At 66.9% G+C, this 57,671-nt stretch carries 40 protein-coding genes and 1 pseudogene (2 of these 41 running past the window's edge); 27 read left to right on the forward strand and 14 right to left on the reverse strand.

The window, feature by feature from the left end; all coding sequences use genetic code 11:
* Positions 1 to 136 carry the 5' end (the start) of an acylphosphatase gene (locus tag DV707_RS07885; RefSeq protein ID WP_103992028.1) on the reverse strand. 146 nt of this gene lie to the left of the window's left edge, so only the first 136 of its 282 coding nucleotides appear in the window; it begins with the start codon at positions 134 to 136; the stop codon falls past the left edge of the window.
* Positions 137 to 401: 265 nt separating this feature from the next.
* Between DV707_RS07885 and DV707_RS07890 the strand changes: the two genes are divergently transcribed.
* The 12 genes and pseudogenes from DV707_RS07890 (at position 402) to DV707_RS07945 (ending at position 28,641) form a co-directional block, all read left to right on the forward strand.
* Entirely contained in the window at positions 402 to 800 is a 399-nt protein-coding gene (locus tag DV707_RS07890) for a DUF7344 domain-containing protein (RefSeq protein WP_136361823.1), read from the forward strand.
* Between the two features lie 582 nt (positions 801 to 1,382).
* Positions 1,383 to 11,918: a malectin domain-containing carbohydrate-binding protein gene (locus tag DV707_RS18955; RefSeq protein WP_275046272.1), complete on the forward strand. Its 10,536-nt coding sequence runs from the start codon at positions 1,383 to 1,385 to the stop codon at positions 11,916 to 11,918.
* Positions 11,919 to 11,922: 4 nt separating this feature from the next.
* Positions 11,923 to 14,409: an NPCBM/NEW2 domain-containing protein gene (locus DV707_RS07900; RefSeq protein WP_103992031.1), complete on the forward strand. Its 2,487-nt coding sequence runs from the start codon at positions 11,923 to 11,925 to the stop codon at positions 14,407 to 14,409.
* A gap of 333 nt (positions 14,410 to 14,742) precedes the next feature.
* On the forward strand, positions 14,743 to 17,070 hold the full coding sequence (locus DV707_RS19170; protein ID WP_160113933.1) for a PKD domain-containing protein: 2,328 nt from the start codon (positions 14,743 to 14,745) through the stop codon (positions 17,068 to 17,070).
* A 119-nt stretch (positions 17,071 to 17,189) separates the two neighbouring features.
* Positions 17,190 to 19,124 (forward strand): PKD domain-containing protein, encoded by a 1,935-nt coding sequence (locus DV707_RS07910; protein WP_160113934.1) that lies wholly within the window; start codon positions 17,190 to 17,192, stop codon positions 19,122 to 19,124.
* A gap of 6 nt (positions 19,125 to 19,130) precedes the next feature.
* On the forward strand, positions 19,131 to 20,072 hold the full coding sequence (locus tag DV707_RS18445) for an ICP22 family protein (protein ID WP_136361824.1): 942 nt from the start codon (positions 19,131 to 19,133) through the stop codon (positions 20,070 to 20,072).
* A 249-nt stretch (positions 20,073 to 20,321) separates the two neighbouring features.
* Positions 20,322 to 21,728: a phosphopentomutase/phosphoglucosamine mutase gene (locus tag DV707_RS07920; protein WP_103992035.1), complete on the forward strand. Its 1,407-nt coding sequence runs from the start codon at positions 20,322 to 20,324 to the stop codon at positions 21,726 to 21,728.
* A gap of 183 nt (positions 21,729 to 21,911) precedes the next feature.
* Positions 21,912 to 23,057 (forward strand): BMP family lipoprotein, encoded by a 1,146-nt coding sequence (locus tag DV707_RS07925; protein ID WP_103992036.1) that lies wholly within the window; start codon positions 21,912 to 21,914, stop codon positions 23,055 to 23,057.
* Between the two features lie 204 nt (positions 23,058 to 23,261).
* Positions 23,262 to 24,854 (forward strand): ABC transporter ATP-binding protein, encoded by a 1,593-nt coding sequence (locus DV707_RS07930; RefSeq protein ID WP_103992037.1) that lies wholly within the window; start codon positions 23,262 to 23,264, stop codon positions 24,852 to 24,854.
* Complete coding sequence (locus DV707_RS07935) at positions 24,851 to 26,083, forward strand: ABC transporter permease (protein WP_103992038.1); 1,233 nt, start codon at positions 24,851 to 24,853, stop codon at positions 26,081 to 26,083. Before DV707_RS07930 ends, DV707_RS07935 begins: the two co-directional genes overlap by 4 nt.
* Positions 26,076 to 27,175 (forward strand): annotated as a pseudogene (locus tag DV707_RS07940) (ABC transporter permease). Before DV707_RS07935 ends, DV707_RS07940 begins: the two are co-directional and overlap by 8 nt.
* Before the next feature lie 92 nt (positions 27,176 to 27,267).
* On the forward strand, positions 27,268 to 28,641 hold the full coding sequence (locus DV707_RS07945; RefSeq protein ID WP_103992039.1) for a geranylgeranyl reductase family protein: 1,374 nt from the start codon (positions 27,268 to 27,270) through the stop codon (positions 28,639 to 28,641).
* Positions 28,642 to 28,752: 111 nt separating this feature from the next.
* On the opposite strand, the gene DV707_RS07950 is transcribed toward DV707_RS07945, so the two are convergent.
* Positions 28,753 to 29,166 carry a hypothetical protein gene (locus DV707_RS07950; protein WP_136361825.1) on the reverse strand — a complete coding sequence of 138 codons (414 nt, stop codon included), beginning with the start codon at positions 29,164 to 29,166 and terminating at the stop codon, positions 28,753 to 28,755.
* Between the two features lie 127 nt (positions 29,167 to 29,293).
* On the opposite strand from DV707_RS07950, the gene DV707_RS07955 reads away from it, so the two are divergent.
* Complete coding sequence (locus tag DV707_RS07955; RefSeq protein WP_103992041.1) at positions 29,294 to 30,268, forward strand: endonuclease/exonuclease/phosphatase family protein; 975 nt, start codon at positions 29,294 to 29,296, stop codon at positions 30,266 to 30,268.
* A gap of 32 nt (positions 30,269 to 30,300) precedes the next feature.
* On the opposite strand, the gene DV707_RS07960 is transcribed toward DV707_RS07955, so the two are convergent.
* The 4 genes from DV707_RS07960 to DV707_RS07975 all read right to left on the reverse strand — a co-directional run bounded on the left by DV707_RS07960 (position 30,301) and on the right by DV707_RS07975 (position 33,954).
* A complete protein-coding gene (locus DV707_RS07960; protein WP_103992042.1) occupies positions 30,301 to 32,010 on the reverse strand; it encodes a GMC oxidoreductase in 1,710 nt (569 codons plus the stop codon).
* A gap of 73 nt (positions 32,011 to 32,083) precedes the next feature.
* The gene (locus tag DV707_RS07965) at positions 32,084 to 32,917 is read right to left on the reverse strand and encodes a hypothetical protein (protein ID WP_136361826.1); all 834 of its coding nucleotides are present in this window, start codon (positions 32,915 to 32,917) and stop codon (positions 32,084 to 32,086) included.
* A gap of 84 nt (positions 32,918 to 33,001) precedes the next feature.
* Positions 33,002 to 33,265 carry a hypothetical protein gene (locus DV707_RS07970; RefSeq protein ID WP_103992044.1) on the reverse strand — a complete coding sequence of 88 codons (264 nt, stop codon included), beginning with the start codon at positions 33,263 to 33,265 and terminating at the stop codon, positions 33,002 to 33,004.
* A 23-nt stretch (positions 33,266 to 33,288) separates the two neighbouring features.
* A complete protein-coding gene (locus DV707_RS07975) occupies positions 33,289 to 33,954 on the reverse strand; it encodes a hypothetical protein (protein WP_103992045.1) in 666 nt (221 codons plus the stop codon).
* Positions 33,955 to 34,356: 402 nt separating this feature from the next.
* On the opposite strand from DV707_RS07975, the gene DV707_RS07980 reads away from it, so the two are divergent.
* Both DV707_RS07980 and DV707_RS07985 read left to right on the forward strand, forming a co-directional pair.
* The gene (locus DV707_RS07980; protein ID WP_103992047.1) at positions 34,357 to 35,523 is read left to right on the forward strand and encodes a hypothetical protein; all 1,167 of its coding nucleotides are present in this window, start codon (positions 34,357 to 34,359) and stop codon (positions 35,521 to 35,523) included.
* 3 nt (positions 35,524 to 35,526) lie between these two features.
* Complete coding sequence (locus DV707_RS07985) at positions 35,527 to 35,898, forward strand: hypothetical protein (protein ID WP_103992048.1); 372 nt, start codon at positions 35,527 to 35,529, stop codon at positions 35,896 to 35,898.
* Positions 35,899 to 35,995: 97 nt separating this feature from the next.
* Here the strand turns inward: DV707_RS07985 and DV707_RS07990 are convergent, their stop codons facing one another.
* From DV707_RS07990 to DV707_RS08000, 3 genes are all read right to left on the reverse strand, one after another.
* Positions 35,996 to 36,946, reverse strand: coding sequence for a DUF5995 family protein (locus tag DV707_RS07990; RefSeq protein WP_103992049.1), 951 nt, complete (start codon positions 36,944 to 36,946; stop codon positions 35,996 to 35,998).
* Between the two features lie 121 nt (positions 36,947 to 37,067).
* Positions 37,068 to 37,685, reverse strand: a complete 618-nt coding sequence (locus DV707_RS07995; protein ID WP_103992050.1) for a hypothetical protein — start codon at positions 37,683 to 37,685, stop codon at positions 37,068 to 37,070.
* 57 nt (positions 37,686 to 37,742) lie between these two features.
* Positions 37,743 to 38,690: an HhH-GPD family protein gene (locus DV707_RS08000; RefSeq protein ID WP_103992292.1), complete on the reverse strand. Its 948-nt coding sequence runs from the start codon at positions 38,688 to 38,690 to the stop codon at positions 37,743 to 37,745.
* Between the two features lie 144 nt (positions 38,691 to 38,834).
* On the opposite strand from DV707_RS08000, the gene DV707_RS08005 reads away from it, so the two are divergent.
* Both DV707_RS08005 and DV707_RS08010 read left to right on the forward strand, forming a co-directional pair.
* The gene (locus DV707_RS08005; protein WP_103992051.1) at positions 38,835 to 39,158 is read left to right on the forward strand and encodes a hypothetical protein; all 324 of its coding nucleotides are present in this window, start codon (positions 38,835 to 38,837) and stop codon (positions 39,156 to 39,158) included.
* A gap of 297 nt (positions 39,159 to 39,455) precedes the next feature.
* Positions 39,456 to 39,716, forward strand: coding sequence for a BolA family protein (locus DV707_RS08010; RefSeq protein ID WP_103992052.1), 261 nt, complete (start codon positions 39,456 to 39,458; stop codon positions 39,714 to 39,716).
* Positions 39,717 to 39,749: 33 nt separating this feature from the next.
* On the opposite strand, the gene DV707_RS08015 is transcribed toward DV707_RS08010, so the two are convergent.
* Entirely contained in the window at positions 39,750 to 41,384 is a 1,635-nt protein-coding gene (locus DV707_RS08015) for a potassium channel family protein (protein ID WP_103992053.1), read from the reverse strand.
* 128 nt (positions 41,385 to 41,512) lie between these two features.
* Between DV707_RS08015 and DV707_RS08020 the strand changes: the two genes are divergently transcribed.
* From DV707_RS08020 to DV707_RS08040, 6 genes are all read left to right on the forward strand, one after another.
* Positions 41,513 to 42,922, forward strand: a complete 1,410-nt coding sequence (locus DV707_RS08020) for a class II fumarate hydratase (protein WP_103992054.1) — start codon at positions 41,513 to 41,515, stop codon at positions 42,920 to 42,922.
* 190 nt (positions 42,923 to 43,112) lie between these two features.
* A complete protein-coding gene (locus DV707_RS08025; protein ID WP_103992055.1) occupies positions 43,113 to 43,880 on the forward strand; it encodes a hypothetical protein in 768 nt (255 codons plus the stop codon).
* Positions 43,877 to 44,575, forward strand: coding sequence for a class I SAM-dependent methyltransferase (locus tag DV707_RS08030; RefSeq protein ID WP_103992056.1), 699 nt, complete (start codon positions 43,877 to 43,879; stop codon positions 44,573 to 44,575). Before DV707_RS08025 ends, DV707_RS08030 begins: the two co-directional genes overlap by 4 nt.
* Positions 44,576 to 44,790: 215 nt before the next feature.
* Positions 44,791 to 44,955: an HVO_2901 family zinc finger protein gene (locus DV707_RS18595; RefSeq protein WP_170216820.1), complete on the forward strand. Its 165-nt coding sequence runs from the start codon at positions 44,791 to 44,793 to the stop codon at positions 44,953 to 44,955.
* A 72-nt stretch (positions 44,956 to 45,027) separates the two neighbouring features.
* Positions 45,028 to 46,896, forward strand: a complete 1,869-nt coding sequence (gene gatE, locus DV707_RS08035; protein ID WP_103992057.1) for a Glu-tRNA(Gln) amidotransferase subunit GatE — start codon at positions 45,028 to 45,030, stop codon at positions 46,894 to 46,896.
* Between the two features lie 154 nt (positions 46,897 to 47,050).
* Positions 47,051 to 48,961: a methyl-accepting chemotaxis protein gene (locus tag DV707_RS08040; RefSeq protein WP_103992058.1), complete on the forward strand. Its 1,911-nt coding sequence runs from the start codon at positions 47,051 to 47,053 to the stop codon at positions 48,959 to 48,961.
* A gap of 4 nt (positions 48,962 to 48,965) precedes the next feature.
* On the opposite strand, the gene DV707_RS08045 is transcribed toward DV707_RS08040, so the two are convergent.
* Genes DV707_RS08045 through DV707_RS08055 form a run of 3 tightly spaced genes read right to left on the reverse strand, consistent with a single transcriptional unit; the run spans position 48,966 to position 51,425 of the window.
* Positions 48,966 to 49,967, reverse strand: a complete 1,002-nt coding sequence (locus DV707_RS08045) for a M48 family metallopeptidase (RefSeq protein ID WP_103992059.1) — start codon at positions 49,965 to 49,967, stop codon at positions 48,966 to 48,968.
* A gap of 54 nt (positions 49,968 to 50,021) precedes the next feature.
* Positions 50,022 to 50,843, reverse strand: coding sequence for an RNA methyltransferase (locus DV707_RS08050; protein ID WP_103992060.1), 822 nt, complete (start codon positions 50,841 to 50,843; stop codon positions 50,022 to 50,024).
* Positions 50,844 to 51,425, reverse strand: a complete 582-nt coding sequence (locus DV707_RS08055) for a hypothetical protein (RefSeq protein WP_103992061.1) — start codon at positions 51,423 to 51,425, stop codon at positions 50,844 to 50,846.
* A 130-nt stretch (positions 51,426 to 51,555) separates the two neighbouring features.
* Here DV707_RS08055 and rqcH point away from each other — a divergent pair, with 130 nt between their 5' ends.
* The 4 genes from rqcH (at position 51,556) to DV707_RS08075 (ending at position 56,796) form a co-directional block, all read left to right on the forward strand.
* Positions 51,556 to 53,685, forward strand: coding sequence for a ribosome rescue protein RqcH (gene rqcH, locus DV707_RS08060; RefSeq protein ID WP_103992062.1), 2,130 nt, complete (start codon positions 51,556 to 51,558; stop codon positions 53,683 to 53,685).
* 235 nt (positions 53,686 to 53,920) lie between these two features.
* The gene (locus tag DV707_RS08065; protein WP_103992293.1) at positions 53,921 to 54,640 is read left to right on the forward strand and encodes a DUF4013 domain-containing protein; all 720 of its coding nucleotides are present in this window, start codon (positions 53,921 to 53,923) and stop codon (positions 54,638 to 54,640) included.
* 168 nt (positions 54,641 to 54,808) lie between these two features.
* Positions 54,809 to 55,504: a DUF4013 domain-containing protein gene (locus DV707_RS08070; protein WP_103992063.1), complete on the forward strand. Its 696-nt coding sequence runs from the start codon at positions 54,809 to 54,811 to the stop codon at positions 55,502 to 55,504.
* Between the two features lie 224 nt (positions 55,505 to 55,728).
* Entirely contained in the window at positions 55,729 to 56,796 is a 1,068-nt protein-coding gene (locus DV707_RS08075; protein WP_103992064.1) for an mRNA surveillance protein pelota, read from the forward strand.
* A gap of 55 nt (positions 56,797 to 56,851) precedes the next feature.
* Here the strand turns inward: DV707_RS08075 and DV707_RS08080 are convergent, their stop codons facing one another.
* Positions 56,852 to 57,671, reverse strand: partial view of a glycoside hydrolase family 13 protein gene (locus DV707_RS08080; RefSeq protein WP_103992065.1) — the final stretch only. Its footprint extends 902 nt past the window's final position; the window shows 820 of its 1,722 coding nt (coding positions 903-1,722); its start codon lies beyond the right edge, outside the window; the stop codon is at positions 56,852 to 56,854.

Below are 57,671 nucleotides of genomic sequence, written 5' to 3' on the forward strand. Positions count from 1 at the left end.
CGCGACCGTCGTCGAGGTTTCGGACCCAGCCGTCGACGTCGCGGTCGCGGGCCGCGTCCCGCGTCGACGCCCGGTAGTAGACGCCCTGGACGGTTCCGCTGACGAAGACGTGCGCTCTGATGCGGTCGTCGCTCATCCCGGGACGACGTACGCGAGTCGACCGAAAGAGCGTGTCGGCTCGGCGGGTCCGGTCTGTGGATTTCTGTTGGAAAATATAACCTATTAGTCTCCTCTTTTTTCATATAGACTGACAATTACAATACCCCGAACCGCTGTCTTATGCTCCCAGAATGGCCACCCGCGACATCGGCGCTACGCTCCGAGAGAGAAGTGAACGCTCCACCCAGGCAGACGTCGTATTCTCGGCCCTGAGCAACCGCCGTCGACGACTGGCCGTTTCCGTGCTGCAGGAGGCAGACGCCCCCCTGGACATCGGCACGCTCTCGACGCGGATCGCCGCCCGGGAAAACGACGTTGATCCCGCCGCCGTCACTCACCGGCAGCGAAAGAGCGTCTACACCTCCCTCCACCAGAACCACCTCCCGAAGCTCGCCGACACCGGCTTCGTCGCCGCGGAACGCGAGTGGGTGGACATCCGCCTCACGGACCGGGCCGATGTCCTCGAATCGCACCTCCGACCGACCGATCAGTCGCCGCGTTCCTACTGGCCGGTGGCGCTCGCGACTGGCATCTGCACGACCGCGGCCGTCGCCCTCTTTCCCGGGTCCACGCTTCCGGGCGTCGCGGGTGCGGTCCTCGCGACGCTGTCGGTGACCCTCGTCTGTCTGGTCGCCTTCTGACCGTTCTTGGAGAATCGGGGCGCAGGCTCGCGTCGAACGTGTAACGGAGACCTGTCAGTCAGTTATAGAGACGCTATCGGGGTTAATGCGAGGCTTTCTCACGCGGTATCCCGCCAATACTCACGGTACATATCGGTCTATCTGCAGTCAGCCCCGGTCGACCGTACCTGTCCCCGGGGAGACACGTATGTACGACTCAGATAGACGCCCCTCCGACAGCGTATCGATATGACAGACAAGACACGAATACGGCTGTTAGCGGTGCTTGCGGCGATGTTTATGATCACGTCACCGATGGCCGGCGTCGCCGGCGCGTCTGCCGTCAGTGACGCTGGGATGTCGCACGCGGTTGGATCGGACCAGGTGAAGCAGCCACAGCTCGATCCGCCAATACCGGATGACAGCGCAGACGCCGCATCCCAGACAGAGACACAACAACGGGCCATCCAACCGGTAGAGGAACAGGCCGCTATACAGACCAGTGGAGAATTGGCCGAGATACAACCGTCAGGGTTCGATAAAGAGACGGTACTCTCCGGGTTGAACCAGCCCACAGCAACCACGTTCCTGCCGGACGGCCGAATGCTCCTCTTACAGAAGGGCGGCGAGGTGCTGATCGTCAACCCGGACACTGGGGCGACCTCTCCGTATATGTCGATCACAGACCTCGACACCGCCGGTGAGGAGGGGCTGATCGACATCACGCTCGATCCGAACTTCCAGCAGAACAACTACATCTACATCTATTACACGCCCGAATCCAGTGGTAAGAACCGAATCGCTCGGTTCACTCACCAGGAGAACGGCGGTGGCCTCCAGAGCACCGCGGATCCGTCGAGCGAGTTCGTGGTCTGGGAGGACAACAGCGAACGAAAGAGTAACTATCACCACGGTGGTGGCCTCGACTTCGGCCCCGACGGGAAACTCTACCTGACCATCGGGGAGGAGGTCGATGGAAACCAAGCACAGGACCTGACCGAGGCCGGCGGCTCCGTAATCCGCGTCAATAAGGACGGAACGATCCCGCAGGACAACCCGTTCGTCGACGGTCCCGGTGGAAACGTCGACGCGATCTGGGCGTACGGCCTGCGCAACCCCTTCCGTGCGGAGTGGGACCTCCAAGCAGAGAATCCGCGCTACTACATCGCCGAGGTCGGTGGGAACGATCAGGCCACCGCTCAGGAGGACCTCCACATCGGCGAGAAGGGCGCCAACTACGGCTGGCCCGATTGCGAAGGTGCGTGTGATAACCCCGATTACACCGACGCGCTGTACACCTACTCACACGAGGGATCCGGCGCCTCGATCACCGGAGGCGTCGTCTACCACGGTGACCAATTCCCCAGCCAGTACGAGGGGACCTACTTCTTCGCCGACTACGTCCGCGGCTGGATGAAGTACCTCACCTTCGACAGCTCCGGAGAGGTCCAGAGCGTCAACACGTTCGACGACAACGCCGGGGCGGTCGTCGAGATCGACCAGGGACCGGACGGGTCGCTGTACTACCTCGACATCGCCTCCGGAACGCTCCAGAAGGTCTCCTACGACGCGACGACCGACGCTGAACCGACGCTCGACTCCATCGGAACTACGTTCGTCGACGAAGGCCAGACGAAACAGGTCACGGTCAGCGCGTCCGACGCGGACGGCGACCCGCTGACGCTGTCCGCCGAGAACCTCCCGGGATTCGCCTCGTTCACCGACAACGGCGACGGCACGGGCACGCTCACGCTCGCCCCGCAGTCGGGTGAGGCCGGCCAGTACCAGGCGACTGTCTCCGTCAGCGACGGCGACGACACTGACAGCGAGACGTTCACGATCTCCGTCCTCGAACCGGGTATGGATCAGGTCGCCTACCGGGTCCACGCGGGGGCTGGAACGATCGCGGCGGTTGATAACGGACCCGACTGGGAGTCGGACACGACGTATATGCAGACCCTCGGTGACACGTCTGACTGGTCGGGCACGACCTACACCGTCGACGACTCGGTCCCGGCGAGCACGCCCGACGCCGTCTTCGAGACGGAACGCTGGCCCTCGTCCGGGTCGACTATCGAGTACGATTTCCCCGTCACGCAGGGTGAGACCTACGAGGTCCGCCTGTACTTCATCGAGCAGTACAGCGAGGCCCAGGACGTCGGCGATCGGGTTATGGACGTCTCACTGGAGGGTCAGACGGTCCTGAACGACTACGACATCGTCGCCGACGCCGGCTACAAGACGGGCACGATGCAGAACTTCACCGTCACAGCCAGCGACGGGACGCTCGACCTCTCGTTCGACCAGGACGGCGGGACCCACAACCCGCTGATGTACGGCGTCGAGATCGTCAAGCAGAGTCCCGACAACGACCAGCCGACGGCGTCGTTCACCTACTCGCCGTCCGATCCCACGACGGGCGAGTCGGTGAGCTTCGACGCCGCGGGATCGAGCGACTCCGACGGCTCGATCCAGAGCTACGACTGGGATTTCGACGGTGACGGGACGACCGACGCGACGGGCGAGAGCGTGTCGCACACGTTCGCTTCGAGCGGTGATCAGACGGTCGAACTCACGGTGACCGACGACGGCGGCGCGACCGCGACGGCGACCCAGACGGTGAGCGTCTCCTCGACTCAGCAGGGACAGCAGGTGCTCTACCGCGTGAGCGCCGGTGGGCCGGAGATCGCGGTCCAGAACGGCCCCGACTGGGAGAGCGACAACGGAACCGCGCCAAGCCAATACCGGGTCGGCGGCGGTGACGGTGCCACGGACTGGAACTCGTTCACGCCCGATCCCCCGCTGCAGTACGACGTCGGCTCCGCGGTCCCGGCGAGCACGCCGGACGCCGTCTTCGAGTACGAACGATACGGCAACGACGGATCCGTCGATTGGGAGTTCCCGGTCACGCAGGGTGAGACCTACGAGGTCCGCCTGTACTTCATCGAGCAGTACAGCGAAGCCAACGGCACCGGCGAACGCGTGATGGACGTCTCGATGGAGGGCCAGACGGTCCTGAACGACTACGACGTCGTCGCCGAAGTCGGCTACAAGAACGCGACGATGAAGTCCTTCGAGGTGACCGCCGACGACGGAAACCTCGATATCTCCGTCGCCCAGGACGGCGGGGACCACAACCCCAACGTCTTCGGCGTCGAAGTGATCCAACCGGGTACCGACGGCGCGAACCAACCGCCCGAGGCGACCATCGACGCGCCCGCCGACGGGTCGTTATTCCAGGCTGGCGACACCATTAACTTCTCCGGGTCGGCGACCGATCCGGAGGACGGCACGCTCTCGGGAACGGACCTCGAGTGGACCGTTCGGTTCCTCCACAACGAGCACTGGCACCCGTACCTGGACTCGGTGTCCGGTTCCAGCGGGAGTTTCACCGTTCCGACGAGTGGCCACGACTTCCACGACGATACGGCGTACCAGATCAACCTTACGGCAACTGACTCCCAGGGCGCCACCGACACCGAGACGGTAGTCGTCGAACCGGACAAGGTCGATCTCACCTTCGACACCCAGCCGAGCGGGTTAGAGATCGATATCGACAGCATACCGCACACCACCCCCCAGGTCCACGACTCGCTCATCGGCTTCGAGCACACCGTCTCCGCGCCGCAGACGCAGTGTATGGACGGGACGGAGTACCAGTTCGAGGGCTGGTCCGATGGGGGCGCGGCCCAGCACACGATCACGGTCCCGAACTCGGACACGACGTACACGGCGAATTACACCGCTGTCGGTCCGTGTGACGGTGGAGACAGTACGATCGCTCAGGCCGTGGCGAGCCAGAACGCGCCGGCCGACCAGATCGATCTCCAGGAGATCCAACTCGCGATCAACTGGTGGTCGACCAGCGCGGAAGTGCCGAACACCGGCGGGGAGACCATCTCCCTCCAAGAGATTCAACAGCTCATCAACGCATGGTCGACCAGCGCGACCGTCGGTGACGGCGGTGACGGGAACCAGGCCCCGGATGCCGCGTTCACCGTATCGCCGTCCGATCCCGCGACGGACGAGCAGGTGAGCTTCGACGCCTCGGGGTCGAGCGACTCCGACGGCGCGATCGCGAGCTACGAGTGGGACTTCGGCGACGGGACCACCGCCACCGGCGCGTCTCCCTCGCACGCCTACGACAGCGCGGGCACGTACACGGTGACGCTCACCGTGACCGACGACGACGGCGCGATCGATACGACGACCCAGCAGGTGACGGTCTCCGCGCCGCATACCCAGTATGTGGTCTACCGGCTGAACGCCGGTAACTCCTCGGTTCCTGCCGTCGACGACGGGCCGGACTGGGAGAACGACACCGAGTATCTCCAGGCGGCGGGTCAGCAATCGACGCCCGATACGTGGGGCGCGAACTACTCGGTTGGGAACGCCGTTCCCGATTCCACACCCGACGCCATCTTCGAGAGCGAGCGGTGGACGGACGCTGGACCGATCGACTACGACATCCCGGTGACTGCCGGCGAGACCTACGAGGTCCGCCTGTACTTTATCGAACAGTGGAGCCAGGCGCAGAACTCCGGTGATCGGGTGATGGACGTCTCAATGGAGGGCCAGACGGTGCTGAACGACTACGACACCGTCGCCGAGGTCGGCTACAAGAACGCCACGATGGAGACTATCGAGGTGACTCCCCAGGACGGGGCCCTCGACCTCACGCTCACGCAGGACGGTGGCTCCGCGAAACCGTTCGTTTACGGTATCGAGATCCTGACCGAGGGCGGCGAGCAGGTGAACCAGCCGCCGACAGCCGGCTTCCACGTCCACGATCCGGTGGCCGGCCAGTCGGCCACGTACCACTCCGAGTCGACCGACTCGGACGGCTCGATCCAGAGTTACGAGTGGGACTTCGACGGTGACGGAACCTTCGAGGAGTCGACGACGAACGCCCAGATCCAGCACACGTTCGATTCGGGCGGCGACTACGACGTGACGCTGAAAGTCACCGACGACGACGGCGCGACCGACACGGCAACCCAGACCGTGACCGTCGCCAGTCAGTCGTCTGAGCAGATCATCTACCGGGTCAATACCGGCGGTCCGGAACTGCAGGCGACCGACGGCGGTCCGAACTGGGCGGTCGACAACGCGACCGACGGAAGCCAGAGCCCGTACCTGGTCGGCGACGGTGACGTGACGGTCCACGATACGCAGTTCAACGTCACAGACAGCGTGCCGCAGTCGACCCCCGACCAGATTTTCGTCACCGAGCGCTACGTCGACCAGCAGATGTCGTGGGACTTCCCGGCGACCGCCGGCGAGACCTACGAGGTCCGGCTGTACTACATCGAACAGTGGGACCCCAACGCGCAAGAAGGCGCCCGCATCTTCGACGTGGCCGCCGAGGGCCAGACGGTCCAGAACGACTACGACGTGATGGCCGACGTCGGCTTCGACAACGCGACGATGAAGAGCTTCACCGTCACGGCCGACGATGGAACCCTCGACATCGACTTCTCGCAGGACGGCGGGGGCGCGTACCCGCTGATCTACGGCATCGAGATCATCCAGCAGGGTGACGGCGGGAACGTCCCGCCGACGGCCTCGTTCTCCGCGTCGACCACGTCGGCTTCTTCCGGCCAGTCGATATCGTTCGACGCGAGCGGATCGAACGACCCTGACGGGGCGATCCAGAGCTACGCGTGGGACTTCGACGGCGACGGCACCACCGACACCACCGGTCCCACGGCCTCGCACGCCTTCTCGAACGTCGGCACCTACACGGTCGAACTAACGGTCACGGACGACGGTGGTGCGACCGCGATGGCCACCGAGCAGATATCCGTCACGGAGCCGTCGGACGGAACGTTCCAGACCGAGCAGATGACCAGCGGCCTCGACCAGCCCGTCGCGATGGAGGTCCTGCCGGACGATCGGATGCTCATCCTTGAGCGCGGCGGCGACGTCCTCATCGCCGAGGAGCAGGGGAGCTCCCTCTCGACCTCGGAGTACCTGTCGTTGTCGAGCGTCAGTACGAACGGCGAGCAGGGCCTTCTGGGCGTGACCATCGACCCCGACTTCCAATCGAACGGGTACGTCTACCTCTACTACACGAACGAGAACACGGACACGAACCAGATCTCGCGGGTCGTCCACCAAGAGAACGGCGGCGGCCTGCAGAGCACGGCCGATCCCACGACCGAGACGAAAATCTGGAACAGTTCGATCCAAGGCGATGCCACGTACCACCACGGAGGCGGGCTCGACTTCGGACCCGACGGGAAACTGTACCTTTCCACCGGGGAGCAGTTTACGGCCTCCCGAGCACAGGACCTGAGTTCGACCGGAGGCAAGATCATTCGGATCAACAAGGACGGCTCGATCCCGTCCGATAACCCGTACGTCGACGACGGCGATCCGAATACCCGCGGTGACATCTGGGCTTCCGGGCTGCGCAACCCCTTCCGTGCGGAGTGGGACCACCAGACCGACCGGTTTTTCGTCGCCGAAGTCGGTCTGGACACCGCCGAGGACATCCACCTCGGGAAGAAGGGGGCCAACTACGGCTGGCCCGACTGTGAAGGCGAGTGCAGCGATCCGGCCTACGACGATCCGATCTACACGTACGGCCACGACGTCGGTGGATCAATCACCGGCGGTGACTTCTATCGCGGATCTCAGTTCCCCAGCGAGTACGAGGGTGCGTACTTCTACGGTGACTACGTCGCCGGCTGGATCAAGTACCTGACTTTCGACTCGGACGGAAACGTCACCGGAAGCTACGACTTCAAGAGCGACGCGAACAACGTCGTCGAGATCGACCAGGGCCCCGACGGGTCGCTCTACTACATCGATATCACCGGTTCGATCCACCGCGTCTCCTTCCAGCCCGCCGAGGAGGGAAGTGCCAGCCTTTCGCTCAACGAGGGCAACAGCAACATCGACACGAGCACCTGGAAGAGCGGCGCAGTCGAGATCGAAAACACCGGCGACAAGCAGATCGAGTCGGTGACGTTCGACCTCTCGACCGCCGCTATGCCCGATATCGTCTTCGGGCCACTGACCGACAGTGGGACACCCGGCAACGCGGTCAAGGACGCCTCGGGCGCGGGTGGATTCCAGACGTCGTACAGCGAGCCGCACGACGGCAACCCCGACGACGGCTACGATCAGCTGACGTTCACCTACGATGACTTCCAGCCTGGCGAAACGTTCACCGTCTCGCTGGACACCGACGCCCTGAGCGTCAAGGGCGCGACGCCGATCCAGCAGGGACTCGAGATTTCCGGTCTCGAAACGACGGGGACCACCGTCACTATCGAGTACGCCGATGGAACGACGCAGACGACGACGCCGTTCAGCGACGGTAGCGCGGCTGGCGCTGTCGCAACTGCGAAATCGGACGTGCCGGCGGCACCGAGTCTCGGTGTCGAGGAAGTGACGCTGGACGGGGGGGCGCTCGACGCTCGACACAGCGCGGCGACCGTCGCCTCGGCCCAGCAGACCGTCGAGGTCAGTGGGGAGCCCAACTCGACCGTTCGAGTGCTTCGCTTCGAAGGTGAACTCAACCTCGAAGACGTGAGCGGCTACGACCTCGAATCCTACGAGGCGAATCGGATCCTGAACTTCGACGAACAGACGGTCACCCTCGACGAGAACGGTGAGGCGACCGTCGACGTGACGCTCTCGAACAGCAGCGCGGCCGGCGGCCTCAACTACATCGTCGCGGTGGGCGAGGACGCGCAGGGCGACACCGGACTCACGTCGGACCCGATCGTCCTTGATTACGACCCCGACGCCGCTCAGCCGTCGGGCGGCGAGGCGACAGTCGCCATCACGACGACCGAGGCGGCCTTCCCGGAGGGGATGGTCACGCTGCAGGACGCGACCACCTATTTCGAGGACTCGGTCCAGATCACCAACACCGGCGACCAGCAGATCGAGTCGCTCACCATCGACAAGAGCACGTCGCTGATCGAGAATATGGTCTACGATCCGACCGGGTGTGCCGGTGACGGCGGGTGCAACCCCGGCGCTACCGACATCCGGATCGTGAATGAGAACGGCGCTGTTCTGACCAGCCACGAGTTCCAGAAGCCGGTCAACGGCGTCGACGGAACCGACGGGTACAAGGCGTTGCATATGAAGTTCGACGACTTCGACCCCGGTGAGACGGTCACCTACGCGTCCGACGGCGACCCGAACACCATCAAGGGCGGCGGCGGCCAGCAGTCTGTTCTCGCCGGCCCCGAGTCCGGCATCGATCTCACGGGCACGACCGTCACCGCGTCGTTCGCCGACGGCACGACTGCGTCCTCGGGCACCTTCAACGAGGGCAGTCTCGCCGGCTCGACCGGCGTCGCGCGAGCGAACGCCCCTGACGCACCCAGCATCGACGCGCAGAACCTGACCCTCCAGGCGACGACCCTCTCGGACAGACACACCGCCGCGACCGTCGCCGACGCCGACCAGACCATCGAGATCAGCGGCCCGCCCGGCGAGACGGTGCGGCTGATGCACGCGGAGGCGACGCTCCTGCTGGAGGACGTTCCGACCTACGACGGCACGCCGGGCTACGACATCGAACCCTACGAGGCGAACAATGTCGAGAACTACACGATCACGGACGTCCAAATCGACCAGAACGGTGAGGCCACCGTCGACGCAACGCTCACCAACCTGACTGGTGAGCTGACCTCGCCCGCGGACAAGAGCGGGTTCAACTACTTCGTCGCCACCGTTCAGGGCGACGACGGCCACGCGGGGACGGCCTCGAACGTGGTCATCCTGAAGCTAGAGGAAGGCTCGCAAACGCCCAGCATCCAGCCGGTCGACGACCAGTTCCTCACCGAGGGCGACTCGACGACCGTAACGGTCGAGGCGACCGATCCCAACGGTGACGCGCTGACGCTGTCGGCGTCGAACCTCCCGGACTTCGCGAGCTTCACCGACAACGGCGACGGCACGGGAACGCTGACGTTATCGCCGCAGACCGATGACGCGGGGAACTACGACCTCACGCTGTCGGCCTCCGACGGCGAGCACACGACGACCCAGCAGGTGACCGTCGGCGTGAGCGAACCCGGTGCCGACCAGGTCGTCCACCGCCTGCACGCAGGGAGCGGCACGATCAGTGCGATCGACGGCGGCCCTGACTGGGGATCGGATTCCCAGTATATGACGACGGCGGGAGATACGTCAGACTGGACGGGTACGACCTACACGGTCGGACCCTCGGTCCCGGCGAGTACTCCCGACGCCGTGTTCGAGACGGAGCGCTACCCCACCGGCGGGAGCACGATTGACTACGACTTGCCGGTTACCCAAGGTGAGACCTACGAGGTCCGTCTGTACTTCATCGAACAGTACAGCGATACGCAGAACCCCGGTGATCGGGTGTTCGACGTCACGATCGACGGCCAGACGGTGCTGAACGACTACGACGTCGTCGCCGACGTCGGCTACAAGAACGCGACGATGGAGTCCTTCGAGGTGACCGCCGACGACGGGACTTTGGATCTCTCGTTCTCGCAGGCGAGTGGCGCCTCTCCGTTTATGTACGGAGTCGAAGTCGTGAAATCGGGGGCCAGTAACCAGGCCCCGAACGCCTCGTTAACTGCCTCGTCCACGTCCGTTGAGACCAGCCAAACCGTCGACTTCGACGCGGCCGGATCGAGCGACCCCGACGGGTCGATCGCGAGCTACGAGTGGGACTTCGACGACGGGACCACGGCCACGGGTCCGACCCCCTCGCACAGCTACGACAGCGCGGGTACCTACACCGTCGAAGTGACCGTCACCGACGACGGCGGTGCGACCGACACCGCCACCACGACGGTCACGGTCACCGAGTCGACGACGTCGTCGATCCTCTACCGTCTGAACGCCGGCGGTCCGGAGATCGCGGCGATCGACGGCGGCCCCGACTGGGAGAGCGACAACACCACCCAGCCGAGCCAGCACATCATCGACGACGGCAGTGTGGGCACGACAAACTGGCTGACGTTCGAGAACGGGCCGCTGAACTACGATGTCGGGGCGGCAGTTCCCGCGAGCACGCCGGACGCCGTCTTCGAGTACGAACGGTACGCCACCGACGACGAACTGGCGTACTCGTTCCCGGTCACGCAGGGCGAGACCTACGAGGTCCGCCTGTACTACATCGAACAGTACGAATCGGCGAACGGATCGTCTGACCGCGTGATAGACGTGACGGTGGAGGGGCAGACGGTACTCAACGACTACGACACCTCCAACGAGGTCGGATTCAAGAACGGGACGATGGAGAGCGCAGAGGTCACTGCCGACGACGGCACGCTTGACCTCACGATCGCCGACGTCAGCGACGAAAACAGCGCGAATCTCTTCGCTATTGAAGTGCTGGAAGCGACCGGTGGGGCGGCGAATCAGGCACCGAACGCGTCGGTCACCGCGTCGGCGACGGATGTCGAGACCGGCGAATCGATCGACTTCGACGCGTCGGCATCGAGCGATCCCGACGGCTCGATCGCGAGCTACGAGTGGGACTTTGACGGCGACGGGACGACCGACGCCACGGGCGCACAGGCGTCGCACGCCTTCCAGAGCGCCGGCACCTATCAGGTGAACCTCACCGTCACGGACGATGCCGGCGCGACCGCCTCGGCTCAGCAGACCATCTCGGTCAGCGAACCGGCGTCGTCGAACGTCGTCTACCGGGTCAACACGGGTGGCTCGGAGGTTTCGGTCTCCGACGAACCGAACTGGGAGAACGACTCGAGCTACCTCCTCACCAACGGGGGAGTGACAACCCACGACACCCAGTTCAATGTCACCGACAGCGTCCCGACGGGGACGTCTGAGCAGATCTTCGTCACCGAGCGGTGGCCGTCCTCCGGTTCCACCCTCGACTACGAGTTCTCGGTGACGCAGGGTGAGACCTACGAGGTCCGGCTGTACTTCATCGAGCAGTGGGCCCCCAATGACCAGGAAGGGACGCGGATCTTCGACGTCACCGCCGAGGGCCAGACGGTCCTGAACGACTATGACATTATGACCGACGTGGGCTTCGACAATGCGACGATGAAGTCCTTCGAGGTGACCGCCGACGACGGCACCCTCGACATCTCGCTCACGAAGGACGGCGGGAGTGCCAATCCGTTCGTGTACGGAATCGAGATCGTCGAGAAGGAGAGTTGATAGTATGAAGAAACGAACCACCCCGAACGGTTCTTCGGAGGAATCGGCGCGGAACGAGCATCGCATTAGTCGGAGAGACGTGCTTCGCGGAACGTCGGCACTCGGCGTCGCCGGGATGGCGTCCAGTCTGACCGTTGGACGGGCCCAGGCGGCACCTGACGACACCACCTTCGTGAGCGTTCCGGATATGTACAACTGGGACATCGCGAATCCTCAGTCCGGCTGGGAGGACGCGATCGACTGGTTCTTCAACCAGCTCACGTCCGTGGAAGGCGCCGAGTTCGCCCTCTCCGCGGGAGACATTATGGACGCCCGCTGGTGGTCCGACAAACAGCAGGTCGAGACGCTGGCAGACGAATACTGGGTCGGATACAAACAGCGATTCGAGAACAGCAACCTCCCGGTGTACGTCGCTCCGGGTGACCACGAGCGGGGCGACAACGACTGGCCCGACTGGAAGCTGGACCTGGTCCCCACGTTCGAACAGAAGTTCGTGGAGATCTTCGATCATCCCACGAACGGCCCGACGGGAAAGGAGGAACTGGCCTACTACTTCGTCGAGGACAACGCGCTGTTCGTCACGGTAGACACGTGGGAACTGAAGAACGGAGAGGTGCATCTGAGCGTTACCGGCGACCAGCTCACCTGGTTCGAGAACACCCTCTCGAACCACCAGGACAAGGACTTCATCGTCGTTCAGGGCCACGTACCAGTCATTCCCGGCGTCAACACCCGGAATTCGAGCGGCCTCTACCTGGAGGGGGGCCAGTCGTCCGCGTTCTGGCAGACGATGAAGCAGTACGGTGTCGACGCCTACCTGTGTGGCGAACACCACGCCATCACCACCGACAAGGTCGACGGCATCTGGCAGATCGTTCACGGGTCCCTCTGGGGGACGCACACGAACCTGAACTACCTCGTGGGAACCGTGGGGTCGGACACGCTCGAACTCGAACTCAAGGAGTTCGACGTGAGTTACGGCGGTGGCTACATCGACCACATCAATCGAGGCGATACGAACGCGCCCCGAGAGGAGGTCACGATCTCCGCCAGTGCCAAGCAGAACGGTCCCACCACTGTCGAGTCGATCACGATCGACAGCTCGGCGCCCGACAACCCAGACAGCGGGGGTTGTCCGGTCACCAAAACCGTGCCCGACCTGACCGATAATGGGAACGACGGGACGATCGAAGGAAACGTGTCGCAGGTCTCTGCCTACGACGGCGACGGCTTGCAGTTCAACGACGGCGGGTACGTTACTGTCGCGGAGAGTCCCAGCATCGACGTAACGGATCCGCCGTTCACGGTGGAGTGCTGGGTGAAACCCACCGACCCGAAAGCCGGCGGGAACGGGTACGAACCCTACGTCACGAAGGTCGGTGAAACAGGTCAGTACTCGCTCCACCGGACCTCCCTGGCGAACGACGCGAACGGCCAACTCGAATTCGCGGTCAGCTCCGAGGGAGAGTTCTACACGCCCCGGTCGCCCGTCCCCGACGACTGGCAGGGAACCTGGCATCACCTCGCCGGTGTGTACGACGGCAGCGCTGTCAAACTCTACGTCGACGGCGCGGAGAAAGACAGCGTCCCGTTCTCGGGAACGCTCGCGGACACGACGAGCCCGGTTGAAATCGGCCGTAACTTCGGAAATCCGACGCGGCAACTCACGGACGGAACGGTCGTCGACCGGGTTCGAATCCACCGGGCAGGACTCACTGCGAGCGAACTCGACCAGTCGGATCCTGCCGGGAGCGAAAACTCCGTCCTCTGGTTCGACTTCGAGTCGATCGATACCGACGCGACCGGTGCACCGACGAGCGACACGTATCTGAGTGATCTCGAGGCGATCGATTTCACTGTCGGCTACACCTTCGAGGATTTCGGCAGGGACGAGGCCGTCTCCGGCAACGCGCTACAGGTCGACGGACAGACGTACGACAAAGGTATCGGGACGCACGCGACCTCCGAGATACGATACTGCCTGGATCGGAACGTTGCCCGGTTCCAGGCCCAGGTCGGTATGGACGAGAAAGGAGGCGAGTTCACCGGCGGAGCTGCAGGCGGAAACGGCGTCGTCTTCCGGGTGCTCGGTGACGGGCAGATCATCACCGAGGAGGGCCCGGTGACCCATCCTGAAGGACCAGTCTCCATCGATATCGACGTTTCCGACGTCAGCGTGCTCACGCTCGTCGCCGACGGCGGCGGCGATACCTCGTACGACCACGCCGACTGGTTGCAAGCGCGCGTCACGACCCAGACAGTCCCCGAGGCGATCGCGGGTCCGGACGGGACGGTGGGCTTCCAGGAGGTCCAGGAGGCCATCAATATGTGGGCGAGAGAGGATCCCGTGCCGGGAACCGGTGGCGAGACCATCGGCTTCCAGCAGATACAGGAGATCATCAACCTCTGGTCGACCGGCGGCACCGTCGGCGACGACAGTGAAGCCACGTCGCAATCGTTGGCGTCGATGATCGGCCCGGGGGGTGAGTGAGAGATGACAGAAGCGTCGGTTGTGCCGATGACGGCACGATTGAACCCCGGTATCGCTCGAGGACACCCGACGCCTCCTTTCCACGGTCTTCCCTCGCCACTGGCGACAGTTGCGTCCCGCTACGCCACTGTCTACCGCCCGAGAGAATCGTGGAGCGATCGATGCGCGAAGCTCACGACGAACGTTCCACACGACGCAGACGAATTGAATGTCAAATAGATTAAACACCGACACGGAACCACAATGAATCACATCGCTCCACGCGCCGGTCGGATCACCGCTGTGCTCGTAGCGCTGCTACTCGTCACATCGGTCTTCGGTCCGATCGGGACGGTGGCAGCAGAACCAGGCGTATCGATCTCTCAGACGGCCACGTCGGGAACGACGGTGGCCCCCGGGGAAACGATCACAATAGAAGCAACTATCGACTACACAGACGTCAACGGACCCGGAATCAACGCCACAGTTCCCGACGGTTGGTCCGTCACGAGCCACACCGACGACGGCGGCACGTACGGACCCCCCCAGCCCGCGTGGGTCTGGCTGGATGGCGGCGAGGCCGGTGCGACCGGGAATCACACCGTCTCCTACACGGTTCAGGTCCCCACGGACGCCTCAGAAGGTGAGTACACGTTCTCTGCCGTCGGATCGGCCGGCAACCCCGCCGGCGGACCGCTTCTGGAGAGCACCGACGAACTGACCGTCACGGTCCAGGACAACCAACAGCCGAGTGCCTCGTTCAGCGCGTCGCCGACCGATCCCGAAGTCGGCCAGTCAGTGACCTTCGACGCCTCGGCGTCGAGCGATTCCGACGGGTCGATCGACACCTACGCGTGGGACTTCGACGGCGACGGAACGACTGACGCCACGGCTGCCACCGCAACGACGTCGCACACCTACGACACCAACGGAACCTACACCGCGACGCTCACCGTCACCGACGACGACGGTAAGACCGCGACCGACACGGTCGACGTGACCGTCCAGTCGCCCGCACCGACTCTGAACCCGAGCGTTTCGGTCACCCAGACGGCCACCTCGCCGACCACGGTCCAGCCCGGTGACATAGTCTCCGTCGAGACGACCATCGACTACACCGACGTCAACGCCCCCGGCATCGACGTCACACTCCCCGACGGCTGGTCCGTCACGAGCCACACCGACGACGGCGGCACATACGGTCCCCCACAGCCCGCCTGGGTCTGGGGCCAACAGGGCTCTGAGACCGGTATCACCGGGTTCAACACTGTCACGTACACGGTACAGGTGCCCGTCGGCACCTCGTCCGGCGACTACACGATCGCAGCCGAGGGTTCCGGCGTCGATCCCAGTGACGATTCGTTCGTGACCGATACGACCGACCTGACCGTCTCCGTTCAGGAACCCACTAACCAGGATCCGACGGCGGTGTTCTCGGCGACGCCGTCCGATCCCGAAGTTGGACAGACGGTGACGCTGGACGCCTCGGGGTCGAGCGACTCCGACGGCGCGATCGCGAGCTACGAGTGGAACTTCGGCGACGGGACCACCGCCACCGGCGCGTCTCCCTCGCACGCCTACGACAGCGCGGGCACGTACACGGTGACGCTCACCGTGACCGACGACGACGGCGCGATCGATACGACGACCCAGCAGGTGACCGTCAGCGAACCGCCGAACCAGAGTCCGTCGGCTGCGTTCACCGCGTCGCCGTCCGACCCCACTGTCGATCAGAAAGTGACTCTCGACGCGTCCGGTTCGAACGACGCCGACGGCTCGATCCAGAGCTACGAATGGACGATCGAGACGCCCGGCACGACGGGCGATACCACGCTCCTCGACACCGACTTCGAGTCGGGCTCGCTTTCGGCGGCTGGCTGGAGTCACGGATCGACTGACGGGACGGCGTCGGCCGGCGTGAGCGATGCCACGTCGAACTCGGGCAGTCTGTCGGCGTTCCACCACGGTGGCGCCGGCGCGCTGGTCTCCCCGGCGGTCGACGCCGCGGGGACGCAGTCGATCGAGATCAACTACTGGGTCCAGAAGGGCCACGACGACTTCAGCGAAAATCCCGACGCGAACGACGAAGAGGATCTCGTCGTCGAATACCTGTCTTCCAGCGGCGACTGGGTCGAGATCGGTCGAATCGAATCGACGGTTTCGCCCGGTGCGATCGTCGAGGAGAGCGTCGTGATCTCGGACGCCGCTGCATTCCACGACAGCTTGCAGGTTCGCTTCCGCCAGCAAGGCGCTGACGCAACCAACGGTGACTACTGGCACGTTGACGATGTCGCGATCTCCGCGACGACCGATGAAACTCAGGACATAACGATGACAAACGAAACGACGACATTCACTCCGTTGACGGCCGGTGACTACGAGGTCACGCTCACTGTCACCGACGACGACGGCGCAACGGACTCGACGACGCAGACGGTCACTGTAGACGAACAGGCACCTGACGATCAATCCATCTCCCAGGCCGTCGCGAGCCTGAACGACGCCGGCGACGACTCCGTCATCGGAACTCAGGAGATCCAGCAGGCGATCGATCTCTGGGTTGACGACGATCCAGTCCCGAGAACCGACGGTGAGACCATCTCGACCGCGCAGATGCAACAGCTCATCGATATGTGGGTTGAGGACGAGACGGTCGACGCCGCCAACGGAGGTGGGAACTGATGTGGCCCGATGATTCGCCACGCAGCAGGCGCTTTGCGGCAATCGCGTTCGCGCTGCTGGTCGCCCTATCGGTCCTCTCACCGGCAGCCGCAATCCCTCAACCAGCCGACACCGTCGGTGTGGAACAGAGCGCGGCCCAGTCGGTGGCTTCACCAGGGCAGACGGTCACGATCGAAACGACGATCAACGCCAGCAGTTACAACGCGCCGGCGCTAGCGGTCGATCTCCCCGACGGGTGGTCGATCCAGAGCCAGTCCGCGCAGGGGCCAGCAACGTTCAAGCCCTCTACCAACGAGTGGGTTTGGTTGTCCGGTGACGAGTATACCGTCACCTACACCGTGTCGGTCCCCACCGACGCGGCCGACGGTGACTACACCATCACCGCCGACGGATCGGCGATCGATCCGTCCGACGATAGCTTCGTAAACAACGGTGCGTCAACGACGATCACCGTCCAGACGCAACCGACGAACCAGCCGCCGAACGCAGACGCAGGTGACGACCAGACGGTCGACGAAGGAGCGACCGTGACGCTCGACGGCTCCGGGTCTGACGATTCGGACGGCGACAGTCTGAGTTACTCCTGGAGCGTGACCGACGACGCGGGCACGGGCGTGACGCTCTCCGACGCCTCCTCGGAGGGACCCTCGTTCACTGCACCCGACGTCGACGGTGATGAGACTCTGACGTTCCAAGTCCAGGTCTCCGACGGCCAGACGAGTGACACAGACACCGTCGAGGTGACGGTCCAGGACACCGACACCGACGATCCGGAACCGGCGGCCGACGTGACGGTCTCGCAGTCGGCTCAAGCGGCGTCGGTCGCGCCCGGTGAGACGGTGACGTTCGACGCGACGATATCCACGACGGCCGCCAACGCGCCAGCCCTCGACGTGACGCTACCAGCCGGTTGGTCGATCCAGAGCCAGTCCGCGCAGGGGCCAGCAACGTTCAAGCCCTCCACTCAGGAGTGGGTGTGGCTCGCCGGCGGTGACTATACCGTCACCTACACGGTGGCCGTGCCCTCCGATGCGACCGACGGTCAATACACGGTCACCGCCGATGGATCGGCTGTGAACCAGGCCACCGACAAGTTCGTCACCGACTCGACGACGACGTCGGTGACCGTCCAGACGCAGCCAACGAACCAGCCGCCATCGGCGGCGTTCACTGCGTCGCCGACCGATCCCGAAGTCGGCCAGTCGGTGAGCTTCGACGCGTCGGCCTCGAACGACCCCGACGGCTCGATCCAGAGCTACGAGTGGGACTTCGACGGCGACGGAACGGTCGACGCGACCGGTGAGTCAGGGACGTACGCCTATGTCTCCGCCGGTGACTACGACGTCACTCTCACGGTCACCGACGACGACGGCGCGACCGCCAGCACCACGCAGACGGTGACGGTCTCCGAGATGCCCGACTCCGATCTGTCGACCGCGGTGTCGCTGTCGCCCGACGAGGATCTGATCGCCGTGAACGGCGCTAGCACGTTCGACGTGGTGGTCGAGGACGCCGACGGCGGCGTCGGCGTGTACTCGCTGTCGCTCTCGGTCGACGACGACTCTACCGCCACGATTACGGACGTCTCGGTCGACGACGACGCGACGACTGACATCCAAATCGCCCCCGACAACGCCTCGGCGACCGTCGAGGTCGCACTGCTCGACACCGAACAGAACGGTTCCGTCACCGTCGCGAACGTGACGGTCGCCGGTCAGTCCGCGGGGACGACGGACCTCGAACTCGACGTGGCCGCGCTCGGAACCGAGTCCGGACAGGCCTACAACGTCACCGCGACGAACGGCGCCTCAATCACCGTCTCCGAACTCGTGGTCGGTAACTCGAAGGCACCCGCACAGGACCCCGACGGCGACGGAGCCCACGAGGACGTGGACGGCGACGGGGATGTCGATGTGCTCGACGTCCAGGTGCTGTTCGTCGAGCGCAACAGCGCCGTCGTGCAGAACTCCCCGGACGCCTTCGACTTCAACGGCGACGGCGAGTTCGACATCCTCGACGTGCAGGCCCTGTTCTACCAGGAGATCGTCCTCTGATCGACGATGGCTAGAACGACACACCGACGTTGCGTGCGACTGGGGGCGCTTGCCCTCGCGTTAGCCGTGGTTCTCGGCGCGGTGAGCGGCGTCGCGGCCGCCGCCGCCGCCACGAGCGTCGGGGTGTCCGTCGAGGCCACCGACGTCGCCGCCGGCGAAACCACGGCGGTCGACATCGTCGTCGAGGACGCCGACGGCGGCGTCGGCGCGGTGGAAGCCACGCTCACGCTTTCGGATCCGGCGGTCGCGTCCGTCGCGGACGTGAGGTTCCACGGGAACCCGGGGCTCACCGACGTGAGCGAGCGCGACGACGGCGTCGAACTGAGCGCCGCGCTCGCGGACACCGCAGACACCGGCCGCGTCACCGTCGCGACGGTCGTCCTCAGCGCTGACGGGGCGGGAGAGACGGCCGTCGACGTGGACGTCGAGTCCCTGGGAGACGAAGACGGAACGGCCTACACGGTCGACTCGGTCGACCGCCCGACGATCACCGTCGCGGCCGACGGCTCCGGTTCTGACGGCTCCGGCTCGTCCGGCGCCGGCGGTTCTCAGGCTGACGCAACGGGTTCCGGCGACTCCCTGGGTGACGCGACCGACTCCGGCGACGCCGGTGGCTCGGGCGCGACGCCCGCAGCGTCCGGTGACGAGGCCTCGAACGACGGTAGCGCCGCATCCGACGGTCAGAACGGCGACTCCGCCGGTACCGCCGACACCGCGAACGAGGGGGCCGCTGGTGAGGGCGACGAGGCGACGGACGCCCCCACGACCGCACGGACCGACGATCGGACCGCGGACGAGCGCGGACGGGAAGGCGTGACCGACGCCGACGGGAGCACCGATCGGATCGCCCTGTCCGGTCCCGGCGGGGCGTCGCTCGCGGGCCCCGTCGGTGCGGTCGGGGTCCTCGTGCTCGCGACGATCGCTCTCTATCGGTTCCGACGGTCCTGAGCGTCGCCTCCTCTACTCCCTCCCGACGGTCCTGAGCGGCTCCTCTCCTATTCCCTCCCGACGGTCCTGAGCGTCTCCTCTCCTACTCCCTCCCGACGGTCCTGAGCGTCTCCTCTACGGTCCCTGCGCCCGTTTCTTCGGGGGCCCCGCTGCCCGATCCGTCGCGTGCTCCCGGCGGCAGGACAGTTCGCCCTGCGGTCTCCGACTCGCAAGCGTGAATTTATAGGTGATCGCGGAGCCAGGGAGGGTATGGAACTCTTCGGAACCGCGGGCATCCGCGGCTCTGCGCGCGACCGCGTGACGCCCGAACTCGCGCTCGCCGTCGGGCGGGCGGTCGGCGTCGACGCGGTCGAGTCGGCGGAGACGGGCAACGCCGCGCGACGGCCGGCGGTCGTCGTGGGGCGCGACGGTCGGGCGACGGGACCGGCGCTCGCGTCGGCCGTGGAGGCGGGCGTCGAGTCCGCCGGCGCGGACGTCCGCCGGATCGGCGTCGCTCCCACGCCGGCGCTCGCGTACGCCTCGCAGAGCCGTCACGGCGTGATGCTCACCGCCTCGCACAACCCCCCGACCGACAACGGGATCAAAATCTTCGTCGACGGCGAGGAGTACGACCGGGAGCGCGAGCGGGGCGTCGAGACCCGCGTCGCGAACGATCACTCGCCAGCCGCGTGGGACGAGTGGGGGGAGGCCGAAGGGATCGACGTGCTCCCCGCCTACCGCGCGGCGGTCGTCGACTACGCGGAGGCCCACGGCGCGGACGCGACGGGGCTCGACGTCGCGGTCGACCTCGGCAACGGGACGGGCGCGCTCGGGACGCCGCAGGTGCTCCGCGAACTCGGCGCGCGGGTCGTCACGCTCAACGGACAGGTCGACGGGCACTTCCCCGGCCGGGAGTCGAAACCGACGCCGGAGACGCTTTCGGACCTCCGGGAGTTCGTCCGCGAGGGCGACTTCGCGTTCGGCATCGGCCACGACGGCGACGCCGACCGGATCGTGATCGTCGACGGCGACGGCGACGTCGTCCACGAAGACACCGTCGTCGCGATCCTGGCGTCGCACTTCGTCCGGGCGGCGGACGCGGCGGACCCCGTCGTCGTGACGACGCCGAACGCTTCGGGCCGGATCGACGAGCGGGTCCGCGACGCCGGCGGCCGCGTCGAGCGGGTCCGTCTCGGCGCGCTTCACGAGGGCATCGCCGCCGTGCGGGCCGACGGCGGCGACGTCGTCTTCGCCGCCGAACCGTGGAAGCACATCCACCCGGACCACGGCGGCTGGATCGACGGGATCGCGTCGGCGGCCGTGCTGACGCGCCTCGTGGCGGCCGAGGGGCTCGCCGGCCTCCGCGGTCCGATCACCGAACGGCCCTACCGGAAGGTGAGCGTCGACTGCCCCGACGGCCGCAAGGCCGACGTGATGACTCGTCTGGAGACGGCGCTCCCCGAGGCGTTCCCCGAGGCGAGCGTCGACACGGAGTACGGGGTCCGACTGGAGTTCGACGACGGCTCGTGGACGCTGGTCCGGCCCTCCGGGACGGAGCCGTACGTCCGGGTGTACGCCGAGGCTGACGACGTCGACGCGTTCGTGGCGTCGGTCACCGAAGTCGTCGCCGGCGCGGTCGACGGCGACCCCGCCGGCACAGTCGACGGCGACGACTGAACCGAAACCGCTGGGTCGTGTCGAGTTCTCCCGCCGTCTGTGGGGGTCATCCGAACCGCTCGACTGCCGACTGCTACCTTCGGATACCCGTCCACTTTTCGACGGAAGGAGTGCGGGTGAAGCGACAGAAGCGACGAATTTATGCACATCTCTCTGCCCATTGTTCTATAGGAGTACACAGCTATGGATAGACGTACATTCGTGAAGGCGACGGGCGTTGCGGGAATCGCGGGACTGGCGGGTTGCAGCGGCGGACCGACCGGCGGATCGGACGGCGACACGGCCACGGAGACCGAAACCAGCGGCGGCGACGGCTCGGGCGACTCCGGCGGCGAGGAGACGACGACGGAGCCGAGCGACGACGGTCCGGCGGCCAACGTCGGGATGGTCTACGCCACGGGCGGGCTCGGCGACGGGTCGTTCAACGACCAGGCCCAGCAGGGGGCGCTCGAAGCCGAGGAGGAACTCGGCGTCTCGTTCAACGAGGCCCAGCCCGACGAGGTCGCACAGTTCAGCACGTTCCAGCAGCAGTTCGCGCAGTCGACCGATCCGGACTACGACCTGGTCTGCTGTATCGGCTTCCTCCAGGCCGACGCGCTGTCGGAGACCGCGGCCGACTACCCCGACCAGAACTTCATGCTCGTCGACTCGGTGGTCGACGCATCGAACGTGGACAACTACGTGTTCGCCGAGCACGAGGGCTCCTACCTCGCGGGCCTGATGGCCAGCCTCCTCACCACGCGGGACTTCTCCGCCGGGGCGGGATCGACGGCGGGCGACTCGACGAACGTCGGGTTCGTCGGCGGCGTCGAGTCCGACCTGATCCGGAAGTTCGAGGCCGGGTTCGTCGCGGGCGTCGAGGCCGGCAGCGACGACGTCGACGTGAGCACGAACTACACCGGGAGCTTCAACGACCCCGCCGCGGGGAAGGAGGCGGCCACGGCGATGTACAACAGCGGCGCCGACATCGTCTATCACGCCGCCGGGAACACCGGGACGGGCGTCTTCCAGGCCGCCCAGGAGCAGGAGAAGTTCGCCATCGGCGTCGACCGCGACCAGTCGATCACGAAGCCCTCCTACGCCGACGTCATCCTCGGGAGTATGGTCAAGCGCGTGGACACGGCCGTCTACACCTCCATCGAGTCGGTCGTCGAGGGCAACTTCGAGGGCGGCGACACCATCGAACTCGGCCTCGATCAGGAGGGCGTCGCGCTGGTCTACGGCGACCAGCTGGGCTCGGAGATCCCCGACGACGTCGCCGATGAGGTCGCGACCGCGCGCGAGGACATCATCGCGGGCGACATCGACGTGCCGTCGACGCCGCAGTAGGTCATCGCGGGCGACGCATCGACCTCATCGCGGACGCATCGATCCCACCGCGACGCATCGATCTCACCGCGACGCATCGATCTCACCGCGGGCGACGTCGACCTCATCGCGCTGCCGCAGTAGGCGCGTTCCCGCGGGAGGCCGCATTGGCCGCCGAATATCCAAACCTATTCGTTGATCCCCCGTTCAAGGGGAGACAGATCTATGGATACAGCCGTCCACCTCGACGGGATCACCAAACGGTTCCCGGGTGTCGTAGCGAACGACGACGTGGACCTCGCCGTCGAGCGCGGGACTGTGCACGCCCTCCTCGGCGAGAACGGTGCGGGGAAGACGACGCTTATGAACGTCCTCTACGGACTCTACAGACCGACGTCGGGGCAGGTGTTCGTCGACGACACCGAACGGCGGTTCGACTCGCCGCGGGAGGCCATCGACGCCGGCATCGGGATGATCCACCAGCACTTTATGCTGGTCGACCCGATGACCGTCACCGAGAACATCACGCTCGGCAACGAACCGCGAAAGTGGGGCGGCCTCACCGTCGACCGGGCGGCCGCTCGCGACGCCGTCGTCGACCTCTCGGAGCGCTACGGCTTCGACGTCGACCCCGACGCCCGGGTCGAGGACGTCTCCGTCGGCGAGCAACAGCGCGTCGAGATCCTCAAGGCGCTCTACCGCGGCGCGGACGTGCTGATCCTCGACGAGCCGACGGCCGTGTTGACGCCGCAGGAGGTCGAAGAGCTGTTCGAGGTGCTCGAAGAGCTGACAGACCAGGGCAAGACGATCATTTTCATCACGCACAAACTGGGCGAGGCGATGCGCGCGGCCGACGAGATCACCGTCCTCAGAGACGGCCGCAACGTCGGCACCGTCGACGCCGACGGGACGACACGCGAGGACCTCGCGGAACTGATGGTCGGGCGGGAGGTCTTGCTCGACGTCGATCGGCCGCCGACGGAGACCGGCGAGGTCGTCGCCGCGGCGTCGAACCTCGTCGTCGAGGACGACCGGGGCGTCCGCGCGGTCGACGACGTCTCGCTCGACGTTCGAGCGGGCGAGGTGTTCGGCATCGCGGGCGTCGACGGCAACGGCCAGTCGGAACTCGTCGAGGCGCTGACGGGGCTTTCGGCCCCCGAATCGGGCCGGATCGAGTTCCTCGGTGAGGACGTCACCGACACCTCCCGACGCCGACGCATCGAATCCGGGATGGCGTACATCCCCGAGGACAGACAGGAGCGCGGGCTCGTGATGGACTTCGACCTCGTGGAGAACGCGCTGTTGGGGAGCCAACACAGCCCCGAACTCGGCCCCAACGGTCGCATCGACTGGTCGGCCACGAGGGAGCACGCCGAGTCGATCATCGAGGAGTACGACGTGCGGCCGCCGAACCCGGATTCGACCTCGGAGTCGCTCTCCGGGGGGAACCAGCAGAAGTTCATCGTCGGCCGGGAGTTCTCGCGGGACCCCGAACTCGTCGTCGCGGCGCACCCGACCCGCGGCGTCGACGTCGGTTCGATCGAGTTCATCCACGAGCGACTGCTGGAACTCCGCGAACGGGGGGTCGCGATCGTCCTCGTCTCCTCGAAACTGGAGGAGGTCCAGGGGCTCTCCGATCGCCTCGCCGTGATGTACGAGGGCGAGTTCATCGACGTGGTCGACCCCGGGGAGACGACCGAGGAGGAACTGGGACTGCTGATGGCCGGCGAGCGTCCGACGGAGGGCGGGACAGACGGACGCGAGCGGCAGGCCGAACCCGGGTCGACGGACGCGCCGAACGGCGGTGAGCGCGCGTGAGCGTCCGCGACCGGGCTCGGGAGGTCCTCGAACGGCTGGCGGGGGCGTCGGCGACCGAGCGGGTCCTCATCAGCACCGCGTCGCTCGTGCTCTCGATCCTCGTCGGCGCCGTCCTCGTCCTCGTCGCCGGGCGGATGACGACGTGCACGGCGGGCGAGGCCGTCTACTACTTCGGGACCGGCTTCTGCTACGACCCCGTCGTCGTCTTCGATCGGCTGTTCCTCGGGGCGCTCGGCGACCCCTTCAGCGGCGGCTGGTCGCCGGACGGCCAGTTCTCGGTGACGCTCCGGGAGACGACGCTTCTGCTCTTCACGGGGCTCTCAGTGGCGCTGGCATTCCGCGCGGGCATCTTCAACATCGGCACCCAGGGCCAGATGGTCGTCGGCGGGATGGCCACTGCGGTCCTCGTGCTCTGGGCGTCCTCGCTCGTCTCGGGCGTCGTCGGGACGTTCCTCCTGGTCCCGTTCGGGGTGCTCGTCGGCGCGGTGTTCGGTGGGCTCTACGGGGCGATCCCCGGGTTCCTGAAGGCCTACGCCGACGCCAACGAGGTGATCACGACGATTATGCTCAACTTCATCGCGACCGGGGTCACGCTGTATCTCGTCAGCGGGGCGTTCAAAGACCCCGAGAGCGCGGCGAACCAGACCGTCCCGTTACCGGAGTACGCCCAGTTCCCCACGGTGCTCTTCGGCGGCCGGCAGGACTTCTCGCTCGTCGCGCTGTTCTTCGGCGTCGTCGCCGTCGGCGCGCTCTACTACCTGCTCGAACACACGGCCTTCGGCTACGACGTCCGGACGAGCGGCATCCAGCCCGACGCCGCGGAGTACGGCGGCGTCGACGCCGCCCGGACCATCGTCGCGAGCCTGACGCTGTCGGGCGCGCTCGGGGGCGTCGCCGGCGCGATGTACGTGATGATGATCCTCGGATCCTTCCAGTCCGGCGTCCCCTCCTACGGCTTCGACGGCATCACCGTCTCGATCCTCGCCGGCAACAACCCGCTCGGCGTCGGGTTCGCGGCGCTGCTGTTCGGCGTCCTCAAGAGCGGGACGACGGTCGTCCAGTTCGCGACCGACGTCCCGCCGCAACTGGTCGGCGTCCTCCGCGGGCTGATCATCCTCTTCGTGGCGATGCCGGAGTTCTTCCGACTCGTCGGAAAGCGGGTGACCGACACGGGGTCGAAGGTCGTCGCGACCGACGGCGGCGCGCCCGGGGGTGACGACGATGAGTGAGGCCTCTCAGGGGTCCGACGCGGAGTCCGAGCCCGAATCCGCGTCCGAAAGCGGCTTTTTGGAGCAGTACTCCACGCGGGTGCTGACGGCCGCGGTGACGGTCCTCGCCGTCGTCGCCCTGCTCGTCGGCGGCTGGCTCTTCCCGGACTCGATCGTCGGTACCTTCGCGGACGTCATCGCCAGCGAGAACACGCTCTCGTCGGCGCTGCGGCTCTCCGTTCCGATCGCCTTCGCGGCGCTCGGGGGATCTTCTCGGAGAAGTCCGGCGTGATCAACATCGGGCTCGAGGGCCTGCTCATCATCTCGGCGTTCACCGCGATCTACGTCACCGATCTCACCGGCGGCGTCTGGATCGGGTTCGGCGGGGGGATCCTCGCGAGCACGCTGCTCGCGCTGCTCTTCGCCATCGTCACGATCGAGTTCCGGGCGGACCAGATCATCGCGGGGCTGGCCGTCTGGCTCATCGCGCTCGGCCTCGCGCCGTTCGCCTCGCAGGTCATCTACGGCGGCCCCAACACGCCGACGGTTCCGACGCCCGGAGCCATTTCGGTGCCGGTGCTCGCCGACGTCCCGTTCTTCGGGGCGCTCTTCTCCGCGTCGCCCTCGGTCTACCTGCTCTTTCTCGCGGTCGGTCTCTCGTGGTACGTCTTCGAGCGCACGGCGTTCGGCCGCTGGGTCCGCGCCAGCGGCGAGAACCCGAAGGCGCTCGACACCGCGGGCGTGAGCGTCGCTCGCGTCAGGTACGCGGCGGTGCTCCTCTCGGGGGTGCTCTCGGGGATGGGCGGTGCGGCGCTCTCGCTCGACCTCGGACAGTTCACCGGCAACGGCCCGACGATGGTCAACGGCAAGGGATTCATCGCCATCGTGGCCTACCTGTTCGGCAACTACAACCCGATCGGCGCGTTCCTCTCGACGATGCTCTTCGCCGGCCTCGACGCGATGCAGACCGCCCTCCAGTTGCAGGGGATCGGCGTCCCCAGACAGCTCATCCGGATCACGCCGTTCGTCGTCGTGATCATCGTCCTCGCACTGGTGGGGCGGACGCGCATCCCCGAGGCCGCGGGCGAGCACTACGAGTCCGGCGAGGAGTAGCGGACCGTCCTCGCCTCACCCGGAGACCCCGGACCCGTCGCCGGCCGGCCGAGGGATAAAGAGTTTTCCGCTCGCACGCGAGAGACGGAACGATGAGTACCTCCCACGAGTACGACGTCGTCGTCGTCGGCGCGGGGACGGCCGGCTGCTACGCGGCGGCCACCGTCGCCCGCGAGGGTCTCGACGTCGCGATCGTCGAGCGGAAACCCGCCGAGGAAGCCGGGCACATCGCCTGCGGCGACGCGCTGAAGGGCGCGGACGCGTTCCCCGAATCGATCCCGAAGTCACAGATCGAGGGCTCCTTCACGAACACGGGCGTCGATCACGGCCGCTTCGAGATTCCCCAGGAGGACACGGTCCTCGACATTCCCGTCCCCGGCGAACTCGCCGTCATCGACCGCTGGGAGTACGGTCGGCTGATCATCGAGGGCGCGGAGAACGCCGGCGCCGACCTCCACTACGACACGGTCGTCCAGGACGTCCTCCAGGACGACGACGGCACCGTCACGGGCGTCCGCGGCAAGCGGAACGGCGACGTCGTCGAGTTCGCGGCCGACGTCGTCGTCGACGGCGCGGGCTCGCTGTCGATTCTCCAGGACAAGACCGACTTCTCGAACTCCCGCTTCGACACGAACGTCTCCTACTCGCAGTTCTGTTCGGCCTACCGGGAGATCGTCGAGGTGCCCGAGCCCGTCGAGTGGGACGACGCCTTGGTCTTCAAGCCGACCGAGCGGGCGGCGGGGTACCTCTGGTACTTCCCGCGGACGGAGACGACGATCAACGCCGGCCTCGGCTTCCAGATGAACGAGGAGCCGATGAAGCTCGTCGACGACCTGAAGCGGGACCTCCGGGACCGCCCCGAGTTCGAGGGCGCGGAGGTGAAAGACAAACTCGGCGCGGCGCTCCCGACGCGCCGACCCTACGACTCGGCGGTCGCGGACGGCTTCCTCGCCGTCGGCGACGCCGCCGGCCACGTCAACCCCACCACCGGTGGCGGGATCGCCGGCGCGGCCTACGCCGGCACGTACGCCGGCGAACAGGCCGTCCGCGCCATCGCCGACGGCGACGTCAGCGAGGGATCGCTGTGGCGCTACAACGAGCGTGTGATGGACCACTTCGGCGCGCGCTACGCCGGCCTCGACGTCTACAACGTCCTCTCGACCGCCGTCGACGTGGACGACCTGATGGGGCTTCTGGCCTCGCTCCCGGGCGAAAAACTCGCCGAGGCGCTGTACTCCGGGACGACGTCGTTCGGCCCGACGCTGCTGGCGAAGACGGCGAAGGACTCCTTCGGCTACTGGGGGCAGATCCTGAACTTCTATAAGACGAAGAGCCTCGCGGACGACCTGATGGAGCACTACGCGCGCTACCCGCGCCGGCCCGAGGCGCTCGACGTCTGGCAGGAGCAGCGCGACGCCCTGATGGACGACATCTACGCGGTCACCGGCGCGGAGCCGAAGTACTGAGCCGGCCGCGTTTCGGCTGTTTCGTTGCGGGCGCGAATTGACACTCTCGGCAGCCCGTGGCCGCTCGTCGGTATCTCTCCGGACGTGGTTTGGGGAGGCGGAGGCAACGGACTAGCCGACGCGCCGTTCGAGGGCGAACCGGTACTTCGAGTCGGCGATCCAGTCGTCGACGGTCGCTTCCGTGATGTTCCCCGAGGAGTACACGCGCCCGTCCTCGAAGGCGATGACGTGCGTCGGCCACGGGCGGGACGGTTCCCAGCAGAACGCGATACCCGTGCCCTCGCGCCCCTGCGCGACCATCCAGGACGCCGCGACGAGCGCGTAGTCCTCACAGTCGCCGGTGCCTCGGGAGACAGTTTCCACGGGCCGCTGGGCGAAGTCGCGAAAGCCGTTCCAGGGGTCCTCCGTCCACTCGTAGGTCGACTCTGACCACTGCTCGAGGTCGAACTCCGCCCAGAACGGATCGCGGTCCACGTAGCGGTTCGGACACAGATACGTGAGAGGCGTCCATCGACGTAGACGCATATGGCTAGGTCACTTCCCGAACGAATAGCTATATCGCTGCGGGCGACGACCCGTTTCCGGCGAGCGTTCGAACTCTCCCGGAAACCGCCGGCGTGGTTTATGATACCCGGGCGCAAACGTCTCCGCAATGGCCTCGGTCACGGACGCGCCGCCGCCAGCGATTCAGCGCGACGAGGAAACCCTCTCCTCGGCCCTCGACGAGGCAATTCCGCCCCGCATATACGACCGGAACCTCCTGATCGCGACGTGGAACGTCCGCGCGTTCGGCGGCCTCACCCGAAAGTGGGTGGCCGACGCCGACGATAGCCCGACGCGGGATTTGCAGTCGATTCGGGTCATCGGCGAGATAATCCGGCGCTTCGACGTCGTGGCCCTGCAGGAAGTCCGGGGCGACCTCGAGGCGCTCCGCGAGACGCTCGCATTTCTCGGCTCGGACTGGGGGCTGATTTTGACTGACGTCACACGGGGCGCGCCCGGTAACGACGAGCGCCTCGGTTTTCTCTTCGACCAGCGAAAGGTCCAGATCGGCGGTCTCGCTGCCGAACTGGTGGTGCCCCGCGAGGAACTGGACGATATCGGTCCAGACGCCCTCCAGCGGCAGTTCGCCCGCACGCCGTACGCAGTGAGCTTCCGCTGTGGCGACGAGAGCTTCGTGCTCGTGACGCTTCACGTGCTCTACGGCGACTCCGCGACCGAACGGACCGGAGAGCTCCGAGCCATCGCAGCGTGGCTCGACCGATGGGCCCGGGACAGCGACGCGTGGGACCACAACCTCATCGCGCTGGGGGATTTCAACATCGACCGGATGGGCGACGAGCGCTACGACGCGTTCACCTCCACCGGGCTGCACGTTCCGGCGGACCTCCATCGGGTCCCGCGAACGCTGTTCAGCGATCCGGAGGACCCGAACAAGCAGAAGTTCTACGACCAGATCGCGTGGTTCACGGAGGCCGACAGTCGCCCCGCGCTCTCCCTCGCACACGAGCGGAGTGGCTACTTCGACTTCAGGGACGTCGCGCTCCCTCGTCGCGATCTGAGCGACTTTCAGCTCTCCTGGCGGATCTCCGATCATTACCCACTCTGGTCAGAGTTCAGCCTCTGACTGCCGAGGCTGAGCGAGAGCCAGCATTCGGGTCAGAAGTATCGTTCGAGGATCCTGTCGGCCGTTCGAGCAGCGAGTGCCTGCCCCGTGTTGGTCGGGTTCGCACCACCGACGCCGTTGGACAGTGCGGAGTGGTCGGCGACGAACAACCGGTCGACGTCGTACGCCTCGCAGGCCTCGTCGACCACCTTCCCCATACGCATCGTGCTGTGAACGTGAAGTGCCGTGGGCGGAGAATCGGAGCGGTGGACGTGTGCGGCGCCGGCTTCGCGCAGGATTTCGGCGGCGATCTCGGCGAGTTCGTCGCGACGCTGCCGGTCGCCCCGACTGGGCTCGTAGTTCACGAGCGGAATCGGCCCGTGCTCGTCCGACAGCGCCTCCGAGACGGTGACGCCGTTGCGCTGGTGGGGACGATCGTCACTCACGACGAGGATCTGGAGCATCCGTCGGTAATCGGAAAGGAGGCGCTTGAGTTCCGCTCCCGCGAGTCGCCCCATCGTGTCCCAGGGAGCGTCGTCGGGGTCGTTCTGGAACGCGAACCCGGACGCGCTGGCACCGAATCCGAGGATCGCACCGATGCCGGGACCGGTGCCGACCGTCTGGAGCATACCGAGGCCGGGGTAATCGAACCGGGCGGCGATGTCTTGTCCCTGATGCTGGTCGATCGTCCGCTTGCCGAGGATTCCTTCGAGGTCGGTGCCGTCCCACAGCCCCATCACGTTGTCCCCGAAATGGATAGTCAGCCCGCGACCCACCCACTCGTTCCGCGGGAGGTCTGCGTTCAGCCACAGCCGCGGCGTCTCGATGGCCCCCGCAGCGAGGATGACCACCTCCGCCTCGACGGACTCCGTGCGTCCGGTCCACGTGTCTCGGAAGGCGACGCCAGTCGCCGCGGGTGAATCGCCCAGGGGAGTTTCGGTCCGAACGTCCGTGGCGAAGGCGTTCGGCCGAATCGTCACGTTGCCCGTGCGCAGCGCCGCGGGCACGAAACTGACGTTGCTCGCCCGCTTCGCCTTCTCTTCGTAGGGTGCCCCACGCGGGTGGGGATTCCCGGCGATGTTCCCCAGCGCCAGCGTGTCGCCCCGGACGTCCGGGTAGGTGAAGCCCCCATCGTATCCGCCGTCCACGTGAAGCTTCGCATCGGGCGGTCTGATGGCGTTCGGCTGGGGGCGGTAGCCCGGCTCGGTGACGTTGTGGTCGTCGACGAACTCCCACCCGGCGCGGGCGGCACCGCGGAAGAACAGCTCCTCCTTGGCGGTGACGGGCGCGGGCGTCACCTCGCACAGTTTCTCGACCTCCCGGTAGTAGGGGAGCAGGTCGGCGTAATCGATAGGCCAGTGGCCCTGCTCGTCGATGGACGCGGGATAGGCCCGCGGATGACAGCCGGTGTAGTGGAGGGTCGTCCCGCCGACGCCCGCACACTGGAGGATAGCGCCGTCGCCCGGAAACTTTCGGAACCAGAAGCCCCGCTCGTGGTCCGCCGGGCCGAAGAGCAGCTTGTTTATCATCTCGAACTCGCGGGTGGTGAACTGCTCGTCCAGCAGATCACCGCTCAAATCGGCTGTACTCGAGGAGGCTTCGCCGCCGGATTCCTCGTTGGGCTTGGGCCACTGCTCGTTGCCGTAGAACGGCCCCGCCTCGAGGAGGAGCACGGACAGGCCGGCCTCTCCGAGTTTCCAGGCCGCGACCGGACCGTCACCACCTGCGCCGACAACCACCGCATCGTAGCTCTCGGCGACCATCGTCACTCCGGATAGGGCTCCGTGTAGTCGCTCGTGTCGTACTCGTTCTCGCGGAACGACCCCGGCTGGTAGGTTATGCGGACCGGTGGCGCGGCGTCCGAGTCGATGGTCGTCCACGTTTCGCCGCCCCCGAGCGGTCCGTCGTCCGTCCCGAGGTACCCGCGGAGCGCGGCGTATCCGTTCGCGAAGCCGGGAAATCCGGTCTGGCGCCAGCCCTGGACGGCGGCCGGATCGTTCGGGTGGACGCGCTCGCTCGGGGCTGTGTGAACTCGTCGTAGCCCTGCCACTCGCTGTAGTAAATCATCTCCGTGAATCCGACGACGAGCTGGCCGACGAGGCCGGCGTCGAACTCGAACAGGTCGTCGACGCCGGGCGTGACCGAGAGCTCGAACTCGTCGAGAATCGAGATGGCTCGCAGCCGGTCCTTTCGGGACAGTTTCGAGAACGCCCCGGCCGCGTCCCGGACCGCCTCCGGCGACGCCTCGCCCGGGTCGAGGAGCGACACTGGCCGGTCCGGGCTCGGCTCGGACTCGTTCTCGCTGCGGTCACACAGCGTCAGCGCCGCGAAGTCGAGGGCGTGCGCGATCGGGTCGGCCAGCCGGATGTTGCCGTGCGGGCCGATATGGGGTAGCCCCAGCTGGAACCCGTCGTCGACGTACGTGATCACGAACTCGTCGAGAGCGATCGCCAGTCCACCGGGGACGTGTTCGTCACCGAGTTCAGTGCCGAGCGCCGGCGTCTCGGGGAGGACCGCGTCCGTGACGGCCCGAAAGGTCACCCGCGTGTGGAGGTCGACGTCCGAACCGAAGCCGATCGTCTCGAGGGCCACCTCGAGCAGTGACGTCACCGCACGCCAGAGGCCGTCTATCCACCGGACGAGTCGACCGAGCGTGCCGCGCGTTCCCATACGACTCTATCGGGGGTTAAATATAATAATCTTTACTGAATAATTAGACGGAGACCGCCCCATCCAGACAGACCCGAGAACAGTTCACTCACGGACCGGGTCGGCGGATCCCTCGGACGTCAGTTCAGTCGCCCGACGGAACCCGAGAGCCAGTAGAACCGATCCCGTCACGCCGGTCGCGAGAAAGTCGAGGGGCCAGTGCCAGGGGTACGGCGACGGCGGGTCCCGAACGTGCTCGAGCGGTGCCCTGAGAACGGGAACATACCAGAAGAGATACGCGAGGAGGTAGAATCCCCCGATGATCATCCAGAGCCAGTCGGTACGCCGGAGCCAGGTGCGAACGGACATAGTCGAGTCATCGCACCGCGTCCCTAAGCCTCTTCGCTGGATCGAGCGATCCGACCGCGCCGTGAGCAGAACCGCCAGACAGCGTAGCCCGCGGCGACCAGTGCGAGCGCGAGCAGCGCGAACCGGACCGAGCGCTGTCCGTCCCCAGCGGACTGGCGTCCCACGGATGCGGTGCCCTGCCACGCGAGCGGGCGGGCGGCGACGTACTCCTCGACGGTGGCCTCCTCGACGACCTCGAAGGTGGTCGATCCGAGCGAGTCGAGGGGAGCGAGAAGCGCCTCCAGGACGTCGACGAACCGCTCTGCGTCGGCGCTGGAGTCCCACTCGTAGAGTTCGAGATACGCTCCCGATTGCTCCCCCGCGAGCCAGAGCTTCCGCCTGAAGCCGGGCAAGCCCAAAAAGAAGGGTGTCGCGACGTTCGCGACCGGCGCGAACAGTACCTCACGGAGCCCCGATGCCGCCTCGCGTTGCGTCACGTCGATCCGAAAGACGAGGACGGCTGGCTCCTCGACCGCGTCCGCCCGGGCCGCCCGGAGTGCCGTCTCTCGATAGACCGAGAACCGATCGCCGTCCTGCAGTTCGAGGACGTATCCCAGTCGGTCGTGGGGGAACCGAACGTCGCCGGCGAGAAAATAACGGACGGAGCGGACGGCTGCCTGTGCGAGCGTGAACGCGTGTTGGATCTTCATAGCGGACCTTCCGGCCGGCGGCCCGACCGAAGTCGACCGATCGATTCGGGCTACAGCTACAAATAGTCGCGCACACCAGATGTAGATACAACGACTGGATGGACAGATACTGTGAACGCGGGACGTCTCTCGTCTCGCGGAGGCGAAACGGAGCGCTTCCCCTCGAACGGGTGACCGAACGACCGCGAACCCGATTTCACGAACGAGGCCGGATATCGAGCCACGACGTCGATCGAGAACCGGTGACCGTCGACACGACGGCCAGTGGCACCTGGACGAGCGCCGGCGGCCATTTCCCGAAGCGTCCCGGTGTACCCATCGTCCTTCTCACATTCCTCACCCTCACAAACACGTGACTGATCGGAAGGTTTTATGCTATATAATAACACATATAAGGGGGTTATGGGGGCCGCCGAGCAGCCGTCGACCGGTGAGAAAAAACCGGTTCCAACTCCGCAGACGGAGACGACGCGTGAGGCGACAGACGGATCGCTGTTGGGGAAGTTCATCGCGAAACGGGTCGTGAACAAAGGGGCGTATATCCGACTCCGCTCGGAACTCACCGCGGCGCGCCCGGAGTTCGAGCAGTTGGTCGAGCAGACGGACGCGGAGGGTGAATCGTGGGTGAAACACGGCCGCGAGCTATTGGCGAGGGCAGAGGCGAATCTTCGACGGGGCGAGATCGAGGAAGCCTGGCGGGCCCTTCACACCGCGAGGCGGTTCGAGGTGTACGGACTCGAAGCTCTCGCCGGCCAGACCGCGACTGCGGGCGAGCGATCGGAACTCCAGATTCGAGCGAGAGTCGTCCACGAGGAGGCGCTCGACGAACTCGTCGGCTGGCGACGGCGGGCAGTCGTCGACATTCTCTGTGACGAGCACGAACAACTCCGGGAGGGGATCACGGGTTCGGAACTTCGGGCGGCGAGTCGACTCCTGCACGAGCAGTACGAGCGGGTCTATCTGCGCCGCAGTGAACGCCAGCGCGAGTTCAATCAGCTGGTCCTGATGGGGACGCTTTCCGGGCTGGCGCTGCTCGTGCTCACCCTGGCCGACTGGTCTCTGGACGCGGCGTCGACTGCGGGGCTTGCGAGTCTCCTTGAGGAGTTCCTGGCGACGCCGTTCGACGCGAGTCCCGGTGACGTCGCCACCCCCGGGTTCGCCGTGTTTATGACCGTCGTCGGTGTTATGGGCGCGTCGCTGTTCGGGATCCGAACTCTGCGAAACCAGTCGCTCTCGACGAAGATTCCCCAGCACATAAACCAACTCACAGTGACTAGCGCCCGCGGCGTCATCGGCGCGATCTCCGCGCTGCTGTTCTACTTCGTCCTGCAGACCCCTCTGCTGACGGACGGGGCGATTCTGGCAGACGGCGTGGTCTCGGCACCGATGATGGCCGTCGTCGCGTTCGCCGCCGGATACACCGAGCGTATGGCTCCGGGCGTGGTCGCCAAGGTCGCGTCGATTACCGATACGGACGACAGTAACGCCTCCTCACCCAGCCCGGACTCGAACGCCGCCACGACTTCGAGGCCGGCGTCGAACGGAGAGCGGCCTGGAACTGAGCCCTGACCGATGGCGTTCCCCGACCTCGCCGTCAATGCGATTTACACCGTCCTCTGTCTGGTTCCGGGCTTCGTCAGCCTCCAGACTCTGGTGTACGCCGCCGACCTCGACGTGGACCTGACCGAGTTTGAGAAGTCGACCTGGAGTTTCATCGCCAGCGGCGTGTCGCTCTCGGCGCTGTACTTCCTGTACGTCGCCTGGATGGCTATCGTGACGGGACGATTCGTGCCAATCCGTTCGCTCGACATCAGCTGGGTCGAGATCGTCGCCGTCTATCCGGTTCTCATCCTCGTGGCGGCCCTCGTCGGCTACGTGGGTGCGAAAGTCCTCGTCCGGACGGGTGGCGCGTCCGCGATACCACAGCACGACACGGCCCGGTAGGAGGCCCGTTCTGAAGGAAGGTGGCCTGTTCTGGAGGGGGATGGCCTGTATCGAACGTAGAGGAGGTACGCCCATACCGAACCGGACACACGCGCGCTCACTCGATATCCAGTTTCACGTCGCCGACTCGCTGTCGAAACGTCGCTTCGAGCGACGTCAGCGGGAGGGTCTCCCGCTCGAGGTGGCGGAGCGTTCTCAGCACGGCCGGATCGACGCTGGGGGTGAGCAAGAGGTACCCGACACCGGTCGAGATCGCACGGATTCGCCAGTCGACGAAGCGTTCCACCGGCGGCCACCGCGTGTCGACTATGAGCACCGCGTTGCGCCACGCCAGCGACCGGGCCTCGGAGAGCCCCACGTAGGTGACGGTCTCGTCGACGGAAGCGAGCCACTCGTCGGCGTGGGCGTAACCGCCTGCGTCGTAGATGTCAGCCATTGCACGCTGGACGACGTCCACCAGCTGGCGGAGGACGTCGTTGATTCTGTCGTGGTCCCGGTGTTTCGCCCGCCTGTCCGGGTCGATTCCGACGTCACAGAGCGAGTACGCCAGGTCGTGATTGATGTGGGCGTTGACCCCGAGCAACGCGTCCTGCAGGAACAGCGTCTCGCCGCTCGCCGAGGCCTGAAAGGCGAGCCGCCAGGCTGGAGGAATGGTAGCTAGCTCACCACGCTCGGCCCCGAGCAGCGCCGTTCGGTACCGCTCCGCGAAAGCGACGAGGTAGTCGCGGACCCACGCGGGAGACTCGAACGTTCCGGATTCGATGCCGCGCTTGACGGTCGCCGTCATTTCCGTGTAAACGGTCAGGAACACTGACCGACGGTCGGAGCGCTGGCGGAGGTATGCCTCCGCCTCGCCGAGGCGGTCGAGAACGTCGTCGACGGACCGGAAGGGATCGGCCATCGTCTGGAGCAGACGGTCGTCGGGGGGGCCCTTCCGGTGAGATTCGACGGGCACCCAGTCACCCTGACCGACGCGCTTACGGAGTGCACGGGCCACGGCCCGCAGCTCGGCGCGCGTCGGTGTGTAGGTGCGAACGCCGGCCGTCATATCGATTCCGGTAGACGGAGCCGTGTGGTCACTGCGGCACTATCCGGCCGCACCGTTGCACAGAGGGAGGCGACCGCCCGTTGCGGGAGTGACAGTGACCGTCGGACGGTGACAATCGGGGTCACGCTCCTCCCGCGTCGACGGGGCGGTCGGTCGAGTCGGTGACCGTGGCCACTTCGTCCGGAGAGAGGTGGGTGTACTCGACGCCCTCCTCGTCCATAACGACCTGTATCTCGTCCATACCGCACTCGACGTCGAGGCCGTACATCGAGACGTGGGCGTCGGGGTGTTCGCTCGGCTCGGTCTCGAAGTGCGCGCTGAGTTCGATCCCGCCGTCGTCGTGGAGATAGCCCCGGACGTGGACCTGCCACCACTCGTAGGGCTTATCGTCGTGGTATTCGACGCGTCGAAGGTTGAGTACCTCGCCGAGGTAGTTGTAGGACAGTTCCCAACCGGGTTCGAAGTGGTGGCGGCCGAACAGGCGGACCACCTCGGGCTTGGTCATCTCGACCAGATAGGCCGGCGTCTCGCTGCGCGGGCGCGTGAAGAACGTCTTGCGGATCCACCACAGCGAATGCCGCAGGTTTCGCAACGGCGCGCGGTGAATCGTCCGGAGACGGTCGAGAATCGTATACGCGGGCTCGAACTGGGACTGCGTGGCCGCTCCGAGAGGGAGCAACTCCCGGAGTCTGTCGGACAGGGTCTCCCCGCTCCTGTGATCGTCGCTTCCACTGGTCATGCGAACGATTGGCACTGAAAGCATATGAATTTACGCTGGCACTCTCGACGTCGACGGCTATCGACGGAGCCGAGCGACCGTCTGCCCGTCTCGCCCGCGTAGCTCGACGAGGCCGTCGTCCGCCAGGTCCGAGCACAGTTCCCGGAGCCACTCGCGTCCGTACGTGCCGTCCGGCGCGTAGTCGACTCTGACCCGCGGCCCCAAGTCGTCCAGGGACAGTTCGTCGTACTCCTTCAGGGCCGAAATCACGCGCCCTCGCATCTGCCGGCGACTGCCCTCGAAATCCGGTTGCGTCGGGACGTCGGGGGCGGTGAAGTCGCCCGTCTCGTAGGCGTGACACCGCTGTCGCCAGGGGCACCCCGCCTCGTCACAGCGCGGCGTCTTCCCGCAGGCGACGCCGCCGAGTTCCATGATCGCGTTGTTCCAGACGCGGGACTCCCCCTCGGGCATCAGCGCGGCCGCGACGCGCTCGAAGGCCGCGTCGTCGTCCTCGACGTCGAAGGCGCGGTAGAGCACCCGCTTGACGTTCGTGTCGACGACGGCCTCGCCGTTGTTGAACGCGAACGAGGCCACCGCGTTGGCGGTGTAGGGCCCGACGCCCATCAGTTCGGAGAGTTCCTCCGGCGTGCGCGGGAACTCGCCGTCGTACTCCTCTCTCACCTGGTTCGCGGCCTCGTGGAGGTACTTCGCGCGGTTGTTGTAGCCCAGCGAGTGGCCGCTCCAGAACGCGACGACGTCCGAGCGGTCGGCGGCGGCGAGCGACTCGGCGGTCGGCCAGCGGTCGAGGAAGTCGTGCCAGGCGTCGACGACGCGGTCGAGTTGCGTCTGTTGGCTCATCACCTCCGAGACCAGGATCTCGTAGGGGTCGTCGGTCTCGCGCCAGGGGAACGCTCGGTGATCGTCCTCGTACCACGAGACGAGCGCCTCGCGGACGGCGTCGACGTCGACCGCTCCGCTTTCGATGCCCTCGACGCCGCCGGTCCGGTCCCCCTCCTCGTCGGTCATCACCCGGAGGTGGGACCGCCCGGATTTGTGGATTCTGGTCGGCGACCGTCGGCGCCCGGCCGCGGCGACGAGCGATCCCGCCGGGCATCGGCCAGCCCCACCGAGACGAAAGTCGTTTGCCCGCGTCGCCCGAGTGGTCGAGGTATGAGTCTCGACGAACTCACCGAGGACGTAGAATCCGCCTACGGCGACGTCGACGAGGAGCAGTCGGTCTCGCTGGACCGCGAGACGCGTCACGAACTCGCGATGCTCTCGGCGGCGTTCGGCACCGAGGACACCGACGAACTGCTCCGACGGGCCGTCCACCTGCTGTTTCAGACGACCGTCGACCGCGGGACGCTCGACTTCCACCTGCGGCAGGGCTACGACGTTACGTACGACGAGTACCTCTCCGGAATGACCTTCGAGGAGATGACCGGGCAGGATCAGTACCCCCAGCGCGACGACGAACGCCGGTATCAGATGTAGGCAGCCGCGGCGACGATCGAGGCCGTCGTCGGCTGTCGACCGGTCGCGCCCCGTCCCCGGGTTTATGTACGAAGACGGGGCCAACGCCCCCGTGATCTGATATCTGCCCCGCGTCGGGTTGCGGTTGCTCGGCACGTCGACGCGGGGGGTGGGAGCGACGGGTCGGCTGTCGGCCGCCGCGCGAGGACGGCGACGACGCGGCCACGGTCGTCGCGAGCGGTGTGCCGACTGTCCGCCCTTCGATCGATCCGCCTCCGGAGCGGAGAGCTTTATTCCCCGGAGCCTCCGATAGCGGGTATGGACACAGACGAGGTCGAACGACGCATCGAGGCCGAGATTCCGGACGCCGAGGCCGAGGTCACGCTCCCGCGCGTCCCCGACGAGGACCACGAGGACGCGCACTTCGCCGCCGTCATCGTCTCGCCCGCCTTCGAGGGGAAGACGCTCGTCCAGCAGCACCAGATGGTCTACGACGCGCTCGGCGACGCGATGACGACCGAGATTCACGCCCTGGAGATGCAGACGTACACGCCCGAGGAGTACCGCGAGCGGAGCTGAACGGACGTCACAACGCCGTCTCGGCGCTCACAGTTAGCCGAACATCCGCTCGAACTCCCGCACGCTCTCGTCCGTGCCGGCGACGACCAGCCTGTCGTCCGTCCCGATTCGGGTGTCCGGCCCGACGTCGGTCAGGACGTCGTCGTCGCGCTCGATGGCGACGACGGTGGCTCCGGTTCGAGCGCGGATGTCGACGTCGCCGATCGTCCGTCCGGCGACCTTCGGCGCTCCCATCCGAACGACCTCCACCTGCTGGTCCAGAGAGAGCACGTCCCGGTCCTGCAGCACCCGCGAGGCGATCATCCGCCCCGTGACCGTCGCCAGCGAGAGGACGTAATCCCCGCCGGCGCGGAACGTCTTCGGGATGCTGGGCGCCTCCTCGACGCGGGCGATGATCTCGGTTTCGGGCGCCATATCCCGGATCACCAGCGTCGCGAACTCCGTCGTCGTGTCGTCGGGGAGCGCGAGCACCACCGTCCGCGCCTCGTCGATCCCGGCCTCGACGAGCGTTTCGGGCTCGGTCGCGTCGCCGACGACGTCCACTCCCTCCGCTTCGGCCCGGTCGACGGTCGTGGACGGGACCCCCGCCCGTTCGAGGGCTGCGGTGACGGTCTGTCCCACCTGTCCGTGGCCGACGACGATCGTCTTTCCCGTGCCGAACTGCCGGAGCCCGGCCTGCGTCATTCCGAGGAGTTGCTCCAGTTGATCCGGATGGCCCGAGACGAACAATACGGTACCGGCCGACAGTTCGTCGCCCGGCGAGAGCCTGGCCGTGAACTCCCCGTGGAACCACGCTCCGATCACGTTGACTCCGGTCTTCTCGCGGATTCCGCTTTCTGCCAGCGTCGTCCCCACGAGACTGCTCCCGTGGTGGACCGGCACCTCGGCGAGCTCGAAATCGTCGCCGATCTCGATCGCCTCGTCGATCTCGGCCGTCAGCGCCGTCGTCACTTTGGCCGCGAGACTCTCCCCGAGCAGCGAGCGCGGCGAGAGGACCTGATCGGCCCCCGCCAGCCGGTGGTACTTCGCGCGGTCCGGCTCCTCGACGACACTGAGGATCGAGACGTCCTCGGCGAGTTCCCTCGCGGCCAGGACGATGCTCGCGTCCACCTGGTCGTCGCCGTCCGCGACGAGCGCCCGAGCCTCCGACAGCCTCGCCCCCGCTAATCCGTCGGTCGATTCGGGATCCGCTCTGATCACGCGTTTCCCGTTCTCGTACAGCTCTGCGGCCTGCGTTCGGTCCGGTTCGACGATCACGTACGGCACCTCCAGCGAATCGAGCTCGGCGGTGAGAGCGTCGGCCCGCGAGGTGTACGAACAGATCACGACGTGGTCCTCGAGGGCGTCCTCCAGGGCCGTGGGGACCGTCGTCGAGAACGCGTCTTCCAGGAACGGCGTCGCCAGGACCGGCAGCGCCCCGATCAGGAGCGCCATCCCGACGAGGTCCATCACGATGATGAACGCGTTCATCTGGGGGCTCGTCCACGGCGAGTCCCCGCCGAACCCGGTCGTGGTGAACATCTCGACGACGACCTGCAGCGAGTGTAGGAGGGTGACCGGATCGTCCTCGTACACCCGCATCCCGTACTGGTAGGAGACCGCGGTCAGGAGCATCACTGTCGCGAGAAACGCGGTGTACCCGACGACGCGACGTCTCCACGCGTTCACAGGCGGAGAACGGACGGGAATCTCTTAAACCGTCGGGAAACGCGACACGGTCGACTCCGGGCGGCTCGGACGGACGCTGGCGGACGGAACCGACGGGTTTTACGCGCCCGCCGGCCGTCGCTCCGAGTATGTCCGACGACGAGTACCGCATCGAGCGGGACAGCCTCGGAGAGATGCAGGTGCCGAGAGACGCCTACTGGGGCGCACAGACCCAGCGGGCCATCGAGAACTTCCCGATCTCCGGGATCGCGTTCGGGCGACGCTTCGTCCGCGCGCTCGGGATCGTGAAGAAGGCCGCCGCGCGGGCGAACCGCGACCTCGGACTCGTCGACGACGAGGTCGCCGAGGCCATCGTCGAGGCCGCCGACGAGGTCATCGCCGGCGAGCACGACGACCAGTTCCCGGTCGACGTGTTCCAGACCGGATCGGGCACCTCCTCGAACATGAACGCCAACGAGGTGATCGCCAACCGGGCGGCCGAGATTATGGGCGAGTCGATCGGCGACCGAGCGGTCCACCCGAACGACCACGTCAACTACGGGCAGTCGTCGAACGACGTGATCCCGACGGCGATGCACGTCTCCGCTCTCGAAGCCGTCCAGAAGGACCTGACCCCCGCGCTCGAAACGCTCGCGGAATCGCTCGAAGCGAAGGAGTCGGAGTTCGACGGCGTCGTAAAGACGGGTCGAACGCACCTGCAGGACGCCACGCCGATCCGACTCGGTCAGGAGTTCGCCGGCTACCGCACGCAGGTCGAGAAGGGGATCGCCCGCGCCGAGGACGTCAGCGACCACCTCGGCGAACTCGCGCTCGGCGGCACCGCCGTCGGCACCGGGCTCAACACGCATCCGGAGTTCCCCGAGCGCGCCGCCGAGTACATGTCCGAGGAGACGGGCCTCTCGTTCCGACCGGCGGACAGCCACTTCGAGGCGCAGGCCGCCCACGACGCGATGAACGAGGCCCACGGCGCGCTCCGCACGGTCGCGGGCTCGCTGAACAAGATCGCGAACGACCTCCGGCTGCTGGCGTCGGGGCCGCGGAACGGCCTGGGCGAGATCGAACAGCCGGAAAACCAGCCCGGGAGTTCGATCATGCCCGGCAAGATCAACCCGGTCGTCGCCGAGGCGGTCAACCAGGTCCACAAGCAGGTCGTCGGCAACGACGCCGCCGTCGCCGCGGGCGCGGCGGAGGGACAGATCGATCTGAACCTCTACAAGCCCGTCCTCGCGCACAACTTCCTCCAGTCGGCCGAACTGCTCGCGAACGCCTCCGAGGTCTTCGCCGAGCGCTTCGTCGCGAAACTCGAGGCCAACGAGGAGGTCTGTCAGGAACAGGTCGAGCGGTCGATGGCGCTGGCGACGGCGCTGAACCCGACGATCGGCTACGACAAGGCCAGCGAGGTCGCGAAGGCGGCGCTGAAGGAGGGGAAGACGGTCCGAGAGGTCGTCGTCGAGAAAGGGTACCTCACCGAGGAGGAGGCCGACGAGGTTCTCGACCCCGAGTCGATGACCTACCGCGGCATCCTCGGCGAGGACTGAGCCGGCGGTCGGTGTCGCACTCGGGGCGTTAAACAGGCCTCTTCGGGGATCTCTCGGGCGGTCTCGGAACCTCGCTCGGGCAGTCTCGGGACCTCACTCGGGCGCTCTTGCCTCCGACCGCGCTCGACCCGCGAACGCGACTCGGCCGCGCGCTCGCACACTTATTGCCCCTGCGGCCGCACGTGGGCGTATGGCGGGTCCGACCCCCGACGAACTGCGTTCCGTCGTCGATCGGTTTCCGACGCCCCCCGACGCCGAGGCGTTCGGCCGCGCCGACGAACTGCTCGACGGCACGTACAGCGCGATCGCCGAATCGTGGTATCCGGAGTTGCGACGCCTCGCGACCGCGTACGCCGAGGGCGACGTCCTCCGCGAATCGGTGCTCGAACACGTCGAGGCGGTCCCCTCCTTCCGGATCTCGGAGGGGGCAACGCCGCTGACTCGGCGGCGCGAGGCGCTCGCGACCGCCGCCGAGACGCTCGATTCGGTGGCCGAGGTCTCGGCGTGGTACGACGACCTGCGGACGCTGCTCGCGGACTCGCCCGACTCGCGTTCGCTCCTCGAACGGCTCCTCCACGACTTCGGATACGCGGCCGCCCACGTCCTCTTCCTCGGTGCGTCCTCGCCGGAGCAGGTGGTGCGCCGACTCCGCTGGGCCTACCGGACCGTGGGCGTCCGGATCGATTCGGTGAGCTCTGAGGCCGGGACCGAACGAACGACGTTCACGTGTCCGTACCGGGACGTCGCGGCCGGGCGGTGCGGCAAACGGTGGGTGTGCCACGAGAAACTCGACCGCGTCGACGACGGCTACGTGACCTACCTCCGGGAACGCGGGATCGACTACCAGCGGCCGCGCGGCTGCGCCGAGTCCGAGCGGTGCCACTCGTCGGTCGCGCGGGACGGTCCGTCGCAGTGGTGGCCGAAGACGCCGCCCTCAGCGGTGGAGCGTGAACCGTGACGCCGAGCGGTTCGGATCGGGACGGACCCGCGCCGTTCGACCTGGACGCCGCCCGGCGCATCCGCCGGGAGTACGGCGCGTGGGCCCCGATATACGACTGGTTCGCGCGGGCGACGGCCTCGATCGGCGGCGTCCGCGACGGCTGCGCGGCCGCGCTCGACCTCGATCCGGGCGATACCGTCGTCGACTTCGGCTGCGGCCCCGGCGTCAACTTCCCGGTGCTGCGCGAGGCCGTCGGGGCCGACGGCCGCGTCGTCGGCGTCGACGTCACCGGACCGATGCTCGACCGGGCGCGGGGGCTCGTCGAGCGGCGCGGCTGGGAGAACGTCGCCGTCGTGCGGGGCGACGCCACGAGACCGCCGGTCCGATCGGTCGACGGCGTGCTCTCCACGTTCGTCACCTCGCTGTTCGCGGACCCCTACGCGGTCGTCAGCGGGTGGTGCGACCTCGCCGACAGCGTCGTCGTGGCCAACTTCGCGCCCAACGGGGGACGCGCGGCCAACGCCGCCCTCGGGGCGTTCGCCCGGCTGAACGCGACCCTGTTCGACGTCGAGGCGGCCGATCCGCTCGGGCAACTCGAGGCGCGGACGGCCGAGTCGCAGCGCGCGCTGGCGGACTGTCTGGACACGGTCGTCTCCCGGGACTACGTGTTCGGTACGATCCGTCTGCACGCCGGCCACCGTCGGGACCCGTGAACCGGCGACGGGGTGTCGGCGACGGGGTGTCGGCGACGGGGCGAGGACTCGGACCGATGTCCCGGAGCCGGGCTACTTCGCGGACCGATGTCCCTGAGTCGGGTCACTGCGCGGACCGATGCCGCGGAGTCGGAACACTGCGTCGAGGTCTCGCCGTGAGACACCACTCGTGGGAAAATCGATACGTTGATACTCGCTTTCGTCGAAATCCGCGTATGCAGGGTCTCCAGTACAGTCGCGACCGCGGTCGGGACCTCCTCGAGTGCCGACACTGCGGTGCGACGTTCCCCGAGGGAAGGGCGACGACCGACGGCTGGCACTACGCCTGCCCCGAGTGCGACGAGGGCAGCGGCATCGGCGACGGACTGCGACGGCTGTAGGTCTTTTTCCCTCACCGTTCGGTCGCCGCGGACTGAATCATTTTTTACGCCGGGAGTGCGCACTCACTCGTAATGACCGCGTACGACTACGACGATCTCGGCCTCGTCGCGGGCCTGGAGATCCACCAGCAACTCGACACCGCGACGAAGCTGTTCTGTCAGTGTCCGACCGACGAGCGCGATCCCGACTCGGCGACGCGCTCGTTTTCGCGCTACCTCCACCCCACGAAGAGCGAACTCGGCGAACTCGACGAGGCCGCCCTCGAGGAGAGCCGCGTCGAGCGCGAGTTCGAGTACCTCGCCTACGACTCGACCTGTCTCGTCGAGGAGGACGAAGAGCCCCCGCACCGGCTCGACGCCGAAGCGCGAGAGGTCGCGCTACAGATCGCCGAACTCCTCGATATGGAGCCGGTCGATCAGGCGCACGTGATGCGGAAGCTCGTCATCGACGGGTCGAACACCTCGGGGTTCCAGCGGACCTCTCTCGTCGCACAGGACGGTCGGATCGAGACGAGCGAGGGGCCCGTCGGCGTCGAGGACCTGCTGCTCGAAGAGGAGTCGGCCCAGCGCGTCGAGGAGCGCGAGGACGGCGTCACCTTCTCGCTGGACCGCCTCGGCGTCCCGCTCGTCGAGATCGGCACGCGACCCGACATCGACTCCCCCGAGCAGGCCCGCGAGGCCGCCGAGACGATCGGGATGCTCCTGCGCTCGACCGGGTCGGTCAAGCGCGGCCTGGGGACGATCCGTCAGGACGTCAACGTCTCCATCGCCGAGGGCGCGCGCGTCGAGATCAAGGGCGTCCAGGCGCTCGATCAGATCGACGAGATCGTCCGTCAGGAGGTCGGCCGGCAGGTCGAACTCCTGGATATCCGCGAGGAACTCCACGAGCGGGACGCCGCCGTCGGCGACGTGGTCGACGTCTCCGAGGTATTCGAGGGGACCGACTCCGGCGTGATCGGCGGCGCGCTCGCCGACGGCGGCTCGGTGACGGCCGTCCCGCTGTACGGCTTCGACGGCCTCGTCGGCCGCGAGATCCAGCCGGATCGACGGCTCGGCACCGAACTGTCGGACCACGCCAAGCGCCACGGCGCGGGCGGCATCTTCCACACCGACGAACTGCCGGCCTACGGCGTGACCGAGGCCGAGGTCGAGGCGCTGTGCGACGCCGTGAACGCCGGTGAGGGCGATGCGGTCGCCATCGTCGCCGCCGACACCGAGACCGCGGAGCTGGCGATCGAAGCGGCAGCCGAGCGCGCGGAGACCGCGCTCGACGGCGTCCCCGAGGAGACGCGCGGCGCCAACGACGACGGCACGACGCGCTACCTGCGTCCGCTGCCCGGCGCGGCCCGAATGTACCCCGAGACGGACGTCCCGCCGGTCGAACTGGCCCCCTCGGCCGTCGAGACGCCCGAACTGCTGACCGAGAAGGTCGAGCGCTACCAGGCCGAGTTCGGCCTCGACGCGGGCCTCGCAGAGCAGGTCGCCTACGGGCGCCGGATGCCGCTGTTCGAACGGGCCGTCGACGAGGGGATCGACGCGACCTTCGCGGCGGGGCTGCTCGAATCGACGCTCACGGAACTCCGACGCGACGACGTCGCCGTCGCGGAACTGACCGACGAGCACCTGCTCGGGGTGATGCGCCTCGTCGAGGACGGCGAGTTGGCGAAGGAGGGCGTCACCGACGTGCTGGAAGAACTGGCCGCCGACCCCGCCCTCACCGCCGAGGAAGCGGTCGAGGAGGCGGGACTCTCGGGCGTCTCCGAGGCCGACGTGCGCGACGCGGTCGTCGACGTCGTCGAGCGGAACGCCGAGCAGGTCGAAGACGAGGGAATGGGGGCGTTCTCGGGACTGATGGGCGAGGCGATGGGCGCGCTCCGCGGGAAGGCCGACGGCGAGGTCGTCAGCGACGTGCTCCGCGAGGAGATCCAGAAGCGTTCCTGATACCCGGTACCTCGCGAACGGGACCCAGAACCAATTCAGGGACCCGCCGTGGCGGCGGGGGGAACCGAACGGATTCGGGACGTAGGAGAGACGCGATTATGCGATTTGATATCTGGCACCGAAGGGTTTTCACCGTGCTCGGTGGCCTGCAGGTATGGCAGAGGCGACGGGCACCACCGCGGGGGGAACCGAATTCGGTGACGGAGTCCGGGGAACCGTCGGGGAGATCATCAAGTACACGCCGAGCGGCTACTCGATCCCCGACGAGTCGTGGCGTCGTCGTCACCGCAACATCGTTGTCCTGCTCCTCGCACACATCCCTCTGCTGTTCGCGCTGGGGATGTACGAGGGGACGGACTCGTTCACGGGGGCGACGATCCCGGGCCGGCCGCTCTCGCAGATCCTGCTCCGGGTGGGCGTTCTCGGCGCCCTCGCCGCGCTGGCGAGTTGGCCGCGGCTCGGCCGTCGGACGCGGACGACGCTCGCGACGGTCGGGCTCGCCACGGGGTCTGCGATCCTCGTGTACTTTTCGGGGGGGTACATCGAGGCGCACTTCCACTTCTTCGTCGTGATGGGCGTAGTCGCGATCTACGAGGACTGGCTCCCGTTCCTCGTCGGCATCGTCTACGTCGCGATCCAGCACGGCGTCTTCGGGATGTTGAACCCGGGCGAGGTGTACAACCACGCCGCCGGTGCCAACAACCCCTTCGTGTGGGCGGGGATCCACGCGGCCTTCGTCCTCGCGCTCTCGGGCGCGTTGATGGCCAACTGGTACTCGATCGAGCGCTCCCGCGAGGAGACCAGAAAGCAACTCGCCGAGACCGAGGAGGCAGAGGAGTTGAAGGCCGAGGCCGAGCGGCGACAGCGCGAGGTCGAGCGACTCAACGACCATCTCGAAACCAAGGCCAACGCCTACAGCGCGACGATGGCGCGAGCGGCCGACGGCGAACTCACCGTCCGACTCGACACGGAGAGCGAGAGCGAGGCGATGACGCAGATCGGCGAGGCCTACAACGAGATGATGGACGAGATCGAATCGGCGATCGCCGACATCCAGACGTTCGTCGGGGAGGTCTCGGACGCGAGCGAGGAGGCCAACGCGGGGGCCGACGAGGTCAAACAGGCCAGCGCGGAGGTCAGCGAGGCCATCCAGGAGATATCCGGCGGCACGGCCGACCAGCGGGAGATGTTAGAGGAGGTCTACGGCGAGATGACGGACCTCTCGGCGACCGTCCAGGAGGTCGCGGCGTCGGCCGAGACCGTCGCGGAGACCTCACACAAGACGGCCGAGGTCGCCGAGGCGGGCGAGTCGACCGCGCGGGGCGCGATCGAAGACACGCGCGACGGACAGGACGCGATCGACTCGACGGTCGAGCACGTCGAACGCCTCGACGAGCAGATGGCGGAGATCGGCGAGATCGTCGAACTCATAAGCGACATCGCAGAGCAGACGAACCTGCTGGCGCTGAACGCGAACATCGAGGCCGCTCGCGTGGGAAGCACGGGCGGCGCGGGCAGCGGCGACGGGTTCGCCGTCGTCGCCGACGAGGTCAAGCAACTGGCCGAAGAGACGCAGGAGTCGGCCAACGACATCGAGGAACTGATCGAGGAGACGCAGGCGCAGACGGCCCGAACCGTCGAGGAGGCCCGGACCGCCGAAGAGCACGTACAGGAGGGCGTCGAGGCGGTCGGAGACGTCCTCGACGCGTTCACCCAGGTCGTCGAGAACACCGACGAGACCGACAGCGGGATCCAGGAGATCAGCGAGGCGACCGACGATCAGGCGGCCAGCGCCGAACACGCCGTCTCGCGGGTCGAGGAGGTGGCCGAGATCAGCCAGCGCACCGCCGACGAGGCCGAGAGCGTCTCCGCGGCCGCAGAGGAGCAGGCGGCGTCGATCTCGCAGGTCAGCTCGAACGTCGAGTCGCTCGCTGCCCAGGCGGAGCGACTCCAGTCGCTGGTGTCGGACTTCGAGGCCGGAGAGACGTCGGAGTCGCCGGCGGGCGGTCCGGACGCGGGAGCGGGCGAGAGCGTCGCCGTCGGCGACGGCGGACGGCCGGAGTGAGCGGTCACTCGATCGGCACGCGAGTCACGGACGCCGCGCCTTCGTCGGCCAGTTCACGGAGTTTCGCGATGCGGTCCTCGATTCGCGGGTGCGTCGAAAAGACCTCCCTGAGCCGTCGCTCCTCCTCGGACTCGACCTCGCCGTGGGTCCACACCGGCGAGAGCGAGCCGAACTCCCGCGACGCCGCCCGGTCCAGTTTCCGGAGTGCGCTCGCGAGCGCCAGCGGCCGCCCGGTCACCTCGGCGGCCCGCTCGTCGGCCGCGTACTCCCGCCGTCGCGAGTACGCCCGGAACAGGAGCGTCGCGGTCATCCCGACGACAGCGACGCTCGTTTCCACGGCACGTCTGACGCGTCCCGGGAGGGTGTCCGGCCACGAGTACGGATCGCCACGGTTCCACGCGACGAAGAGCGCCGTCCCCGTGAGGAGGAACACCGCGGGCGAAAGCAGGAGTTCGAGCGCGATCACGACGAGTTGAGAGAGCGACAGCGCCACGGTCCCGACGAACCCGTCGCGCCGTTCGAGGTGCGCCAGTTCGTGTGCGAGCAGCGCCTCGAACTCCGCCCGATCGAGGAGATCGAAGAGCGACGCGTTGAGGACGACGGTCCGTCGCCCGGCGGTTTCGAGCGCGAACGCGTTCGGCGCGTCCAGGCGCGCGACCAGCAGTCGCGGCCGATCGACCGCCATCGACGCCGCGAGGTCGTCGAGCAGCGCGTAGACGCCAGGCAGTCGTGGTTCCGGCATCTCTCGCGCGTCGATCCGGTCGAGCACGCGGCGCGTTCCCACGCGGACGGACAGGTATGCGACGACGAGCGTGCCGACGAGGAGTCCGACCCCGGCCGCCACCGGATCGACGCGGACCTTCCAGAGCGCCGACAGCACGGCGAGGCTCCCGGCGGCCAACGCGCCGTAGACGAGGAGCGCGACGACGCCGGCGACGGCGGTCAGTATTCGATGCTGTCGGCGGTTCGGCGTTCCCTCGCGCGGACCGGACGGCGGAGCGGACATCTGGGTTCGGGTTGCTTCGGGGAGTCGATCGACGTTGCGTCGGTGTCGAGTGCGTCAGTCGTGACCTGGGTCCGCAGTCGGTTCGGCGGCGTCCGCGTCGCAGTCGTCGGTGTGGTCGCCGAACGTCCTGTCTCCGAGGAGGTCGTTCGCGCGCCGGAAGATCCCGGTGAGGGTGGTGATCTCCCGCTCGGTCGGATGCGCGCGACCGAGCAGCCGTCGCATCATCACGCTCGTCTTCTCGCGTTTGTGCTCGCGACCCTCGATGGCTCGGTGGAACTCCTCGAAGAACTCGTAGAAGCGGTCGATCTCGGCCTCCGAGGCCCGTTCGCGCTCGACGTCCGGCAGCTGCGTCTCCTCGACCGTCAGCGACCGGAGTTCGTAGAAGAGGATCGTCGCGGCCTGGCCGAGGTTCAACACCGGATACTCGCCGCTGGCGGGGATCGAACACACCTCGTCGAGCCGTTCGAGCTCCGAGTTGTCGAGGCCGGTCCCCTCCCGGCCGAAGACGAGCGCCGTCTCCGTCTCCACGGTTTCGAGGCTCTCGCGCACCTCGACGGGGGTCTTGAACGGGAAGCGCACGTGCTTGCGGCTGTCCTCGTTCGTGATCGCGGTGGTTCCGATCGTGTGGTAGTTCTCGACGACCTCCTCGAAGGTCACCTCCTCGGCGTTCGGGAGGACGTCCTCGCGGGCGTGCCCGGCGAAGCCGTACGCCTCGCCGTCCTCGTCGAGTTCGGGCGGATCGACGAGCTTCAGCTCCGAGAGCCCGAAGTTCTTCATCGCGCGGGCGATGGTGCCGACGTTTCCGGGGGTCTCCGGCTCGACGACGACGACGACCGGCTCTCGGCGGCGAGTCGACTCGTGGCTGTTTCCGGACATCTACTTCGTGGGGTAGTCGCGACCGAGATCCACGTCGCCGAGCGACGGCGCGTCCTCGCCCTCCTCGACGGTCGTGATCTCGCCGGTCTTGAGGTCGATCCGCTTGCGCTCGCCCTCGTAGTTCTCGTTGAGCCGGCGGTTGAGTTCGGCGGGGTCCGGCGGCGTCGGCAGCTTATCGGGGTCGGTGTCGACGTGTTCGAGCCCGCCGTAGCCCTCCGGCGCGCGGTTGCCGGCGAGGAACCACTCGTGGAACTCGTCGCGGAACGTCTCCGTGCCGGCGGCCTCCTTCCCGCCCTCCTCGCGGAACCAGTAGAGGAAGTCCGCCTCGTGCTCCGAACAGAGAAGCACCTCCTCCATCGGTTCGCCGTAGACGATCTCGGCCCCGTTGGCGCGGCGCTTCTCGGACTCGCCGTGGACGAGGTAGCAGGCGTCGCAGGGCTTCTCCTGGAGGTACGTCAGACGGATGAGTCGCTTCCGGGTGTCGTCGGGCACCGAGTCGAGCGCGCGGAACTCGCCGTCGTCGGTGAACACCTCCTCCTCGTCGAAGCGCCAGCCGCGGAGACCGATGCTGACTTTGGCCATTGGCGGACGATAGCGGGTCTGCGGATAAAAGGGACGCGTCTCGACCGGAGACGTCGATGCGGTCGCTGACGGCTGACGACCGGGCGACCGGAACGTGCGGCTTTTCCTTCCCCCGCGAGAACGGAGGGGTATGGACCCGAAGCGGGAGCTCACGAGCGTCGACCTGGCCGCCCTCGTCACCGAACTGAACCGGTACGAGGGGGCGAAGGTCGACAAGGCCTACCTCTACGGCGACGACCTGCTCCGCTTCCGGATGCGCGATTTCGACCGCGGCCGGGTGGAACTGATCCTGGAGGTCGGCGACACGAAGCGGGCGCACGTCGCCGACCCCGAACACGTGCCCGACGCGCCCGGGCGGCCGCCGAACTTCGCGATGATGCTGCGGAACCGGCTCTCCGGCGCGGACTTCGCGGGCGTCGAACAGTTCGAGTTCGATCGCATCCTCGTCTTCGAGTTCGAGCGCGACGACGAGAACACCCGGATCGTCGTCGAACTGTTCGGCCAGGGCAACGTGGCCGTCCTCGACGAGACCGGCGAGGTCGTCCAGAGCCTCGAGACCGTCCGACTGAAGTCCAGAACGGTCGCCCCCGGCTCTCAGTACGAGTTCCCCTCCTCGCGGCTGGACCCGCTGACGGTCGGCTACGAGGCGTTCGTCCGGAACATGGACGACTCCGACACCGACGTGGTGCGGACGCTCGCGACGCAGTTGAACCTCGGCGGCCTCTACGCCGAGGAGGTCTGCACCCGCGCGGGCGTCGAGAAGACGACGGCCATCGCCGAGGCCGGCGAGACGGAGTACCGCGCGCTCCACGACGCGCTCGACGACCTCCGGACCAGGCTCCGGTCCGGCGAGTTCGACCCCCGAATCTACACCGACGACGACGGCGCGGTCGTCGACGCGACGCCGTTCCCGCTGAAGGAACACGAGCGCGAGGGCCTCGACAGCGAGGCCTACGACTCCTTCAACGACGCCCTCGACGCGTACTTCTACCGACTGGAGGTCGAAGAGGAATCGGAGGCGGAGGAGCCGACCAGCACCCGCCCGGACTTCGAGGCCGAGATCGAGAAGAAAAAGCGCATCATCGACCAGCAGGAGGGCGCCATCGAGGGGTTCGAAGAGCAGGCCGAGACCGAGCGCCGCCGCGCCGAACTGCTGTATGCGAACTACGACCTCGTCGACGAGGTGCTCTCGACCGTCCGGGAGGCGCGCGAGGAGGGCGTCCCCTGGGACGAGATCCGCGAGACGCTCGACGCGGGGGCAGAGCAGGGAATCCCCGCTGCGGAGGCCGTCGTCGACGTCGACGGCTCGGAGGGGACGGTCACGATCGAACTCGACGACACGGAGGTCGAAGTCGACGTCGACGACGGCGTCGAGAAGAATGCCGACCGCCTCTACACCGAGGCAAAGCGGGTCGAGGAGAAGAAGGAGGGCGCGCTCGCGGCGATCGAGAACACCCGCGAGGAACTCGAAGCCGTGAAGAAACGCCGTGACGAGTGGGAGGCCGAAGACGAAGACGACGAGGGCGAGACGGAGGGAGAAGGCGAAGCGGACGACGAGTTCGCGGACCGCGACTGGCTCTCGATGGAGTCCATCCCGATCCGGAGCTCCGAGGAGTGGTACGAGCGGTTCCGCTGGTTCCACACCTCCGACGGCTTCCTCGTCATCGGCGGCCGAAACGCCGACCAGAACGAGGAGATCGTCACGAAGTACCTGAACAAACACGACCTGTTCTTCCACACGCAGGCCCACGGCGGCCCGGTGACGATCGTGAAGGCGACGGGGCCCTCGGAGCCGTCCGAGGAGGTCGAGTTCCCCGAGTCGACGAAGGAGGAGGCCGCCCAGTTCGCCGTCTCGTACTCCTCGACCTGGAAGGAGGGCCGGTACGCCGGCGAGGCGTACATGGTCACGCCCGATCAGGTGTCGAAGACGCCCGAGTCCGGCGAGTACATCGAGAAGGGATCGTTCGTCATCCGGGGCGACAGAACCTACTTCAGAGACGTCGCCGCCGAGGTCGCAGTCGGCGTCCAATGCGAGGGCCAGACGCGGGTGCTCGGCGGGCCGCCGTCGGCGATCGAAGAGCGCGTGGCCACGTCGATTCGGGTGCAACCGGGTCGGTACGCCCAGAACGACGCCGCGAAGATGCTCTACCGGGAGTTCAAAGAGCGCTTCGCCGACCAGTCGTTCCTCCGGAAGGTCGCGAGTCCGGACAAGATCCAGGAGTTCCTGCCGCCCGGCGGGAGCGAGATCGTCGAGGACTGATACTGATCACTCGCACCTTTCACCGCCGGACGCCACCCCCGTTGGCGACGCTCGGCGAGACGAGAGTAATCAGTATGGGTGGTCGACGCTAATACCACACCACTGTCACGTTACGACCGGATTAGGGGAGGATAAGCCGTCTATGTTTATCTCCTGTGACAGCGTACTGATCGGTCTGAGCGAACGCTGCCGTCACGGCGTCTCGTGACGCCAGCGGCATCGCTCGGTGATCACGATGATACAACAGTCACTGCAGTACCTCCGGAACGACGAAGAGCAATGGGTAAAGACCGTCCTCATCGGTGGCATCCTCACGCTGTTGAGCGTCCTCGTCGTCCCCTCGTTCCTCGTCCTCGGGTACCTCGTTCGGGTCGTCCGCGGGACGATGCACGAGAGCGAACAGCCGCCGGTCTTCGACGAGTGGGGCGACCTGTTCGTCGACGGGATCAAGGCCTTCGTCGTGGCGTTCGTCTACGGCCTCGTCCCGGGCGTCATCGCGACCGTCGTGATCGGGGGGAGCGTCCTCTCGTTCGTCGTCGGCGGCGGCTCCGAGTCCGCCAGCCTCGTCGGGCTCGGAATGGCCGGCCTCCTCGTCGGCGGCCTGCTCGCGTTCGTCCTGAGCCTGCTGGCGGCGTACGTCATTCCGGCCGCCGTGGCGGCCTTCGCCGAGACCGACCGCCTCGGCGCGGCGTTCTCGATCGGCGACCTCCGGCCCGTCCTCACGTCGGGCACGTACGCGACCGCCTGGGTCTACGGCATCGCGATCGTCCTCGCGGCCAGCCTGATCGCCGGCGCGCTGAACGCCGTCCCGGTCATCGGAACGGTCATCGGGGGATTCATCGCCTTCTACGCCGCCGTCGCGGCCTACTACCTCATCGGTCACGCGTGGGGCGAACTCCGCGACGTCGAACTCAACGAGCAAGACGACGCGATGGGCGAGTCGCCGGCGGTGTGATACCCTCGGCTGTGTCCTGATCCGCCGGCGCCGACACCGCGATTCGGCGTGCCGGACCCCGGCGGTCGCGAGATCGGCCGCCCACCCCCGCTCGACGTCGTCGAGGTCGGTCGATTTGACGTCGGATAGGCGCAAGAATTACTTGTTTGCGTCGTGAGATCCGAGCCGATGCTGTCAGATGCCCTGTCCTACCCGCTGAACGGTGATAGTCCCCTCCGAACGATCCTCGTCGGCGGCCTCCTGAGTCTGCTCACGGTGTTCGTGATCCCCGTGTTCTTCCTCCAGGGGTACTACGTCCGCATCCTCCGCGGCGCGTCGAGCGGCGACTCCGAGCCGCCGACGTTCTCCGACTGGGGCGACCTGCTCGTCGACGGGTTGAAACTGTTCGCCGTGAACCTGCTCGTCTCGCTCGTCGTCCTCGTGGTGATGTTCGTCGTCGCCGCCATCTTCGGGGCGGGATCGCTCCTCTCGGGTGCCGGTCCCGCGGCCGACCCCGGAGCGGGGGTCGGCGGGATCTTCGCCGTCTTCGGCGTGCTCGGGTTCCTCCTGTTCGTCGCCGTCGTATTGGCCGTTGGTTTCGTCGCCCCCGGGATGTTCGCGAACTTCGCCCGCGAGGACTCCATCGCCGCGGCGTTCGACGTCTCGACGATCATCGACGGCGTGACGACGAGCGAGTACCTCGTCGCGTGGGTGCTCGCCGTCGTCGTCGGTCTCGTCCTCGGCTCGATCGCTAGCCTCCTCAGCGTCGTCGTCGTCGGCATCTTCGGCCTGTTCTACGTGCAGGTGGTGACGTACTACCTGTTCGGCCGCGGGTTCGCCGCCGGCCTCGACGAGAAGCGCGGCGGCGCGGCGACGACGTACTAGTCGTGTGAGGTGCGAGCGGTTCACCGCCGACTCACGGCCTTCGGCCGTTCGTCGGCGTGTTTTTCCCTCCGCCGTGAGACGCGAAGCGTCTCACGAGCCTTGCTTCGCTTCGCTCAGCAAGACAGGTTTTTGCACGGTGGGTTCCCGCAGCGAACGCAGTGAGCGAGGAACCCCACCGCGTCAAAAAGGTGGATGTTTAGGCCCCGGACCTCGGAGGATCGGGTATGCGAATTTCGAGTCGCGGCCACGGCGAGGAGGGTCGCGAGCGGATGACACTCGTCCCCGAGAACGTCGACGACCTGTGGCACCTCTCGCACGTCCTCGAATCGGGCGACCTCGTCTCCGGTGACACCACGCGGCGGATCCAGCGAGACGACGAACAGCTCAGAGACACCGGCGGCCAGCGCGAACACCTCTTCGTCACGATCGAGGTCGACGACGTCGAGTTCGCGCGGTTCGCGAACCGCCTGCGCGTCGGCGGCGAAATCGTCGACTGCTCGCGGGAGGACCAACTCGGCCACCACCACACGATCAACGTCGAGGAACACGACGAGGTGACGATCGAGAAGCACTTCAAGCCAGATCAGGTCGAGCGGATCGAAGAGGCCGAGGAGGCCGCCGAGAACGCCGACGTCGCGGTCGCGACCGTCGAGGAGGGCGAAGCGCACATCCACACCGTCGCGCAGTACGGAACCGAAGAGCGCTTCTCGTTCACCGCGCCGACCGGGAAGGGCGAGTACGCCCGCCCGCGTTCGGAACTCTTCGCCGAGTTGGGCGAGGCGCTCTCCCGGATGGACGTCGACGCGATCATCCTCGCGGGGCCGGGGTTCACGAAGCAGGACGCCCGCGACTACATCGAGGAGAACCACCCCGAGGTCGCGGACCTGCTCACCGTCGTCGACACGGCGGCGGTCGGCGACCGCGGGGTCCACGAGGTGCTGAAGCGCGGCGCGGTCGACGAGGTACAGACGCAGACGCGAATCTCGAAGGAGGCGTCGCTCCTCGACGACCTGATGGAGGGCATCGCGACGGGCGAGAAGGTGGCTTACGGCATCGACGAGGTCGCCGAGGCCGCGGAGTTCGGCGCCGTCGAGACGCTTCTCGTCCTCGACGACCGCCTGCGACGGGAGCGGCAGGGCGACGGCGACTGGGATGTCGACGTCAACGAGGTCATCCAGACGGTCGAACGGAAGGGCGGCGAGGTCACCGTCTTCTCCGGGGAGTTCGACCCCGGCCGGCAGTTGCGGAACCTCGGCGGGATCGCGGCGCTGCTGCGGTACCGACTGCAGTAGCGTCGGGTCGCCTGTCGGCCCCCCGCCCGTCAGAGTTGGAAGACGACCTCGACCGTCAGAGTCGGAAGACGACGGACTCGTAGGGGCGGAACGTTCTGCCCACGGGAGTCGCCTCCGAGTCGTAGTTCGAGAGGAGCGTCGTCGCGTTCGCGGATCGGAGAGCCGCCTCGTCCGGATCGAACGCGGCCGACTCGTCCGACCAGTTGAGCACGATCAGCAGCCGCTCGTCGTCGAGGGTCCGGGTGTACGCGTATATCTGTTCGTCGTCGGGGAGAAGCAGGTCGTACTCGCCGTAGACGAGCGCGTCCTCGCGGTGCCGGAGGTCGATTAGCCGCCGGTAGTGGTGCCAGATCGAATCCTCGTCGGCGCGTGCGGCTTCCACGTTGATTGTTGGATAGTTCCCGTTGACGTCGAACCACGGCGTCCCGGTCGTAAAGCCCGCGTGCTCGTCGTCGGACCACTGCATCGGGGTCCGCGCGTGGTCTCGGCTCACGTAGTTGACGAACTCCCGCAGGTCCGCGAAGGAGTCGGCGCGGCCGTCGTCGACGGCGTCCTCGACGGCACCGACCGTCATCGGATCGTCGAGAGCCGTCAGACTGTCGAACTCGGTATTCGTCATCCCGATCTCCTCGCCCTGGTAGACGAACGGCGTCCCGCGGGTCGTAAGCAGGAAGGTCGCGAGCAGTTTCGCGCTCTCGACGCGGTAGGCGTCGTCGTCGCCGAACCGCGAGACGATCCGGGGCTGGTCGTGGTTGCCGAGGTACTGGGCGGTCCAGTCGTCGCCGAGTTCCGTCTGCCAGCGGCTCATAATCTCCTTGAACTCGACGAGGCTCCACTCGCCCCACTCGCTCGGGTCGAACCGCCCGCGCGGACTG

Source organism: Halobellus limi (assembly GCF_004799685.1).
GTDB lineage: Archaea > Halobacteriota > Halobacteria > Halobacteriales > Haloferacaceae > Haloquadratum > Haloquadratum limi.

What these genes read in the sequence shown, in the direction of transcription:
- DV707_RS18955 (WP_275046272.1), top strand. Translation starts at nt 1,383, where the DNA reads ATGCTCCTCTTACAGAAGGGCGGCGAGGTGCTGATCGTCAACCCGGAC.
- DV707_RS07900 (WP_103992031.1), top strand. Translation starts at nt 11,923, where the DNA reads ATGAAGAAACGAACCACCCCGAACGGTTCTTCGGAGGAATCGGCGCGG.
- DV707_RS18445 (WP_136361824.1), top strand. Translation starts at nt 19,131, where the DNA reads ATGGCTAGAACGACACACCGACGTTGCGTGCGACTGGGGGCGCTTGCC.
- DV707_RS07920 (WP_103992035.1), top strand. Translation starts at nt 20,322, where the DNA reads ATGGAACTCTTCGGAACCGCGGGCATCCGCGGCTCTGCGCGCGACCGC.
- DV707_RS07925 (WP_103992036.1), top strand. Translation starts at nt 21,912, where the DNA reads ATGGATAGACGTACATTCGTGAAGGCGACGGGCGTTGCGGGAATCGCG.
- DV707_RS07930 (WP_103992037.1), top strand. Translation starts at nt 23,262, where the DNA reads ATGGATACAGCCGTCCACCTCGACGGGATCACCAAACGGTTCCCGGGT.
- DV707_RS07945 (WP_103992039.1), top strand. Translation starts at nt 27,268, where the DNA reads ATGAGTACCTCCCACGAGTACGACGTCGTCGTCGTCGGCGCGGGGACG.
- DV707_RS07950 (WP_136361825.1), bottom strand. Translation starts at nt 29,166, where the DNA reads ATGCGTCTACGTCGATGGACGCCTCTCACGTATCTGTGTCCGAACCGC.
- DV707_RS07955 (WP_103992041.1), top strand. Translation starts at nt 29,294, where the DNA reads ATGGCCTCGGTCACGGACGCGCCGCCGCCAGCGATTCAGCGCGACGAG.
- DV707_RS07960 (WP_103992042.1), bottom strand. Translation starts at nt 32,010, where the DNA reads ATGGTCGCCGAGAGCTACGATGCGGTGGTTGTCGGCGCAGGTGGTGAC.
- DV707_RS07965 (WP_136361826.1), bottom strand. Translation starts at nt 32,917, where the DNA reads ATGGGAACGCGCGGCACGCTCGGTCGACTCGTCCGGTGGATAGACGGC.
- DV707_RS07970 (WP_103992044.1), bottom strand. Translation starts at nt 33,265, where the DNA reads ATGTCCGTTCGCACCTGGCTCCGGCGTACCGACTGGCTCTGGATGATC.
- DV707_RS07975 (WP_103992045.1), bottom strand. Translation starts at nt 33,954, where the DNA reads ATGAAGATCCAACACGCGTTCACGCTCGCACAGGCAGCCGTCCGCTCC.
- DV707_RS07980 (WP_103992047.1), top strand. Translation starts at nt 34,357, where the DNA reads ATGGGGGCCGCCGAGCAGCCGTCGACCGGTGAGAAAAAACCGGTTCCA.
- DV707_RS07985 (WP_103992048.1), top strand. Translation starts at nt 35,527, where the DNA reads ATGGCGTTCCCCGACCTCGCCGTCAATGCGATTTACACCGTCCTCTGT.
- DV707_RS07990 (WP_103992049.1), bottom strand. Translation starts at nt 36,946, where the DNA reads ATGACGGCCGGCGTTCGCACCTACACACCGACGCGCGCCGAGCTGCGG.
- DV707_RS07995 (WP_103992050.1), bottom strand. Translation starts at nt 37,685, where the DNA reads ATGACCAGTGGAAGCGACGATCACAGGAGCGGGGAGACCCTGTCCGAC.
- DV707_RS08000 (WP_103992292.1), bottom strand. Translation starts at nt 38,690, where the DNA reads ATGACCGACGAGGAGGGGGACCGGACCGGCGGCGTCGAGGGCATCGAA.
- DV707_RS08005 (WP_103992051.1), top strand. Translation starts at nt 38,835, where the DNA reads ATGAGTCTCGACGAACTCACCGAGGACGTAGAATCCGCCTACGGCGAC.
- DV707_RS08010 (WP_103992052.1), top strand. Translation starts at nt 39,456, where the DNA reads ATGGACACAGACGAGGTCGAACGACGCATCGAGGCCGAGATTCCGGAC.
- DV707_RS08020 (WP_103992054.1), top strand. Translation starts at nt 41,513, where the DNA reads ATGTCCGACGACGAGTACCGCATCGAGCGGGACAGCCTCGGAGAGATG.
- DV707_RS08025 (WP_103992055.1), top strand. Translation starts at nt 43,113, where the DNA reads ATGGCGGGTCCGACCCCCGACGAACTGCGTTCCGTCGTCGATCGGTTT.
- DV707_RS18595 (WP_170216820.1), top strand. Translation starts at nt 44,791, where the DNA reads ATGCAGGGTCTCCAGTACAGTCGCGACCGCGGTCGGGACCTCCTCGAG.
- gatE (WP_103992057.1), top strand. Translation starts at nt 45,028, where the DNA reads ATGACCGCGTACGACTACGACGATCTCGGCCTCGTCGCGGGCCTGGAG.
- DV707_RS08040 (WP_103992058.1), top strand. Translation starts at nt 47,051, where the DNA reads ATGGCAGAGGCGACGGGCACCACCGCGGGGGGAACCGAATTCGGTGAC.
- DV707_RS08045 (WP_103992059.1), bottom strand. Translation starts at nt 49,967, where the DNA reads ATGTCCGCTCCGCCGTCCGGTCCGCGCGAGGGAACGCCGAACCGCCGA.
- DV707_RS08050 (WP_103992060.1), bottom strand. Translation starts at nt 50,843, where the DNA reads ATGTCCGGAAACAGCCACGAGTCGACTCGCCGCCGAGAGCCGGTCGTC.
- DV707_RS08055 (WP_103992061.1), bottom strand. Translation starts at nt 51,425, where the DNA reads ATGGCCAAAGTCAGCATCGGTCTCCGCGGCTGGCGCTTCGACGAGGAG.
- rqcH (WP_103992062.1), top strand. Translation starts at nt 51,556, where the DNA reads ATGGACCCGAAGCGGGAGCTCACGAGCGTCGACCTGGCCGCCCTCGTC.
- DV707_RS08065 (WP_103992293.1), top strand. Translation starts at nt 53,921, where the DNA reads ATGATACAACAGTCACTGCAGTACCTCCGGAACGACGAAGAGCAATGG.
- DV707_RS08070 (WP_103992063.1), top strand. Translation starts at nt 54,809, where the DNA reads ATGCTGTCAGATGCCCTGTCCTACCCGCTGAACGGTGATAGTCCCCTC.
- DV707_RS08075 (WP_103992064.1), top strand. Translation starts at nt 55,729, where the DNA reads ATGCGAATTTCGAGTCGCGGCCACGGCGAGGAGGGTCGCGAGCGGATG.